Source organism: Paenibacillus sp. FSL R7-0128, from assembly GCF_038002245.1.
Taxonomy (GTDB): domain Bacteria; phylum Bacillota; class Bacilli; order Paenibacillales; family Paenibacillaceae; genus Paenibacillus_AQ; species Paenibacillus_AQ silagei.
The window spans coordinates 6223707-6281377 of the sequence record NZ_JBBOCD010000001.1; the positions used below are offsets into that span (position 1 = coordinate 6223707).

Consider the following 57671-nt stretch of genomic DNA (forward strand, 5'->3'; position numbering starts at 1 on the left):
AACCCACTGCGCCTTCAACCAGCTTGCTTCCACCTATACTGCCATCCGGCAGCAGCTCTGCACTTCTGGTTTCCTCCGCGAGATGCGCCAGCCGGATAATTCCTGAGCCCAAGTGATGCTCCTGGATGGCTCTACCGGCAAGATGCTCTGCGTCCACGCTCTGCGGCTGAAGATGCTGCGAATCCACTGCGCCTTCGGCCAGCTTGCTTCCACCTATACTGCCATCCGGCAGCAGGTCCGCACTCTTCGTCTCCTCAGCCAGATGCGCCAGCCGGATAATCCCTGAGCCCAAATGACGCTCCTGAATTACTCTGTCTGCAAGATGCTCTGCGTCCACGCTCTGCGGCTGGAGATGCTGCGAATCCACTGCGCCTTCAGCCAGCTTGCTTCCACCTATACTGCCATCCGGCAGCAGCTCCGCACTCCTCGTTTCCTCAGCCAAATGCGTCAGCCGGATAATCCCCGCCCCGAGATGACGCTCCTGAATTACTGCGCCAGCAAGATGCTCTGCGTCCACACTCTGCGGCTGGAGATGCTGCGAATCCACTGCGCCTTCAGCCAGCTTGCTTCCGCCTATGCAGCCATCCGGCAGCAGGTCCGCGCCCCGCGTATCGGAAGCCAGATGACTGAGCTGAATGCTGCCGGCGCGGATATGCCGGCTGCTTACTGCATCCGCAGCCAGGTGGCCGCCATACACACTGCCTGCAGCCAAATGGAAGGCCCCTACCACTCCTGCTCCCAGCTTGCTGCCTGCGATGCTGCCATCCGGCAGAAGATCCGCGCTGCGCGTCTCTTTGGCCAGATGGGCCAGCGTAATCTCTCCGGCACCGATATGCCGGGCTTCCACCGCTTCCTGCGCCAAATGAACGGCCTGAACACTCGCTTCAGCCAAGTGAACCGACTCTACAGCACCCGCTGCCAGCTTCTCTGCGCCAATGCTTCCGTCGGGCAGCAGGTCTGCACTGCGGACCTCATCTGCCAGATGCGCCAGGCTAATGCCTCCATCCGCGAGATGCCGTCCTTCCACTGAGGCCTCAGCCAGCTCGCTTCCGCCTACACTGCCAGGAGTGAGATGACGGGAAGCTACAGCCCCCTCGGCCAGCTTGGTGCCGCTGATGCTGCCATCCTGAATCTGGATCGATGAGACAGAGCTTGGAATAAGATGTCCGTTGCCGATCGACATCGGCCGGATATGTGCTCCGCCCACGCTGCCAGCCGCCAAATGTCTGCCTTGCACAGACGTATCCTTAAGCGAATCCGGGCCGACCGCGCCTGCCGACAGATGCTCAGTCTGCACTGCTGAGGCTGCCAGCTTCTCCGCGCTTACACTGCCGTCCGCCAGCTTAATTGAAGTGACGGCCAGATCACCGAGTTTATCCGTTGAGACACTCTCCGGCGATAGCTTCAGCGAAGTGACGGCATAGTCGGCCAAATGATGTGGCTGTACAATCGCAGCAGTGAGATGGGCCTCCTTGACGGCACCGGAGGACAGCTTATCTGCCGTTACCGAACCGGATTGCAGCGCGGATGAAGTCACACTGCTGTCTCCCAGATGCCGGCGTTCGATGGCGCCGGATGCCAGATGACTGGCGTCTACAGCTTCCTCCTGCAGCACCCGCCCGCTGATGCTGCCATCCGCCAGGTGCTTCTCCTCCACGGCGCAGACCGCAATATGCTCACCGCTGACCGCTTCTTTTGCCAGAATCGTACTCCCGACCGCGCCCATGGCCAGCTTGGCGGTAATGATGCTGCCGTCCGCCAGCTTGGCTGCGGTAATACTCTGGGGGCTAATATGCTCTCCTGTAACGGATTCATACCCCAGTTGTTCTTCCGTAACTGCCCCTTTGGCCAGATGGCCAGTCAGGACGGATTGCTCCTGCAGCTGGGCAGAGCCTACAGATTCTGCAGCCAGATGAGAATTATCCACAGCTTCGCGCTGCAGATGAGCCGAAGTAACAGCCTGCGCGGCAATCTGCGCACTGCGCACGGCAGATTTCGCAATATGGCGCGTCATCACGGCTTCGTCAGCCAGCTTATGAGCGAGAATGCTCTGATCCGCAATTTTGGAAGAGGTGACCGCCTGCTCTATCAGCTGTGCAGTTCCTACCGCGCCGTCCGCCAGCTTCACAAAAGAAATGCTGCGGTCCGCCAGATGGCGGCTGCCAACTTCACCTTCGGCAATATGGTCGGCATGGATGCTCTCCGGGTTAATGTGCTGGCTGCGGATAGCTTTCGCCGCGATCTGCCGGGACCCAGTTGCCCCATCTGCGAGATGCCCGCTCTCAATAATACCGGGCTGTAGCTGCTCCTTGCCGATCAGGCGCGCCGCCAGCTGTTCCCGTCCAATGGCACCCGGGGCCAGATGCCTCGCGGTAATGACGCCTTCGCCCACATGACGGCTCTCGATCACTGCATCACCCAGCTTGACACCGCTGATCTCGCCATCGGCGATTTTGTCGGCGGACACCGCTTCGTCAGCCAGCTTAGAGCGGTCAATACTGCCGTTGCTGAGATGGCGGCTGTCAATACTGCTACTGAGAATCTTCTCACCAGTCACTGCCCCATCATCCAGCAGCTCCGCTGTGATAATGAACTCACTGAGATGCCGGCTGCTGATGGCACCATCGGCAATATGTCCTCCGCTGATCATCCGGTCTGCCAGCTTCTCCGGACCGACGCTGCCATCCTTCAGCTTCTCGCCGCCGATGGAGTGATCCAGCAGTTTGCCCCCACTGACACTGCTCTCCGCCAGATGCTCACCGGTAACGGACTCCGGCGCTATCTTCGAGGAGGTAACCGCCCGGTCCGCAAGGTTGATGCTCTGCACTGCATAGTCCTGCAGCCAGGGTGTGCCGATGATGCCATGCTTTAGCCTGGACCCGTCAATGGTCCGTGGAGCAATCTTGGCACCGGTGACGGCGCCATCGGACAGATCATCGGTGTATACGGGCTGCAGACGTTCTTTTTCCGGTGGAGCTGTTACCTCCGCTTCTAGCAGGGCAGCAGGGCCTTCCTGCTGGCGCCCCTCTTCCGTCACCGCTCCCTGATTCCCCTCCGGTGCAGGCACAGTCTGCTGGAGCGGCGCGGTCACTTCCAGCATCTCCACCCCGCTCACCTGCAGGGCAAGGTCTTCCCCCTCTGCCACTTCCACCCATTCCAATTCCTGGTTCTGTTGTGTTTTGGGACTGCTGTCCAACATGCTAAGTTCAGTCGTATCGGGATTATCCACGTAATAGAGCGGTCTTTTGGAACTTCGCTGCTGTTTTCGTTTGGGACTCTTCACAAGCAGTCTCCTCCTTCCATCTATTGTATCTTCTAGGCATCATATGCAGCAGCATGGGCGGATGACACCCTTCCCCTAGCCGGTAATCCAATCTTCTCCTTTCAAAAAAGGGCATCTGCCGCCGCGCATCCGTCCAACCCTTACGGGCACGTACATACATACAATGACAGGAGACATAAAAACAGCCGGGAAGTACTTCAAGATAACAGGAGGAACGAACATGGGGCAAAAGCTCGTTGGGATACTGCTAAATGCCGCTATGCACGGGGGCGTTCCCCGGTTAAAAACCGGACAGGAATCTCTGGCCAACTATGAAGAGGCCGCCGCTGCATACGGATTAACCCCTTGCTTTGTGAAGCTGTCCGACATCGACGTAGCGTCCGGCTTCAGCAGTGTCTATATGAAGAAAGGTCTGCAAGGCTACCGCAGACAAATCGTCCCTACGCCGGAGGTCATCCACAACCGGGCAATCTATGATCCCCGCAGCACTGGCGTCGAGCGCCTGCTCCGGCAAGGAATTCAGGTCTATAACAGCTGCAACCGCTACGGCAAGGATCAGATTCACGGCCTGCTGGAGCGCAGCCGCGAACTACAAGCTTATCTGCCGGTCACTGCAAGCGGACTCTCCGGCCTGAGGGAGATGATGAGCCGCTACCCGGATCTGATCCTCAAGCCTTGCCGGGGCAGCGTGGGTAACGGCGTGATGCGGCTCACCCGCAGCGGCGAAGGGCGCTGGCTCTGGAGCTACTCTCTCTCTGGCTCAAGACGCAAGGTTAGCAGATCCGTTAACCCGGACGCCCTTCCCCGGGTCCTCCGCGCCCGGCTCTCTTCTGTGCCCTATCTGGTCCAGGAACGGATTCCGCTGGCCGAGATTAACGGACGCCCCTTTGACCTGCGTGTTACGGTACAGCGGGGCTGGGGCGGAGCGTGGCAGGTCACCGGCCTGTTCGCCAAGCTCGCCGCTCCAGGCGGCTTTGTATCGAACATTGCCAGAGGAGGCGAAGCCCTGAAATCCTCTTTTGCGCTGGAGCAGGCATTCCCTGGAGAAGAGGCGGCCAGAATCCGTATGTCCGTCCTCTCACTCAGTCTCGCCCTCGCCCGTGAGCTGGAGAAGAGTCTGCCGGGGCTGGCCGATATCGGTCTGGACATCGGTGTCACGAAGCACGGACATCTGTATTTCATTGAATGCAACGGGCGCGACCAGCGTTACGGCTTCCAGAAGGCCGGACTGCGCGGGGTATGGAAAGACAGCTACCGCCAGCCTATGGGCTATGCCAGATATCTGTACGAAGAAGCATTAAGAATGAACTCTTATTGATTTGTCTCCTATTCTATGTCAATATAATGCAGAGCGGGTGGAGTCCCTTGGCACAGGATAACACTGCTGCATGATGGAAGGGAGATGGGCATGGTTAAACAATTGCTGCGGCTGATGACCGAGCTATCCTCGCACAGATGGCTTTCCAGGTTGATGGGAGCTTTATCCCACAGCAGACTCAGCCGCCTTATGATTCCGGTATTTATTCGTTCCTATCAGATTCCTGCCGCCGAGGCGGAGAAGGCTGCCGGAGAATACCGTACACTGAATGAATTCTTCAGCCGCCGCCTGAAGCCGGGGATGCGCCCGGTGGCCAGCGGTGAGCATGCCGTAGCCAGTCCTGTAGACGCGATGATTACGGCAATGGGCGAAATCAACTGCGGCACGATAATGAATGTGAAGGGGCAGGATTATACGCTGGAGGATTTGCTTAATCACTCGCCACACCTCGAACTGTACAAGAAAGGCTATTATTTCGTCCTCTACTTAAGCCCTACCGATTATCACCGGATTCACTCCCCGTTAACCGGACAGCTGAGGGAGAGCGATTATATCCGCGGACGGGCTTACCCCGTGAATGATTTCGGCATGCGCCATATGAAGAGTGTCCTGAGCCGTAACGAACGGCTGATTACTTATATAGCCGGCAGCTATGGCGAGACCGCCGTGGTCAAGGTAGGCGCAATGAATGTGAGCAGTATCCGCTATACTGATGAGACGGCCAAAGAATGGCAGCGCGGCGACGACCTGGCATATTTCGAATTCGGTTCCACGGTAGTCCTGCTGATGGAGAGCGGCACCTTCACCCCGCGCCCCGGGCTGGCCCCGGATACGAAGGTGAAGATGGGCGAGCTGCTGGGAGAGATGCGGCGGCCGGTGTAACACAATCTATTCAAAAAGGACTTCAGGCAGAAACAGCCTGAAGTCCTTTTAATATGCAGATATTTCATGGTTATTTAGCATTCCTTTTTAGGTTTATAGCTTACATTATGATAGATTTCATCCAATGATTTAAGATGACACTCATTTATGCCTATGTATGCTTCATTTGGGTAAAGTCAACTTCATGCCATGCATAGCCAAGGAGAATTGGTGGAATATATACTGGTCTACCCCATTCGTATTTCAAATCCAGCATAAGTTCTCCCAGCCATAATTCTCCCTTTTCATCATATTGCATTTTCCATTTGCCGCTGGCAACCGCTTTTCCCTGCTCCATAAGAATGCGAGCTTCATCATAAAAAAATTCAGTCCCTTTACTGTGCGCAATAGAATCAAGGGCTGCTTGATAATTCCGTTTCTGTTCTTCTTCTTTTTCTGAAGTAAAAGCTGAATCGTAAACCTCTGAGAAATCCAAGCCCTTAAGGCCGTGAAGTTCTACAAGGTCTTTAAATGCTTCAGTTACGAAAACTTGGACGACAGCTGTTTCCTTGATTTTAAACATATAGGTTTTTTCAGGTATTTTTGAAAAATCAAAAACAAATTTAATAAATCGCGCAAAGTTTCCTTTCCCAGTAAGCTTAATTTTTGAGCGGTTATAGTCAACACAATCAATGACATTGGTGATGTTAAGCATAAACAAATTTAATTCAGGATGAGCTAACGGAAGAATTTCAACTTCTTCCGCAATAATTGGAAATAAAATATCCTTTACCTTCTCCGATACAATTGGTTGTCCAGATAAGTATCTTGGAAAATCATTGTATTTCCTTTTATTGTTAGTGTACAAGAGCGGTGGCGTCCACATCGGCATTTTAGATTGCCCTTTAAATTTCAACTCTATAGGATGCTCTGCACTCACAGACTTGTCCAGCATTAAATCGCTGGAATCTTCATTGGATCTTAAGCTATATACTTTCGTTTTTCTCCCCCCATATCGTTGCATTGCATAGTTTGTACTCATTAGTACGCAATTTCCCCTTGTTGTAGTGAAGGGTAGTTATGAAGCTTACTTGTAGGCATAGTTGATCCCAATTCCATGATACCAAAAAAAGGAGTATCCCAACGCCATTAAATGGCTGGAATACTCCCTTTATCATCCTCTATGCTAAGCTGGGCGCAGCGCCGCCCCCTTACTCCGTAACCTTACTCTGATTCGCCACCTCGCGGGCTTTCTGCTGCACCTCTTCCGGTTCGCCGAGGTAGAAGCGGCTGATCGGCTTCACATCGTCGTCGAGCTTGTAGACCAGCGGAACGCCGGTCGGGATATTGAGATCCAGCAGTGCGGTCTCGTCGATATCCTCCATATACTTGATCAGGGCCCGCAGCGTGTTGCCGTGCGCCGAGATCAGAACCCGCTCCTTCTTGCGGATCAGCGGCACAATCCGGTTGGTCCAGAAATCACCGACCCGGTGCACGGTATCCTCCAGGCTCTCGCCGCGCGGGATGTCACCCGGACGCACTTCCTTGTAGCGGATATCATGTCTGGCATAACGCGGATCATCCGGCTCCAGCATCGGAGGGCGGACCGAGAGGCTGCGCCGCCAGATATGGAGCTGCTCCTCACCGTATTGAAGTGCGGTTTCACTTTTGCTGAGGCCCTGCAATGCACCGTAATGGCGCTCATTGAGCTTCCAGGATTTCTGCACCGGAATCCACAGCAGATCCATCTCATCCAGGATATAGTTCAGCGTCTTAATGGAACGCTTCAGCACAGAGGCGAACGCCAGGTCAAAGGTATATCCCGCATCCTTCAGCAACTTGCCCGCCTTCTTCGCCTCTTCAACACCCTTCTCCGTCAGATCAGGATCACTCCAGCCCGTAAACAGATTCTGCCGGTTGTATTCACTCTCTCCATGCCGTATCAGGACTATTTCGTACATAAGTATTCTCCTTCTCCCGTGTATATTTTGCTGTGCTTCCCTTTATTTTGTCACAGCGCAGTGTCCGCTTCAACTTCAGGCCTGCCTTGCGGACTGGGGGGCCGCTATTTCAGCTATTCTGCCAGATCACGCAGGGCAAGCGGACTCAAATGCTCTTAAGTTAGCCCATACGCCTCCATTTCGGCCCCAATCTGCATAATAACGGCCCCTGAGTCCGCAGCGGGCGGAATAAGTGCCTTTTTCGCAAAATAAGGTCCTCACGGTCCGCATAGCACGGATGGCATGCATAGCACACATGGCACGCATGGCACACATGGCACGACGCATGGCACGCATAGCACACATGGCACGCATAGCACACACGGCATGCATAGCACATCAAGCACCCGTAGCATCACAGCACATCTAGCACCCGAAGTACCTATACCACACTCAGCACAATACTCCCCCGCCGCTTCAGCGAATCTCCGACGGACTCTTCCCGGTATGCTGCTTGAACTGGCGGCTGAAAAAGAAGATGTCCCTGTAGCCGAGCGCATCCGCCACCTCCGTGACGTTCATGCCCGCATACAGCAGCAGATGCTGAGCCCGTTCGATCCGTGCCCGAATCACATAGGACTGGACCGAGGAGCCGGTGATCTCCTTGAACTTGATCGAGAAATAGCGAGGGGACAGCCCTGCACGGGCGGCCAGATCCTCTACCCGGTGCGCCGCCCCGGGATGCTGGCTGACATAGTTGGCGACCTCGTGGATCACCTCCGCCAGCTGGTTGCTGACATGGCGCTCGACCGGCCTTGCCTGATCCTGCCGCAGCAGATGAATCATGAGCTGCTTCAGAATCAGACGGCCCTCCTCCTCCGCAGCGTAGGTCTGCACCAGGAACAGCCGGACATAACGGGCCAGCAGATGCTCGAATTCCACCGTCTCACTTAGCTCGTGGTAGAACGCCGGCACCTCGGTCACCTCTTCGGCAACATCGAAATGAATATATGTAAGCACAAGCGGCTTTTGCGGATTATGTGTGGCGCTGGTATAATCCCCCGGGCGGAACAGGAAGCAGCTTCCCTTCCCTACCTGATAGGGCACTCCTCCGCGCACAACAGTCCCCTCCCCGCTCCAGACGTAGAATAAATCGTAATTTTGCAGCGGCTTCTCTCTTTTTTGCCACTTCCAGCCCGGTTCACAGACAATCTTCGCCAGAGCCGGGAGGATTACAAAAGAGGATGGCGATGCATGCAGCATATGATTCCCTCCTATAGATATAGCTTAAGCTTACTTTTCATAATACCTTGTCCGGTTCCCATTTGTACATCTTCTGGGCTGCGCATGGGGACGGGACGCCGCTTCGTTTCCAAAACTATTTATGAAAACGCAGCATTCCTAAGTGACGGGGGCAATCCACGGTGTTATAATGTTAGGCAATGTTAGCGTATATATCCCAGAAGAATACCGGAAGGATGAAACTGATGAATCCACTGGCTGGACAATTGAATGACAGCATCAAGGCAGGCAATGAACATGTATACGATATGCTCTCGAGTCTCGGTAAAGCGATCTATTTTCCCAAAGAGGGGATTCTGAGCCAATCCGCAGAGGCAACGGCTCATGCTAAAAAGTATAACGCCACCATCGGAATCGCTACGGAGAACGGGTTGCCGATGCACCTTGGTGTGATCCAGGATAAACTCTCCGCCTACAGTCCCAAAGACCTCTATGGCTACGCGCCTCCAGCAGGCAAGCCGGAGCTGCGCTCCGTATGGCGGGAGAAGATGCTGCGTGAGAATCCGTCGCTTGAAGGCAAGTCCTTCAGCAATCCTGTCGTAACGAATGCGCTGACCCACGGGCTTAGCATCGTTGCCGATCTGTTCGCAGAGCCAGGGGATGCCGTTATTTATCCGGACAAAAACTGGGAGAACTACGAGCTGACCTTCGGCATCCGCCGCCAGACCGAAACCGTGAATTACCCGCTCTTCACGGAGGACATGAGCTTCAACAGCGAAGGGCTGCTGGATGCCCTGCTGGCCCAGAAGGACCGCGGCAAAGCCATCGTCCTCCTTAACTTCCCGAATAATCCAACCGGATATACGCCAGGCCTTGCAGAAGGCGAAGCCATTGTTGCCGCTATCCTGCGTGCTGCCGAAGAAGGCGTTAATGTGGTAGTGGTCAGCGATGACGCTTATTTCGGACTTTTTTTCGAGGATTCACTCAAGGAATCCCTGTTCGGCAAGCTGGCGAATCTGCATCCGCGCGTGCTGGCGGTCAAGATTGACGGAGCCACCAAAGAAGAATTTGTCTGGGGCTTCCGCGTCGGCTTCATCACCTACGCTTCGGAGAACAAGGAGCTGTTGGCTGCGCTGGAACAAAAAACCCTGGGCATTATCCGGGCCACCATCTCCAGCGGCGCGCATCCGTCGCAGACCTTCGTACTGGACGCGCTGAAGGCGCCGGAATTCTCAGCCCAGAAGGAAGAGAAATTCCAGATCATGAAAGGCCGGGCCAACAAAGTGAAGGCGCTGCTGGACAGCGGAAAATACGGCGATGATGTATGGACGTATTATCCGTTCAACTCCGGGTACTTCATGTGCCTGAAGCTCTTTACCGTCTCTGCGGAGGATCTGCGGCTTCATCTGATTCACACCTACGGCCTGGGCACCATCGCGCTTGGCGAGAGCGACCTGCGCATTGCCTTTTCCTGTATCGAGGAGGATCAGCTGGAAGATCTGTTCGATCTGGTCTATGCGGGCATCCGTGATTTGGAGAAGGCCTGATCATCCGCCTTTGCATACCTGCGTCAGCCCCGGAAGGCCGGGGCTGATTTTTTTTGCCCGGTGCTACGGCATTGGCCTATACACGTTCTGCCCTCCGCACATACAATACGATGTACTCAAGTACAACAACTCACACGCGAAAGGGGAATGAACATGAGCGAAGAAGTTAGAGGCGGATACGGATACGGCGGCGGGTTCACAAGCACTGGAGCGATTCTGGTTCTCTTTATCCTGCTGGTCATCATCAGCCGTTCACTCTTTGTCTAACAGGGAGTGAGTCCCCTGGAGGGAGCTGCGTGCTCTCTCCGATCCACGTGTTATAGCATTCCCTGCTCCACCTGATATGAAGAGGGGATTCCCTTTTATACATTCTTTCCTTCTGAAAATGGCCTCAGACTCCGCATCTGCGAGAGTCTGAGGCCATTTGTGATAAGCACACCCGCTTGCGGGTACGCATCGTCTGCTGCTTTCAACTGTTCTTACAGGTCATCTTCATCCACACGCGCTTCCTTGCGGGTGGAGTAGGCCTTGAACAGATACGCCAGCAGGAATCCGCAGGCGAAGGTCGCCAGCACTTCCAGCGGGCGCTGCCCTGCCTGAAGCAGGAGTGGCAATCCGGTCAGCAGCGCCAGGACCAGATGGGCCCGGAAGACAAACTGGATCGTTCCCTTGCCCTTGCTGCCCTCCGGCAGCGGGTAGACGGTCAGCCAGAACGATTCGCTGTGCAGCTTGCGCAGCGCCGTCAGCTGAATGCCCATCAGGAAGAGGAAGAATACATAGATGCCAATGCCGAGATAGCTGTCCTTCATCATCCACACCAGGAACAGATCGAGCACAGCCATCCGCAGGACGATGCCGAAGACGTCACCCCGGGCGAAGCTTTTGGTCAAGAGGAACCGGTAGGCTGAATCCCGCTGCCAACTCAGCCCGCTGCCCCAACGCGACAGATAACGGCGGGCATAGACCCGCTGCTCGCGTCCCGGAACATCGACGAACCAGCCGAGGACCATCAGCGCCCGGGTCCCCTGGTTCTTCTCCATGGTGATCAGGCGTTCCCACGGAACAGCATGCCGTCCGGGAACGGCCAGCGCGGCCGCATAGGCTGCGGCCAGAATCAGGATGAAGATCAGGGCGCGCATGTACGGCTGCCATAGCCATGCCCCGACCATTAGACCGCCGACCGCCCAGCGCAGCAGGTTATAGCCTGCCGCAGCGGGGCGGGAGAGCATCGCCGTCTCCCGCCATAACCCGTAGCTGGATAACAGCTTGACCAGAATGAGCACCAGCAGGGTAGCCAGCAGCCCTCGGGGTGACTCCTCGGTGCGTATGTACAGCGGCCATAATGTAATGAGGATAAAGGCCAGGCGCAGAATCTTCCACACATTGCCGCTGACCCAGGACGGGGCGAAATACTCTCTCATCCGGTGGCCCTGCGGCAGCAGGAAGATCGTATCCGGGGTCTGCAGATACGTCCGGAAGCTGCTGTGTACCGCCGCGGGCACCAGCAGGACGAACATAATCCAGCGGATCGGTATGCCAGGCGGAATATCGCGCAGCAGCGCTGTGTACCAGGCGGAGAAAATAATCAGCACCAGCAGGAACACCATGGCGACACCGCTCTGTATGATATATCCCATATAAGGGACAAGGCTTCCTGTGAACCGGCTGCGCCGCTGCCGGCGCAGCTCCTTCAAATCCATATCATTTCCCTCCCTGAACCAGCTCGTAGAACAGCTGCTCCAAATTCAAGCCCTGCCGCCCGGCCTTCGCGGTCATCTCAGCAAGGGTTCCCTCCGCTATCACCTTACCGCCGTGCAGCACAATGAACCGGTCACAATAGTTCTCAATCGTAGAGAGAATATGCGAGCTGAGCAGAATTGAAGCTCCGGACTTCTTCAGTTCCAGCATGAAATCCAGCAGGGAGCGGATACCCAGCGGGTCGAGGCCGAGGAACGGCTCGTCGATGACATACAGGGCCGGGCGCGCTACAAACGCGCACATAATCATCACCTTCTGCTTCATACCTTTGGACAGATGGGAGGACAAGGTATCCATCTTGTCCTCCATATTGAAGAGTGCAGCCAGCTGGCTGGTGCGTGATTCATAATCACTGCGTTCCACGCCATACGCTCTGGCAGTGAATTCCACATGCTCACGAACCGTCATTTCCTCATAGAGCAGAGGGGACTCCGGCACGAAGGACAGCGCACTGTGGTAGCTCTCGGGATCGCTGCTGCGCGTCTTCCCTTGTACCGTAATCTCACCCTTGTGCGGGGACATCAGCCCCAGGATATGCTTCATCGTAGTGCTCTTGCCTGCACCGTTCAGTCCGATTAACCCAACCATCTCACCGGGCTGCACCTGCAGGCCGATGTCATGCAGCACCGGCTTATTCAGGCTGTAGCCTCCGCTGAGGCCCGTAATTTCCAATACGGGAGCTGTATTCATTGACCGTCACCTCTCGGGGTTTTGTTCTTGAGCCATTTCGGGGCTCCTTTATTCTTGCGGTTCTGCTCCCGCTCCGCATTGCTGCGGGCCTTGCCCCCGGGCCCCGCCGCGCTGCGCGTGCCGGCGCTCACTCCCGGCCGGTGCTGCTCGCGCCGCGCCGTAACGCCACTGCCGCCAGCCGCTGCGCCCGGCTGGCCTGCCGGCGCGTCGCCGCCCGTCCCTCCGGCTGCTGTTCCAGCCGCCGAGGTCCGCACCTGCGGCTTGCCGGTGCGCGCTGCAATGCCGCCGCGCGGGGCAACGCTTTCGCGGCGGGCGTTCCCGCCCCCGCCGCCTAAATCACTGCGCTCGCCTTCCGCCAGCGCCTTGCCGAAGGCCATCGCCCGCTCGTCCAGCTGGATATCCAGCTCGCGGGCGAATTTGCGCATGATGAACGTCTGCTGCTCCGTAACGATCGTTACGGATAAGCCGCGTTTGCCCATGCGCCCGGTACGTCCGGCACGGTGGACATAGTGCTCGGAGTCGAAGGCCGGATCGAAGCTGACGACAAGCGTCAGATTCTCAATATCCAGGCCCCGCGCCGCTACGTCACTGGCGACCAGCACCTTGAGCTTGCCTTCCCGGAAGCGGGTCAACACATTTGCGCGCGTCACCTTGTCCGCATCGCCATAGAGCGCAGCAGCCGGAAGCCCCAGATGGTTCAGCTTCGCGGTCACTTCAGCGATGTCGTCCGTAGCGTTCACGAACACAATGGCCCGGTCCGGCTTGTAATGGCGGATGACCCGGCGCAGCATATCGATCTTGTTCCGCTCCTCGCACACCACATAGTGATGCTCGAGGCTCGCTGCGGTCATCATCTCCGGATCAATGCCCACCTCCGCCGGATTCTTCATTTCCCGGTTTGCCAGCAGACGGGTCTCCGGTCCAATGGTGGCTGACAGCATGACCAGCTGCCGCGTACGCAGCGCACTGCTGACGATCTTCGTCACTTCGCCTGCACCGCTAAGCTGGAACATCTGATCTGCCTCATCGAGAATAATCGTGCTCACCTCGTGCATCTTGAGCTTGCGCAGCCCGATCAGCTCACGTATGCGTCCCGGGGTGCCTACCACCAGATGCGGATGCTCCCGCAGCTTGTCAATCTGGCGCTTGATCGCCGCCCCGCCGATCAGTCCCATGGCCCGGATGCCCCGGTGTGCCCCGTAGCGCTCCGCTTCACGGAGAATTTGCATCGCCAGCTCCTGGGTTGGGGCCAGCACCAGCTTTTGCACCGATTTCGAGTCCGGGTTAATCCCTTGCAGCAGCGGCAGCAGATAAGCCAGTGTCTTGCCTGTTCCTGTCTGGGATGCGGCCAGAACATCTCTTCCTTCCAGCAGAAGCGGAATCGTCTGCTCCTGTACAGGGGATGGTTCGGTGATGCCGAATTCAGACAATCGGGCAGCAAGGTCTTCCTGGATGCCGATAGCCGCAAAAGAAGCTTTATTCATAATAGGGTTTCATCCTTTTCACTTAAGATAATATGTTCATTATATGCCAAAAAGGCCTCTCCACCAAATGGAAGGCCATAAAATCTAAGTTGGGGCCGTATTTAACACGGTCATACCATCCTGTATACCAAAGGGGGACAAGCCGTTCACGCCACAGACGGTAACTATGATCTATACTTCTCTGGTCATTTTCTGTTCATCAGGTTATAGGTCAGCTTGTCTGCCAGCCGCGGAAACAGGCCATAGAGCCGGATGCCGAAGCCTGCCAGACCGGGCAGATCCACTTCCTCTTTGCCCTTGTCCATCAGCTTGACGATCTTCGCGGACACATGCTGCGGCGTCATCATGATCCGGCTTACGCTTCGTTCATAATTGCCTGAAGGGTCGGCGGTCTTGAAGAATTCGGTGGCGATAGGTCCAGGGTTCACAGCCGAGACAATAATACCGCTCTTGCGAAGCTCCTGGCGGAGCGCATTGGTGAAGCCGAGAACGGCATGCTTGGTGGCCGTATAGGACACTGAGCGTGCGGTTCCGATTTTGCCGGCCATGGAAGCCACATTCACGATCTGACCGCTGCCGCGTGTAAGCATATGAGGAACGACAGCCTTGGTGCAGCGCACAATTCCCATATAGTTAACATCCATCATGTCGGCGAACTCTTCAGACTCCATCTCTGTAAAAGCCGCAAACTTGCCGTAACCGGCATTATTGAGCAGAATGTCAATTCTGCCGTATTGCTTCAGGATCTCCGCAAAGGTATGCTTAACTGCCGTTTCATCGGTCACATCACAGACGAACAGCCTATGCTCCCCCTGAATGCCCGCCGCAACAGTCTGCAGCTTGTCCCTGGACCGGGCCAGCAGAACGGGAACCGCCCCACGCTCGCTGAGCATCTGTGCCGTAAGCGCACCAATCCCGCTGGAAGCTCCTGTAATCACCACAATCTTGCCTTGTACTGCCATGGAATAGGTTCAACTCCCGATTATTTGCCTAAGAGATCATAACCTGAATATCAAGCTCCCCGATGCCTTCCATCAGAAGAGGAATACTCAATGCTTTGCGCGGCAGGATGGACATCCCCTCGGACTTCATCAGCTTCGGCGGGGTAATGTCTACCGACACCCCTTGATTGGAGAGAATAGTACTGGCATTGCCGCTGATCATATTGCCCAGCTCGGAAATGGCGCTCTGGCCCATCTCATCCATCTCTGTTATCACATAACCGCCCATCATGGCCGACACCATCTTAAGTGCTACCGGTTCGGCAATCCCGAAGATAATATTCCCGCTGAGCTGACCTGTCATTCCCACTTGAATCCATATATGATTATCGATCAGTTCAATATCCTTAATCCCCAGCATACCGGTGGACGGCGAGACTTGGATCACCTGTTCAATTACAATGCGCGCAGACTCTAAAAACGGATTGATTACTTCTGCTTTCATGAAAGTGCTGTCCCCCTCGACCAGTCTTTAGTCATATACCAAAAGTCCTAAGCAATAAAATTTATTATACTTCATATATCGGCATTATTCACCAAAAATTAATGGTCTTGTCGAATGATTTCTGAAGATAGTTTGGAGCGCAACATTGCCCTCCCGGGAGGAATCTCCTATAATTTAATCAATAAACGTAAGATCTGCGGCGTCACACCCTCCGAGTGCAGCACTCACAGCGACCCTTGTACCTATCTGCTTTGTCAGAATCCGCGGCTTGCAGACTATAATTCTGGAAGCCGGCATGTGCGCATACGCCCTCCGGAAAGCTGCGGCTTTCCCTGTTTGTACAAATATACGGCGGCACCATCCGGTAGCCATAAGGGGGACAGTCCATGAATATCAGCCAGCTCGAAACATTGATCACCATCTCCAAAACCATGAGCTTCCGCAAGGCGGGCGAGCTGCTCAACCTGACGCAGCCGGCGGTCTCGGCCCAGATCAAAAGCCTGGAGGAAGAGTTCAAAACGCAGCTTGTTGACCGGAACCAGCCGGTGACGCTGACGGACAGGGGCAAGGTCTTCCTCGCCCACGCGGAACAGATTGTCGGAATCGTAGATGAGCTTAAGCAGCGCCTTGCCGATCTCGAAGAGAATCCCCAAGGGCATATTATTCTCGGTACGACCACCTCCATCGCCATCCAGATTCTCCCCCGGGTGCTCTCCTACTTCCAGGATCAGTTCCCTCATATCAAAACCTCGATCTCATCCATGTCCTCCTCCCAGATCTACCAGCAAGTCGAGAACGGGATTGTGGATGTCGGCATCGGCTATCTGATCGGCCGCAATCCGGGAATGACGACCTCGGTCCTGTATTATGATACTTTTGAACTGGTGGTTTCGCCCCGCCATCCGCTGGCCCAGGTCAAAACAGCCGGGATCGAGGCACTGGGCACCATCCCGCTCATCCTGCTCTCACCGGATACGGTCGGCCGGAAATTTGTCGATGAGGTACTGGCGAGGCACGGCATTCAGCCGCTGGTGATTATGGAGCTGACCAGCAGTGAGGAAGTGAAGCGGATGGTCGAGCTTGATCTGGGAGCGGCGGTCATCTCCAAGCAGTCTGTCACTGCCGAGGTCAGAAGCGGAACCCTGCGGATCGTCCCGATCATCGAGCTTGAGGTTACCCATCCTGTAGGTGTCATTACCAAGTCGGGCAAGTATGTCAACTCTGCGATGAGACAGTTCCTGAGCGACCTTAAGGGAATGCCCGAGACCCAGTTCATCGGCTCAGAGTAACCTGCACCCTATTTCGCCATATTGGCCTAAGGAGATGTTCCCATTATGAAGTTCGACCTGCATACCCATCATTTCCGCTGCGGCCATGCTGACGGCACGATCCGGGATTATATTGAAGCCGCAATAGCGGCGGGGCTGGATGTCATCGGTATTTCCGATCATTCGCCTTACTTCGGAAGCCCGTCCGAGCAGGCTTTTCCGCGCATTGCTATGGCCAAGTCCGAGCTGGTCCACTATGTAGAGGAAGTATTGTCGCTGCAAAAAGAATACGAAGGCCGCATTGATGTCCTGCTCGGTATGGAATCCGACTTTTTCCCGGAGCATGCGGAGCTGTACCGCAAGACCTACGCCGCATACCCGTTCGATTATATAATCGGCTCCGTGCATCATGTTGAGGAGATCAGTATCTTCAACCAGGGCCGCTGGAAGGGGCTTGACCCCGCGCAGAGGCTTGCCTCCAAAAGCGAGTACTACCGGCTGATTGCCGAATCCGCACGCAGCGGCATCTTCCAGATTCTCGGCCATATCGATGCCATGAAGGGGAACTATCCGCCGTTCTCCGAGATCGCTGCCCCCAAGGAGATTGACGAAGCCTTGCGCGTAATAGGCGAATGCGGCCCGGCCATCGAGATCAACACCTCTGGCGGCACCAAGCTGTGCGGCGGCTGGTACCCTTCCGATGAGATTCTGGAGCGGGCCCTGCACTTCGGCGTGGAGGTCAGCTTCGGCTCCGATGCCCATCTCCCTGCCCGCGTTGCCGACCAGCGCAATCAGGTGGCTGCACGGCTGAAGGAGATTGGATTCGAATACTGGGTCTATTACAAGCGGCGCGAGAAGGTTAAGGTCGCGTTGTAGGCAGTAAGTGGGCGGGAATTCTCCGCGTACAACCAGCACCGCGCAAACAGGCAGCGTAACGGGACACTCCCCGTCACGCTGCCTGCTGCTGTGGTGCTTTTTTGCGCTGTACACCTAATACTGTGCTTATTCCTTATTCAGATTCTCACAGGTGAAGCCCTGCTGCTTCAGGGTACGCTGCGAGTCCCCATACTGCGGATTCAGAGCGTAGAAGCGGGCAATCATACTGGTCCAGCTCCGCTCCGTCAGCCCCTGGGACTTGAGCAGCTCCCGGTGAGTCTCATTATATTCTTCGATCAAGTGTTGCTGATCCGGGTTATAGACCTCTTCATGGTACACAGCTGCTATAGGCAGGCGTGAACCCTTCGGCTGTTCTCCCGCCGGATAGCCGATGCAGAGGCCGACCACCGGGAATACATACTCTGGCAGCTGCAAAAGTTCAATCACCCCTGCCGTGTTACGGCGTACGCCCCCAATCGGGATAATCCCCAGCCCGAGCGACTCGGCGGCAGCTACTGCGTTCGATAGTGCAATGCCGACATCCGTAGCCCCAACGAGCAGCGCGTCTATATCCGCAGCTGTTTCAAACGGCTGGCCTTCCAGTTCTGCCGCAAGCTTGGCCCGGTGAAAGTCCATGCAGAACACCAGGAATACCGGTGCTTCCGCCACATGCTTCTGGTTACCGCTCAGCGCCGACAGCTGCTGCCTGCGTTCCTCGCTGCGTACCGCAATCATCGATACTTGCTGGCCATTCACCCACGACGGTGCCGCCTGGGCTGCCTCAATAATCGTCTTCAGCTTCCAAGGCTCTACCGCCTGCCCGCTGTAGTTACGGAATGAACGGTGGTTCATAAGTAATTTAATCACATCATTCAAAGGTTCATTTCCTCCCCCATCTATACTTGTCCATGTACCATCTACACTATCATAGCCCAATCCCCTCGGAGACTGCCAGCACACAATGTTTATACGTAAGGGCAGAGGTTACTTATTCAGGAGAACTATGCTCCCCATTCAGCCATTTAGCCAACTATCTACGAATTCAGGGGCACTAATGCTCCTCATTCAGCCATTTAGCCGACTATCTACGAATTCAGGGGCACTTGTGCTCCTCATTCGCTCGTTCAGCCAACTATCTACGAATTCAGGGGCACTAATGCCCCTCATTCAGCATTCCAGCCAACTATCTGCGAATTCAGGGGCACTAATGCCCCTCATTCAGCATTCCAGCCAACTATCTACGAATTCAGGGGCACTAATGCCCCTCATTCAGCATTCCAGCCAACTATCTACGAATTCAGGGGCACTAATGCCCCTCATTCGGCCACTTAGCCCACTTCCGGCCGATCCCAAGGGATTTATCCCTCTAATCGGGAGCCCAGCCCCGCACACGCCCAAAAAAAATGGACCCGAATCATCGGGTCCCAACAGCAGTTATATTTTCAAAAGGGGGTCATGTACTTAGTTTAACCGCTGACTGTTAGAGTTTGATAACGGCATTATTTCAATTGTGTAACAATGTGAAGACCTTTGTTACATTATTGGAAACGGAGCGGACGCAACATGACGGACTATATAATAGAGGATTTTGATTGTGATGAAGAGGATCAAGGCCGATTTATCTGCTTGGTGGACTGGCTCGGGGTAACCCTTAAAACTATCCGGGTTGATGATGTTGACGATGCTGGCCGGGAGCTGCATAGCCGCCGTGACATCCGTCTGGAAGATATCTATACGCTGCTTGGCATCCCTGAGAGCCAATGGAAAGAGATGCCCCGGGGAATGAATGGTTACAGTCGGCAAATGGCTTGTGGCGATATCAAAATCCTGTTCGCCGGGAATGCCGATATGGGTTATCACCTGTTAATGTCTGGTCAAGGGTGCCGACAGTATGAAACGTTTTGGTCGCAATCTTGGGAAACCTTGTTCCGGCAGCTTTGGGAAGCCGAAGCGAATTTCTCCCGGCTTGATCTGGCGATTGACGATATCAGGTATCACGATGATCCCCCCTACTTCACCGTGCCGGACCTGATCGACCGGGCCGACCGGAATCTATGCCGGAGCAAGTGGCGCGGTGGTCGTGTGATCCGAAACATCAAATTAGGTGACGGCAGCAGCAAGGGACATACGTTTTACCTCGGCAGTAACAAGTCTGATGTCCAATTGCGAATCTACGAAAAGGACTTCGAACGCCTGGAAGCAGATCAAGACTTAGCCGAAGGGCTTACCGCATGGAACCGTGTAGAGTTCCAGCTCGCTGATCTCCGGGCCTTGAAGACCGTGGAACATATTTTGCAGGGCATTCCTGCCGGGGAAATCATATTCGGCCTTTTAAGCAATTATGTGAATTTCGTTGATAACAACGGCGATAGTAATAAGTCCCGTTGGCCTGTCTCTGAATTTTGGTCAGAGTTTATAGCCGATGCCCAGAAGCTCAGGCTTTCCGTCAAAGCACCGGATAAGACGATACCTCAAAAGATGTCATGGGTGCAGACGCAGGTGCAAGCCACTTTCGCGGAAATCTGGATCGCCCTCGGGAGTCCCGGTCAGGATCATTTCGTTGAACTTATCAACGGCGGTCTGGATAAAATGACTGAAGCCCAATGGCAACGGGCCGAACAGTTCCTCGTCATGCAGTCGAAGCTGGATGAAACCCTTATAGATCAAAAAGAAGTCCGGTATGCCGAGTACATTGCTCGACAAAACGAACTGTCCGAAGAACTAAGAAACGGCCTTGCGAATGACTATTTAGACAAAATTAAAGAGGATGCGTCAACATCCTCTAAAGACCTAGATGCTTTCTAGGTACAAAACCCCAATTTGTGATAAAAATTGCTTGGCAAACATACCCACATAGGTTATGATTGAATCAATTAAATAACGGGACAAGTTGCTGCGATCTTGGCGGACTTCAGCAACCGTCCCTTGAGGCATCCTGATGTTAGCTCAGGGTGTCTCCGTAATTTCATTATACTTATTCGTGCGTGCAAAAACATCAGAACGCACGTTCGTATACATTAGTCCGCCATTCGGCGGGCTTTTTTTATGCAGTTTTTATTCACCGAAATGCATAAGTATACAAAGTGGCAACCCACTTGCCATACAGGATTTTATGCACTCCATACAGCGAAGAAAAATTGTGACAACTTTGTGAACAACGGGTTAACCCGGTTCAATATAAAATTTTAACAAAGTGAGGTTGGTAAATGTGAATAGTCCATTTGTTTGGAATGGTCTTGTTGTAAAGGAAGTTCGTAACGTCCCTCGTCCCGGAAAAAGTGATTTGGTATTTATTGACTTGATTGATCCGGCAACCTATGAAACTTCGGGGCAATTCATGTATATGCCGGAGAACCGTAATGAGGTTGCTCCTCGGCAGGGAGACAGAGTTAATGTGTACACCAAACCCAGCAATTACCAAGGAAGAGCAAGCATTACGTTTGCATCAATTGTCCCTGCTGCGGCAGGTGCAGGCGCTAAGGCAGTTTAGGAAATCTCTTGATGGGATGAAGCAGACTCTAGATTCCATGAAGGGAGGTGACAAATATGACAAGTGGCATTCCAGCGGTAACACTGACGTATTCCCTGGCTGATGTTGCAACAGGCGTAACTAACTGGTTCAGCGGTTACTGGTTGATGACAGCATTCGCTATTGCAATTCCGTTGACGTTCTTCATCATTCAACAGATCAAGGGCGTATTCATGAACTAATGAAAAAGTAGAGAGGGCGTTCTGTTATGTCGAGTGTAGTGTTCAATGCTGATCCGGGCAATTTCGCAGCGGCCCCCGCCCCTGTCGTCTATGACATTAAGAATGATGTCGTATCCGCATTGTCGGAATATTACAAGTCACATATAGAAGGCTCTCTCCAAATTTTTCATAGTTTGACGCTCGGCGAGATCGTCATTGCAATCTTGCTGGCTGCAATACTGATGGTTATTACAATGAAATGGATATGGGAGTCGGTGCGTTATGGATGAATTGCTGTACAACTATTCGTATCTCGGTCTTCCAGCCGTTGTACTGATCCTTGGTGTTATGGTGGCTCGGTTCGCGGGGGTGATTCGCGGTGCGTGAATTGATCTTCGGATCGTTTCTTGTAATCTTTAACACGCCGGGAGTAGCACTGGCCTTAACGATGTTCGTTACTTTTATCGCCTGTGTAATTTCTTGCCTCTACATTTTGTCACAATGGGGGCGGTACAGTTGAGCTTTAGCTTGGACATTGCAAGCATACTGCAATATTCTTACAACCTTTTTGGATCGTTCAGCCCTTTGGTATATCTGTACGCCGGATCGGCCTTAGCGATTTTCATAATATTCACCGTTATTGACCGTGTGCGCGGCAGTAAGTCATAAATGTCAGCCAGTACTCGTTACTGGCTATTTCTTTTTTAGGTAGGTGATTGAATGGATCGTATGCCTGTATGGAGTGACAGCAGTTTTTCCATGGGCGATTTGTTTAGCAACACGGGTCACAACTGGGATACCCTCACACCTGTCATATCTGTGCTTTTTGGAGTCATGTTCGGAGCTTGGCTGCTTCGCATGATTATCAAACGGACTCGGGGTGATGATGATTGAAGCGTTATAAGCATGGGGTAGCTGGTCTGTTGATGTTTTTGGCTCTGGTCCTCCCTGTCACTCCGGTGTTTGCAGATATCACGTGGAATCCGGTTATGGAGGGGTATGACATGACGGAGGATGAATACTTCGCAGAAGCTGCGGAAGGGGAATCCGGCACATTCAGTTTTACTGGAGGGAAATTTGTTAATCCGCAGAATGCTTATTTTTATGTTGCAGGTATTTATACTACAAGCTTACCATTCGCATCAACCTTTAGTGTTGACGTAACCTTTAGTGATGGGTTTACGCGCAACATTATTTTCAATAGTAGTAAGTATGCGCAGATAACCGTTGCTGACTTTAAGGATCATCCCAGTAAGGCCATAACTCTCAAACTTAATTCGGATGGCAAAAAAGCACATAAGGTATATATGAACGGATATGGCCTTAAGGATTATGACGGCCCGGGTCCTACAGCCGCACCGACAACCAAGCCGACATCTGCACCAACTCCAGCACCAACGGTTAAGCCGACCGTAAAACCGACTAGCACTACAACCCCAAAGCCAAGTTCCGGCACATCAACTCCGGGGCCGAGTGCAAGCCCGTCCGATCCGGGCGGTGGTGATCCCGGTGGCGGTGATCCGGGCGGCGGTGATGATGGCGGGAATTGTTTATGTGAAGATCTTTGCGAGATTATGCCGGGAATCTTGGCTGGCTTCGGGGATCAGTTGGACGGTATTGCTGGATCGCTGGCTCCACTGCATCATGATTTAGCTATCGTGCAGGATCAACTATTTGGAGTACGGGACGACTTGAACGGCATCAACGGACAGTTGCAGCAAATTAACAGCAATACGGCACCTTTGCATGATGATCTTAATGACATCAAGGCACTGACCGGAGAGCTAATCCGGCAGGTCACGCCGATTCAAAATTACTACCCACCGTCTCCGGTTGTTGTGCCGAATTATTATAAACCGCCTGATGTGGCTGCAAGTCCTTATGTGGATAACGGGCAGTATTTTAGCGACAACGGGGATGCGGCTGCACCGGATGCCATGCCCGCCGCGCCTGAGCCTAAAAACTGGCAGGTTAACGGTCAGGTGATCAACCAAGATGCCGAAATGGTCCCGGCCCCCAAACAGAGTCAAGCACCATTACAGTCCCAGGCTCCAGCACAAACGCAATCACCGTTACAGACTCAGGCTCCGGTGCAAAGTCAGGCTCCAGTACAGACACAGAGTCCTATACAGAACCAAGCGCCCGTACAGTCCCAGTCTCCGGTGCAGAGTCAAGCGCCTTTACAGAGTCAGGCTCCGGTGCAAAGTCAGACTCCACATTTGATTAAGGATAAGGAATTGGAAGTAGACCGGACGGAATATCCGTTGCGGTGGGAATCGGGAGAGTTTCCGTGAGGAAGGGTGTGAAAATTTGAAAAAGGTATTACTGATCATTGCTTTGCTGTTTGCGGCGTTGCCTGTGAAAGAATCTTTTGCGGCCGAGGAACTGACAGCAATATACCTTGACTTTGGCAGTACTTATTCTGTCGCATCGTATGTAATTACAGGATCTGTGGTAGTTGAAAAAGCCTTTTATTACAAAGGTAACGGGACTTTAACAGCAGATTCTTTTTCTGCTATGCCTCCCGGTATAGCGGTTGATGGGATTAGGTTTAATCGTGGTACTACGGCTGAGCCAATTAGATACATTAAACTGATGGTGACTAGTGGCGGTGTTACTAGTTTTAAGGGTTATTCTGACATCAATTTGAGCGGTAGTGTTTATACTGGGAAGTCTGTACTATCTTACGATCCAATAATTGGACCTACAGCAACTCCAAAGCCAACAGCTACGCCGACGCCAACACCAGCAGGACTATTAAAAGGTAAGCAAATGATAGTATCTGCAGACATAAGAGGGGCAATGAACTCGACTACAACTAATGTAACGGATGGTAACGCATTAACCTTATTTACAATGGGGTACTCGGGATCAGCATTCGACACGATTTATTATGACTTCCATACTGCATACAATATAACAAGTTACCAACTGGCCTCCTCTAAGGATAATCTCCGAGTGTTGTTCTTACACAGCGACAATACCCGTACGACAATAACACCAACATCTACAAATGTAACAACAACTGTATCTGTAAACGATGTTGTAGCAGTTGGTGTTGTTGTGTTTAGTGGAACTGACAATCCAACGGTTAATGAATTTGATGTTTGGGGGAGTGTGCCACCACCACCACCAACCCCAACTCCGACTCCCACAAACACAGATTCAGCCTTATTCGTAATCAATAACTTGGACAAAACCATTGATTCCTTTTCTTCTCTATCTTTAAAATGGTCACCCGTGAATTCGGTGTACCTGAAAAATTATAGAATCTATCAAGATAACGTCCTGATCGGGACCGTGAACACAAACACTATTGCGATTTCAGGTCTTGTTGCTGGACAAACCTCTGTTTTCAAAGTTTCAGCCGTTGATACCTTTGATAAGGAATTTGCTCCCTCCACCCTGTCTTACACGGTGCCGATCCCGGACGTCACTCCTCCAGGGATACCCAAAAACATCAAAGTCGTGCCGGATCGATATAATGCTTCAATGTCTTGGGACGCGCCGCCTGATTCTGATTTACTTGGGTATTATGTTTATCTGGATGGCGACCGAGTGAATGCTTCGCCGCAGCTTACGAATAGTTTTTTACTCTCTGGGTTGCAAGTGGACACCGAATATGAAATTGCTGTTGTTGCTGTCGATGTGTCCGGCAACATTTCCGAAAAGTCTCCACCCGTGAAGTTCAGGACCTTAACTCTCCAGACGGCCCCGGCCATGCCGAGCAACTTTACCGGATACGCTTTTTATAAGGGCGCTAACCTATCGTGGCTCCCTGTCTCATCGGCTGCGGAGTACGCCGTTTACATGGACGATGTTAAGTTATTCACTACTGTCAACACCTACGTGAAGGTGAACAATCTAGTTAACGGCAAGGATTACCGTTTTCAGGTATCCGCCATTAATGATATTGGAGAGTCTGACCTATCGGACGTTTTGTTAATCCATCCGAAAGATCAGAGCGTGGTTGACGTTAACATTGGTTACAGCCTGAAAGATATTTCAGATAGCACGGCTTCTATGTTCGGCGCTAACTGGCCTTTGGTCGCTTTTGCTATCAGTATTCCCCTGTCGTTCATCGTCGCTTTAGGTGTCAAACGAATCTTCGTCGGTTAGGAGGAAGCCGCATGAATATGACTGAGTTGATGCTTGGATTACAGACGATAATCACGGCATTTCAGCATCCAATATTTCTATCGTTTTGCATACTACTAATGTTCTCTTTGATCTTTGGCATTAAACGGCTATTCCTTGAATGACATTCGTTCATAGTCTCCTGAGTTTCCTGTCCGGGGCTTTTAACTGGTTAGGTGATGCATTCGGCAAGTTGTTTCAATTGCTTTCTGTGCCGTTCGGGTGGCTTCTATGGCTCTTTGATGGCATATGGTACTTCCTGTTCTCTCTGTTTAAAATTGTGGTCGCCGTCTTGCATATCTTCGTTTCACTCTTTCAATTCCTGGGGGCGATCATACTCGGCTTCCTTCGGACGATTAAGGGGTTTCTGTTCATTGATTTTAATCAAACCCCTGTTCATTATCCATCGTCCAGTTTTACCGGACTTAAGCTTGTGGCGGATTTTTTGCAGCCGATTGGCTTCATGACTGTGTTTCCGATGGTGCTACTTGCAGTGCTATGGCTACTGTTTGTGCTTCGGGTGTTTGCTCTCCTGGGGGACGGTGATGTCGATGCGTAACTTCATTGATACGCTATTTGGCCCCGTTATTAACTGGCTGAATCAAATTTCAGGTCAACTTAGTAATCTGAGTGTCCCGGCTGCGCGGCCCTTGAATCTCTCCAGATACTTCGGCTACTTCGCTTGGCTCGGGCCGCAATGGACAACCTTCATTACAACAACCTGCGTTTTAGCCTTTACGTATTTAATTATTTATCTCATTCGTACGCAGTCCGGTCTATTTATAAGATTCAAAGACTTTGTGAAGTGGTGGTGAGCTGATGATAATCCAGAAGAATTTACTTGTTAGATTATTGATTGCAACGCTTGTAGCTTATATAGCCGTGATCTCGTTGCCCCTGACATATGTCTCTGTGCATTACGGATTTTTCGTTTTGGTTGGTGTGACGGCCACATTAGTAATGCTGTATATGCTTCAAGAGGATCAGCAGAGGTCGGGTGATAAGCATGACCGTGTTTAAGACATTCTTTGAACTCTCCAGCGCGGTGGGGTTCGGCTTACTGTTTTGCTTGGTTATCCCCACTCTACTGATTTACCGCAAGTTGAAGTAATTGTTAACGGAGTCCATGCAGCTGCGCGCCGATCGGGATCTGATCTGAAGGTGTTTTGTTAACAGATTGGAACCAGGTTTTGACCGGCTGCGGGATGTTTTGTTAACAGGAATTCATCCTGGCGAGCTGCTGAAGCAATCAAATTGTTAACAAAGGTGAGTGTTATCTATGGGTGTTAAAAAAGACAAAGCTATTATTTTTCACGAGGAAGGTCAAACCTGCGAAATCGTAAATGTCGAGGAAGTGTCTAATGAGTCTATCGCAACTCCGCGCGGCATGTATCCCTTGGTGAACTGCACTAAGCATTTGGACATTAGGAACGGGAATTTACTCTATATGGTCTCAGCAGCCCTCCCGGCTCGTGTGGAAGCTGAAAAATTAATGACCCTGCGCCGAAGTGTTGCTCTTAAACGGATGTTTGAGTTCCAGATTAAAAAGAAGATGGATATCAGTGCTATGGCCCCTTGGATTATTGTCGTGCTGCTGATTCTATTCAAATAGGAGGAAATCCCTTGGAAAACACACAACCGTTCACGCTGGAACATCAGGATTTACAGGAAGCCGAGGATTTAATGCAGCATGTGGAGGATATGAGACATGTCCCTGTTCAGGAGTTCATGATTTCCGAATTGTTGCAGGTCAATGATGATAACGAAATGATGCAAGTGCTTGATTTCATGAAGCAGAATGCGGTTCCTCTCTCGTCTGATCAGGTTGCCGGGGCCTATCTGCTGGCTGATGCCGGAATAACAGATATCTTCCCCTTCATCAATGCTAGTCGGAAGCTCATGACCCCAATGGAGCGCGTGTACAAGATGGTGGACAAGCTGACTCTCGCGGATCGCATTCGTGGCAATGCCAAATTATCAAATTTGCTTAAGGCTAACGCTAATCCGGCTAACTCGATGCCGACTGTAAAGGAGACGCTTAAATAATGTATCTTATGGGATTCGATGCGGCTATGGGAGAAGGTAAGACCTTGGGCATGTCCCTTATTGCACAGCATTACCGTCAGCGATCAGGGTGCACCTTGTATAGCAATTACGGGCTTGCTAACAGTAAGGTCTTCACAACCTTTCAGCAGTTTTTGGATGTTGCAGCACAGCCCTCCAGCATTATTTGTCTGGACGAGATTCACAATGATTTGGATAGCCGCAGCAGCAATACCAACGTCAATAAATACCTGTCTCATATGATTTACTATTTGCGCAAGATCAGAGCGACTATTATGTTTGCAAGTCCAGACATTATGAGTATTGATATCCGGGTGCGTAACATCATTAACGTTTACTGTCGTGTTCGTAAGGATCGTCAACGGTTTCACTATAAAATGTGGGACATGCAATCTTCCAAATATTTACGGACGATTGCGGTTGATCAGCAAAAGGTATTCGCCATTGCGAAACAGATTTATGACGATAAACGGATGGTCCTTCCGATGGAGTTTCCAGAGAAAAAGGAAGAGTACCTAGAGATTATTCACATGCTTAAAAATATCAGTGACAATTTTTATGAGGTACGGGCAGCAATGGAAGTAGCGGGGGCGTAGCCCCCGAGGAGGCCATTGCTTTCTGATAGAGAGGAGAAATTTACAGTGTCTATGTCTAAGGTGGAAAAACGGAAAGTGTCGAAGAACTTGAAGGGCATGGTTAATGCTTCGGTCCAATGCGGTGATCTCCTGAAATATATTCAGAATGAAGTACCTTTAACTGAGGAGATGAAACAGGCTTTTGTGAATGTGATACAGCACAATCAGAATATGATTGCCTTTTTGAATGTCCTGGAACAACAGTTGCAAAAAGAATAGCCTACCGGATCGGCAGGCTACAGGCTGGCTTGATTTATGATTTTGTCAATTTCTTCTTTGATCTCTTTGTGTTCTGCCAGTGTTAAGGACTTACTGCGGTTGGCGTAAAACTTGTAGAGGTAAGCAATCACTTCACTCTCATTTTTTAGTTCCAATTCTGCTTTTAGGTCCTTAACAATGTTTTTTATAGGTGTGTACACCTGCATAGATTTAAAGGTCATTACATATCCCTCCCTATTAGCTATAGATTTTATCAAATTTCTATAGAAAACACAACATAAACTATAGATTATCTATAGAAAAGGTGCTATAATATACATATAGGTTAGTTAAATCTACAGAAAGATGGTGGTTTTATGTCGATGGATTTGATAAAGGTTGGTGATAATGGTCAGTTGGAATTTGATTTTGAATCTCTGGAAGCTATGACTTCGGCTGAATTTGTGGCTGCTGTTAAAAAAGCGATTCCTGTAGGTCATTCTATTTTCAAAAGTCGAATTCTTCAAAACACTAATTTTATAAGTCTGTTTTTTCTTACTAGTTTTAATGGTGAAGAAGGTGGTCGGTATGCTTATTCCTGTGCTTATCACAATTACACTTCTTATCCTTTTTATTCCGTTGATAAAATGACCGTTGTTGAAATTGGATTGTTGCAAGAATTTATTAAAGGTTAACAAATCACCTGCAGCAGCCGCGACGTCCAGGAGTGCATTGTTAACAAAAACGATGCCCGGACCCGCGGATCTCAGCTTATATTGTTAACACAAATTCAAATCCGGATCTTCTGCAGGAAGTTCCTGCAGCAAAAATTGTTAACAGGAGTGGATTACATATGTCGTCTGTATCAGGCAGTACGCAGATCAGAATTGATTCAGGTGTGAAGCTGGAGCTTGAATCTTATCGGGATACTGTTCGGATGGTCAAAACGCATAGTGAAGCTATCGAAAAATTACTGTCTTACCATAAATTATCGGAACGTGAAAAAGCCGAAAACGCAAAAACCGCCGATGCTGAGAAAAAACGCCGTGGGCTGGAGGATATCACCTTGGGCCGGGATCGCAAGGAACTGCTTATCGTCTTTAAGGAAAGGTACGGTATGCCGGACCTCAATTCTATGTTGGATGTGATGATTCGCCATTTTGAAAAAGCCGAAGCTCTAAGCATGGATACAGTACATTTGCTGCTCTCTCTGCGTAAATAGATTTTTGTTAACGAAGTTGGTGGAGCTGCGCGCCGATCTGCTCTTGGCCACGGCTCTACTTGTTAACAGAATTAGGTGCCGGCTTTTGACCAGGCCTCACTTTTTGTTAACAAAAATGTGTTGACGTTGCAGTCTGACCCCTGCCATTCCCTTTTTCCCTCTGACGATCTGTCAGGACGAGGAAGGTCAAACCTTTTAAGGAGTGGTTTCTTTTGTTTACTAATGCTTGGTTCGAAAACCTTTTTGCGACTTACGGTGTTTTGATTACTTTGATTCTTTTTCTGGTTTTGATTCTTGTTGCTTCTGTGGCGATTTTTTTAGAAGGGAGATGACAGGATGATCTGTCCACGTTGCAAGATTGAGATGCATCACATTGATTTCCCGAAGCAGAAACATACCCATTTAGGCTCAAACGGAAGGCCTCTGCCGGACGCTGTAGAGCGTTGCCCTCGATGCCTTACAGATATCCCTTCCCGCCGTAGAGTCGCCCCTATCCCGGCTCCTAAGCCTGTCCAGCCGCAGCCGGAGCAGTTAATGCTTTTTAGCCCTACGGTTGGGGGTTTGCAGTAATGCACTTAAAATTCTCTGGAGCGCCGACAGGTGCTCTGGAACCCCCGTATAGTAACACGGGGGTTCTAAATACATACTCTGTCCCTAAACCCCGTCAAATCAAGGTTTTCAACTAATCATGCTTTTGAATCTATCTACTGAGCGTCTTTGCACTTTTAGTAGTTTTGGAGTGACTTACATAATGATAACGGAGCAGCCCAAAGAACGGAAAATTGTAGATCGCTCGTCCAATCGCGTGATGCAGCCTATTCGAGACTTAGAAGTTTTGGAAGAATTCAAACGGCAGCTCAAAGCCTGGGATTGGCGCAACTGGATGATGTTTGTATTTGGTATCAATACTGGGCTGAGAATTAGCGATATTCTGCCCCTGAAGGTTAAGGACGTTAAAGGTGAATATGTGAACCTACGTGAAAAGAAAACCGGGAAACTTAGACGCATCCTGATTAACTCGGAGTTGCGTGCTGATCTCAATTCCTACCTCGAATATTTTGATTGGCTCGGACCGGATGATTACCTTTTTGAAAGCCAGAAAGGTGGTCGCCCTATTAGTACCGTACAGGCTTATCGTATACTGCGGCTTATAGCCGATGTAATGGGACTGGAGTCCATCGGGACACATACCATGCGTAAGACGTTCGGCTATCACTTTTATAAGCGCACAAAGGATATAGCGACTTTACAGACCATCATGAATCATAGCTCGGCCCGGGTGACTATGCGTTATATCGGCATCATACAGGACACTATAGACGACTATATGAGGGATTTCAAATTGTGAGAGGAGGTGAAAAATTTGATAAATGCACAAACGGTAGAGCAGTTTTATATCTTAAGATGGCTGGAAACAAGAATTGTGCCGGAGTTATTTGAAATCACATTAGTTGATAGGTATACCGTTAGGATAAAGGATGCCGAAGGCAAATATGCTCGTGCTACTTATGTTGAGAAGGACAATATCGTTTTGAGCGAAGAGAAATAGAAACCGGACGAGGAAGGGGGTGACCTATGGAACCTAGTGTTACACCTGTGTTAGTTCAGGCAATGAGTATTGTTAAGCCTGCCTTATCTTTAATCATACCTTTGGCAATTCTTCCGTTGTTATTGACATTGGGTTATAGGATCACGAAACAGTTTATGTATGCTGCGGGTTATGACGATTATCCGAGCACTGGAGCTAAGAAGTCGAAACCGGAACCCGAAGAAGACATTTACTTCGATGTACGAAAGGATGGCTATTGGGTAAAGTCTGCGGACGGGTCGAAGACGTTTGTCAGTAAGGACGAGCTTTATCCGAATGATGTGGATCGTATTGATCTGACTAAGAAAGGGTGAAATTGTTAACAAAATCGCGGCTGCCGGTTCAAGCCAGGGCGAGTTTTTGTTAACAGGAATCACCTTCAGGAGATCCAGATCAGCACGGGGCTGCTCCGATATTGTTAACAAGAAAGGATTGTTTATATGGATGAATCTGATTTCGAAGAGTTTTTAGAAGCCATTATCGGAAATGCCGATATCGAACCTCTGCTGCTCTGCTGCTTTGAAACATTGCTTGCAGAAGAACGTATCCCCGTAGAAGATCGAATCAGCCAATTATCCCTCATGATTAAGGTGTTGAAACGGAAGAATCCCCGCATTAATCAAGCCCGTTTACGGCTCGTGTATTAATTTGAAGACTTTCATTACGTCGCCCGAGCCGTCCGCCATCGGCAGGGTCCGCTCCAGGGTCAGGCCGTTCCTCAGCATGACCTGAGCGGACCGGTAATTATCCCCACGGCAGCGCCCCTCGACCTTCCTCAGGCCGAGTTCCCTGAAACCGTAGGCCAGCAGCAATCCCAGTGCCTCGGTTGCATACCCGCGACCCCACCATAACGGATTCAGCATATAGCCCAGCACCGCCTGGCCCTCCTGCCGGTTCCAGTTCTGCAGGGAGACTGAACCGATCAGCTCCGGCTGGCCTAACATATAGATTCCTGCATGCAGCGCGCCGGGATCATAGCCGTGCAGCATCCGGTTCACCAGCTTATCCAGCACACCCTGCCGGGAAGTCGATCCATGGCGCAGCTGAATATGCGGCTGCACCTCAGGGTGGGAGAGCAGCGACTTCAGCAGCGCTCCGTCGCCGGACGCCATATTCTTCAGTTCTACCTTAGAACCTTGCAGTGACATCCCCATGATCATCTCATAAGTGCTCATGAACTTCTCCCTCTTCTTCTCCCGCCTATCGCGTCCCTCTCTTGCAGTCCGGCTACCCCCGGCGCAGAGTCAGCACGGTAAGCTCCGGGCGGCACAGGAAGCGCAGCGGCATCAATGTCTCGCCGAAACCCCTGTTCACATACACTGGCATGGCCTTATTCTCTGTATAATACAAGCCGTCTATGTATTTCTGAGATCCGTAGGGCGTGAACGGCGCGCCGACCAGCGGCAGGCGAATCTGACCGCCGTGGCTATGCCCCGAGAGCTGAAGGTGAAACGGGTACGCTTCCGCCACATCGGCGTAATCCGGCTCATGCATCAGCAGCACCGTGAAGATGCCGTCAGGAATATCCCGGATGGCTGCCTCCGGGTCCGGCTTGCCGTGCAGCATGTCATCCAGTCCTGCTACGGCAATCGTCGCTCCGCCTTGCTTGATCAGATAAGACTCGTTCCGCAGGACGCGGAATCCGGCCTCCGTCAGCAGACGGGTCAGCAACTCCGTATTCTTGTAATCATGATTCCCGAGGATGGCATACTTCCCAAGCGGAGCCTGTAGCTCTGCCAGCAGGGGGACTGAGTCGGTCAGATCCTCGGCATAGCTGTCTACGATATCCCCGGTGAAGCAGATCAGATCCGGCTGCTCTTCCTTGATATGCTTCGTCAGCCGGGCCAGATCCTTCGCATCCTTGTTGAAGCCCAGATGCACATCGCTGAAATGGACCAGCCGGGTCCCGGCGAACGCGGACGGCAGCTCCGCAAGCGGCAGCTCCCGGCGGGTCACCTCTAACCAGTTCGGCTCCCCCTGCCAGGCATAGCCGCCGGCGAGGAGACCCGCCCCTACCACCGCTCCTGCTCCCCGGGCCAGGAACTGGCGGCGGGTCATCTTGCGGCCGCTTCGGCCTTCCGGCTTCGGGGGGCCTGTTCCCGCGCCATCGGCAGCAGCAGGAACTGTACGCTCGGGAGAGCCTCCGAACGATTTTTTCATAGGGAGATTCTCCTCTCTGTCTTGAATTCTAATCGGGTTATTGCCGATCCGCTACGGCTTCATCCACTTTGTCATCAATATCTACTTCAATGGCCGCCTCAATCTCTTCCTCCGTGGTATTTACCCCAAGAATCTTGCGGAACAAGCCCAGCATGGACAGCGCATAGGCGACCGTAATGAAGCTGAAGCAGATCTGCATAACTACAACCAGCCTTGAGGTATTGTCTATGGGAGCTATATCTCCGTAACCGACGGTCGTAAAAGTAGCCACGCTGAAATAGAGGAACGTAATCAACTGGCTAAGCAGATCCTGGCCCAAGCCTTCTCCCTGGAACGAGGACTGTCCAAACAGCTTATATATCGATGTATATACGACTGTAAAAAAAAGAATGCAGGTGAACGCAGCGATGCTGATCCGGACCAGCGTCTGCTGCATTCTGACTTCCTTATTGTTGGAATCCCTGATTTCATGGAAAATAAACAGAATATAAAACAGGACTGAGGCCAGGACAAAAAACAGAATCAGTCCGCGCAGTCCCCGGTTGCCGGGCACAATCGTCCCCAGATCGATCAGGTTCAGCAGATCCTCCACCGAGATCAGCGCATAGATCAGAATAGGAGCAAGCAACACGCCTCTGCCCATCCAGTTCAGCTTCAACCGGGCAAACCTCACTACCAGGAATACAATGACAATGATATTAAAAGCCCAGATCCACCATGCCATGGCTTTTACGCTCCTGTTCTATGCTCCCGGCTTCCCGCCGGGAAGGTCCTTATCCGGTCCGCTTATGACTCTGATCCGGCATTCTTCCTCAGGAGCCTCGCGGTAGGCAAGGGCAATACCCTTAGCCTGAATGTCCTTGCGGCTGACCCGCCGCTGCTTGAAGCTCACTTCAACCTCCTGTGTGAACGGGAACGGGGTCAGGGTCAGCGTAGCACTGTCCTGCCACTCCGCCTCAATGGCACGGCCGGAGGTGAAGCTGAACTCCTCACTGCCGGAGAAGCCGTCTGCGAACCAGGGGTGCTTCTCGGATTCGGCGCTGCCCGGCCTACTAAGCGCCAGGAACAGCGACAGATCATCGCAGAATTGCAGCAGTCTGGCGTCATAATACAGCTCGCCTTCTTCAAGCGGTTTGCTCTGCTCCAGCGCCCGGTGGATACGGGCACGTCGGTCCGCTTCATCCTCCAGATATTGCGTCAGCTCCGGGCATTCCTCACCCGACACCTCAATCAGCCGTTCAAAATGCGAGCTGCACAGCAGCGCCCCGTATGGCGTCTCCGCTTCCACCTCATCGATTCCCCGTCTATAAAAGGTCAGCTTCGGCACAACCGGGAAATCGAGGAAGCTGTAAGGCAGCCCCTCCGCATCATTCCAGAACGGTGTCTCATCCAGATCAATCCAGCCCCGGTCATGGTTACTTACTGCCCACAGTACCTCAGCCCGGCGGCCTTCCGCGGGCGTATGCTCTTCCTTGAACCACTTAGCAAATTCTCCAGCCAGCAGACCGTGCTCATGCTGCTTCGTCATTACAAGCGTTCCATCCTGTTCACGGCAAATCACAGTCATTCCTCCCCGTTATCCGCTGTCAGACGGTTATCTTCAGCTATGTAGATTATAACATATTCACCTATATTTATCGGAACCTGTGGACGTATGGCTATTCTATGCAGCTACAGGCTTCTCATTACAGGCTGTCTACACATGTACCCTTTTTCCAGCCGGCCAGAAACATCCTTGACCTGTTACTATGCCAGACGCAGCCAAACAGGCCACCCAGGATTGACACCTGAATGGCCTGCTACAATTCTGATTATAGAGAAATGGGCTACATTGCCTCAGACACCCAGCCAGCGCTTGAACATATGCTTCGTCGTCTGCTTGTTGATCTCGGCAATGGAGGTCGTGAGCGGAATGCCCTTCGGGCAGGCCCGCACACAGTTCTGCGAGTTGCCGCAGCCGTCGATCCCGCCGTCTTCCATGAGCGCATCCAGGCGCTCTTCAGCGTTCATCTCACCTGTCGGGTGAGCGTTGAACAGCCGCACCTGCGAGATGGCTGCCGGCCCGATGAAATCGGTCTTCTCGTTGACATTCGGGCAGGCCTCCAGGCAGACGCCGCAGGTCATGCATTTGGACAGCTCATAGGCCCACTGGCGCTTCTTCTCCGGCATGCGCGGTCCCGGACCGAGATCATACGTGCCGTCAATCGGAATCCAGGCCTTGACCCGCTTCAGGGCATTGAACATCCGGCTGCGGTCAATCACCAGGTCGCGGACGACCGGGAAGGTCTTCATCGGCTCAATGCGCACCGGCTGCTCCAGATTGTCGATGAGCGCTGCGCAGGCCTGACGGGGTTTGCCGTTGATGACCATGGAGCAGGCGCCGCAGACCTCCTCCAGACAGTTGGATTCCCAGCATACAGGAACTGTATTATCGCCTTTCGCGTTCACCGGATTACGCTGAATCTCCATCAGCGCGCTGATCACGTTCATCCCCGGACGGTAGGCAAGCTCGAACTCCTCCGTATAGGGGCTGGTCTCCGGTTCATCCTGGCGGGTAATAATAAATTTCACATTTTTGGGAGCTGCTGCTGTTTCCGCCATGTCAGTTACCTCCTAGAAAGTTTGGTTAGTCTAACCTGTCAGTCCTTCGAGTAATCCCGTACGCGCGGAGGAATCAGCGATACATCGACTTCCTCGTAGGAGATCTGCGGACCGTCTGCTGTCCAAGCGGCTTTGGTGGTCTTGAGGAATTCCTCATCATTGCGCGTCGGGAATTCCGGCTTGTAATGTGCGCCCCGGCTCTCATTGCGCAGGAGGGCTCCAAGCGTCATCGCCTCCGATAGCTCCAGCATGTTCCACAGCTGGCGGGTGAAGGCCACGCCCTGGTTGCTCCAGCGCGAAGTGTCGCTCATATTGATATTCTTGTAGCGTTCCTTCAGTTCTTTGATTTTGCCGATGGTCGCTTCCAGCTTCTTGTTCTCACGCACCACGGTCATGTTCGCCGTCATCCATTCGCCAAGCTCCTTATGGATCACGTAAGCATTCTCTGTACCAGTCATCCCCAGGAGAGACTCATATTTATCGGTCTGCGTCTTGTGGAAGCTATCGAACACCGTCGAGGAGATATCCTGCACTGATTTCTTAAGGCCCTTGATGTATTCCACAGCCTTCGGACCAGAGACCATCCCGCCATAAATGGCAGAGACCAGGGAATTCGCGCCCAGACGGTTGGCCCCGTGGTATTGATATTCACATTCCCCTGCCGCGAACAAGCCGGGAATATTCGTCATTTGATTATAGTCGACCCACATGCCGCCCATCGAATAATGCACAGCCGGGAAGATTTTCATCGGAATCTTGCGGGGATCATCCCCCATGAACTTCTCGTAGATCTCAATAATGCCGCCCAGCTTGACGTCAAGCTCCTTCGGGTCCTTATGCGACAGATCCAGGTAGACCATGTTCTCGCCGTTAATGCCCAGCCCCTGATCCACACACACATTGAAAATCTCACGGGTAGCAATATCGCGCGGCACCAGGTTACCGTACGAAGGATATTTCTCTTCAAGGAAGTACCACGGTTTACCGTCCTTATAGGTCCAGATCCGTCCGCCTTCACCGCGCGCCGATTCCGACATGAGCCGCAGCTTGTCATCGCCGGGAATCGCCGTCGGGTGAATCTGAATAAATTCCCCGTTCGCATAATGCACACCCTGTTGATACACGGCGCTTGCGGCGGTTCCTGTGTTGATGACCGAATTCGTGGTTTTGCCGAAAATAATTCCCGGACCGCCGCTGGCCAGAATGACCGCGTCCGCCGGGAAGGTCTGAATCTCCATCGTCTTCAGATTCTGGGCGCTGATGCCGCGGCAGACCCGCTCATCATCCAGAATCACCGAGAGGAATTCCCAGTTCTCGCTCTTGGTCACCAAGCCTTCCGCTTCCCAGCGGCGCACCTGCTCATCCAGCGCATACAATAGCTGCTGGCCGGTAGTCGCCCCGGCAAAGGCTGTGCGGTGGCGCTTCGTTCCGCCGAACCGGCGGAAGTCGAGCAGCCCCTCTGGGGTACGGTTGAACATTACGCCCATCCGGTCCATCAGGTGAATAATGCCCGGTGCCGCTTCGCACATGGCCTTCACCGGAGGCTGGTTGGCCAGGAAGTCGCCGCCGTAGACGGTATCGTCGAAATGCTCCCAGGGCGAGTCGCCCTCGCCCTTGGTATTCACGGCGCCATTGATGCCGCCTTGAGCGCAGACGGAATGTGATCTTTTGACAGGGACCAGTGAGAATAGATGTACATGCGCGCCGGATTCAGCGGCCTTAATGGTAGCCATCAGGCCGGCCAGACCGCCGCCCACGATGATGATATCGGCTGATGCCATGATTGTTCCCCTCCTACAAGTTAATAGTTCTCTCTTCTATTACTAAATAAAGCTGCGCAGCGACTGCATCGCCACGGCTGCCGTTTGGAATTCATCGTTACGGAAGGTAACCAGCGACAGGACGAACATGAAAGTAACGATAACGAAAATACCTAGGCAAAGTACGGACGATACTCTCTGCGAACGCGGCCCCACCGTGATTCCCCAGCTGATCAGGAACGACCATAGACCGTTGGAGAAGTGGAAGCAGGCAGCCACGATTCCGACAATATAGAGAGTCATCAGCAGCGGCTGGGTCACAATGTTATGCATCACTCCGCCAAGCTGATCATGCTCCACCTTGCCGAGCGCTACCTGGACGCGGGTGTCCCACAGATGCCAGACAATGAAGATGAAGGTGACGACTCCGGTAATCCGCTGCAGCGTATAACGCCAGTTGCGCTCAAGATTGTAGCGGTTCAGGTTCGGCTTCGACTGGTACGCGATGTACAGGCCGTAGACTCCATGGTACAGCAGCGGCAGCCAGATGCCGAACAATTCCAGGAAGAAGACAAGCGGCAGGCTGTTCAGCCACAGCACACTGTCTGTAAAGCCAGAAGCGCCACCCTCTACTGCTGCGAAGTTCGTCAGCATGTGCTCAAGGAAGAATGCCCCGAGCGGGATAACGCCGAGCAAGGAATGAATCTTTCTGGAATAAAATCCTCTCATGCAAAGTGTCCCCTTTCCATATAAAACAGCGTTTTCACAAGTCTTTTTAAAGAGCATACACCGCCGGGAGTACAGTTGAAACAGGGCAGCGGCAGGCTTGATTTACCGGCTAATAGTCTGTTTGCACCACTATCCATTGTTTTCCCGGACTTTGCTGAATAATTCACAATATGTGAATATCCTGTGTCACTTTTCATGTTACTCTTTTTTCGCTTATAAGGGAATTGCAATCTAATTATTAATCGTTATACTATAATTGCATAAGAATATTTTTAATATGATAATAATTCTCATTTATCTTCATTAATAACATACAATCCAGACTTGTCTTCCTGCGCATCAGGGGCAACTCTGCTCATCTGCTATACTTTTTATCACAGTTGAATGGGAATTTGGGAGAGAGAGGAGCACTATGAAATGTATGATGATTTAGATGCTTTTGCTGCGGTGGTGGAGCATTCCAGCCTGAATCGGGCCTCGCGCCAGCTCAACCTGTCCCAGCCGGCCCTCTCCCGCAAAATCTCCAAGCTGGAGGAGCGGCTCGGCGTCGCCCTGTTCAACCGCTTCGGCAAGCGCCTGGAGCTTACAGAGGTAGGCCGCCTTACCTACACCTATGCGCTGGAGCAGCGGCAGCAGCGTTCCAAGTTCCTGGAAGCGTTATCGAAGTTCAAGGAAGGCGAGCCGCAGCTCGTGACCTTAGGCGCCAGCCTGACCACGCTGCAGACAACCCTGCCTCCCCTGGTAAAAGCATACACAGAGAAATATCCGGCAGCCGAGCTGAAGCTCATCACCGGGAAAACCCATGAGATGGTTACCGCTGTCAGCGAAGGCAAATGCGATGTGGCCATCATCGCCTCCCAGGTCCAGGAGCCGGGGCTGCGCTGCATCCCGCTGTTCGAGGACCAGCTCCGGCTGGTCGTCTCCGAGCAGCATCCGCTGACCCTGACGCCGCGGCTCACCATGGAGCATCTCTCCCGGCTGCCGATGATCCTTTTCTCCAAGGGAACCTGGTACCGCCGGACGACAGATGATCTGTTCCAGCGCTGCGGGGTTGATCCCGATGTACGGATGGAGATCGACTCCTTCGAGGCCATCGTCCGTCTGCTGCCCACCATCAAAGCTGCGGCCCTGCTGCCGAATTCGTATCTGCGTCCGGAGCTGCTGAACGGCGGGGGGCTGGTCTCCCTGCACATCAAGGAGCTGGAGCAGACGCAGCGGACCACTTGCCTCATCTACCAGAGCAGCGGCGGACTCAGCACGGCAGCGCGCTGCCTGGTGCAGGTGACGGAGGATGTCTTCCTGAACAGCCGCGAGTAGCGGCGGGGAACACAGCAATCACCCGGCAAGCCTCCGTAATGCTACGGATCGGCCTGCCGGGTGAGGATACTGCCGGGTAATTTTTTTTGCTATACTAAGCCAGACTTACACAAGATTAACGGAACTTGCCTGCATCAATTGCCGCCTGCTTCTCATCGAGAATCTCCTGGTAGCCTGCCTCCAGGTACGTCTTCTTGGCCGCTTCATAAGTAGCATCGAATTCAGCCTCCGGAGCGAGCACCACCTTCACGTACAGCTCCTGGAACAGCGTATTCAGATCCGCCTTGTATTCGTTCACCTTCTCCAGCACCACATTGAACAGGGCATCCGGTGTACGGAATTCGGCAACCTCGTCATAATACTTCACCAGATCATCCGCCAGCGGCTCATAACCGGCCGGTGCCCAGTTGCGCAGGTTGGCCTTGCGGGTCTTGGCTTCATCCGGGTACTGGGCAATTTCTGTCACCAGACCCCAATAGTCCTTGTTATTGTTCTGTGCCAGCACCGCTTCGCCCTTATAATCCGGGTTCTTCAGCGCAATGCCGTCTGCGTCAAGCGTATAGTTCTCCCCTTCGATCCCGTTCTGGAACTTGAACAGGTTCTCCGGCTGGCTGAGCCATTCCAGATACATCCACACGGCTGCGCGTTCTTCCGGCGTGGATTCATAGTTAATTCCCATAATGAAGCCGAACGGCCAGTAAGCGCGTCCCTGAGGCTTGTTGCCTTCCGGAACTCCCGCATACGGAGGCACCACCGCAAATTCGGCATCCGGGTTATTCTGCAGCGTAGCCGCAAAGACATCAGTGTTGTTCGCCAGATAGAAGCCGAAGTTGCCGGTTTTACCTGCCACGAATTCAGCCTTAATCTTCGGTTCATCGTTGCGCAGATAGAATTCCTTATCAATCAGGCCATTGTTATACTGATAATTGAGGTTCCGCAGGTAAGCCTCAGTCTCCTCCGTAGTCAGATCGGCCACACTGAGATCGGAATACAGCGCACGATATTTCGCATCCACCGGCCATTTACGGAACGGATAGTTGAAGTTGAAGAAATTCTGCTGCAGATTGCCGCCGCTTACCCCGAGTCCGGCTTCCTTCCATTTGGCCAGCATCTCGTTATACTTCTCCAGCGAGGTCAGATCCTCAACCTTCATGCCTACCTTTTCCACCCAGTCCTTGCGGATAATGTTGACGAAGTTGTCGGCTTCAGGGCGGGCAGCGAAGAAGAAGGTCTTCTGATCGTCCACGGTACCATACTGTTCAATTGTCTCACCCAAGTTCTTCCAGTAGGTCGGCGCATAATTCTGGATCTCTGCATAGTCGAGCGGCTGCATCACATCCTCACCATAATAAGTAAGCGCTTGCGGCATATCATAGTGGAAAATAATATCCGGAGCCTTGTGCGAAGCCAGCAGCTGTTCGAAATCCGTTACTTCCTTGGAGCGGGTAATTGGCACATAGTTAACCTCTATATTATATTTGTCGCCGAACTCCGCCTGCACCCAGCGGGTATAGTAGTTATCGGACACGTTCCAACCTTCATAGGCACGCTCATAGACCGGAATGTCGAGCGAGACTTTTTTCTCGAAGCCCTTGGAATAATCAGGATAGGCCCCTTCGGCCTGGTTCGTAGCAGCGGCTGTCTCGGCCGGCTTATTGCTGGATTCGGCTGTATCCTTGGTGTTATTTCCACCGGAGCACCCGGCCAGCAGGCCGGCCGTCATGACGGATGCCATCATTAACGAATACACGCTTCTTTTACTCATCGCAATTCCCCCATTTTTTGAATTTTCGTAATTCCAAAGAATGACTATATACCAGGGACGCAGGATTACTCCTTGACGGCTCCGAGCATAACACCTTGAACGAAGTATTTCTGGACGAACGGATACACACAGAGGATAGGCAAGGTAGCGAATACAACGACTGACGCCTTCAGAACTTCGGGATTGCTGAGCTGCACCTGGCTGGCCTCCAGCTGGAAGCTTTCACTTGCCTGAATGACCAGATAATACAGCTTGAGCTGAAGCGGCCGGAGCGAGGTCTCATGCTTGATATAGAACAATGCGTCCTGATAAGCATTCCAGCGTCCCACCGCATAGAAGAGAGCGAGTGTCGCCATAATCGGCTTAGATAACGGCAGCACAATGCTGAACAGAATCCGGAAATGCCCGGCACCGTCGATCCGCGCAGATTCCTCCAGACTGACGGGAATGCCGCTGGTCAGCGAGGTTTTCATAATCAGCAGATTGAAGGCACTGAAGGAGAGCGGCAGCACCAGCGACCAGATGGTATCCATCAGCCCCAGATTATTGATGTTCATATAGTCGGGGATAATGCCTCCGCTGAAATACATGGTGAACAGGAAGATGAAGGTGATCACCCTGCGGCCCTTGAACTGGGTTCTGGACAGCGGATAGGCGGCGCAGATGGTCAGGATCATGCCCAGAATGGTGAACAGCACAGTCACGATGACCGAGATGTACAGGGAACGGAGGATACTGGCATCCGCGAAGATTTTGTTATACGCTTCAATGGTGAAGCCCTGCGGCCACAGAAAGACCTTGTTGGCAATGACGAAGGAGTCAGAGCTCAGCGATTTCGATACGACATGAATGAATGGCAGCAGGCAGAATAGCGAGATGATAATAATGACGAGGCGGATCAGCGTTTCCCAGATATCGATACGTGCTTTATGGGGTGCGGCAGTGCCTCCGGCTATGGCTTTCATGGTTCCTCTCCTTTCTACAAAATCCCATCCTCGCCAAGCTTCTTGGCTACGCGGTCCGCGGAAATGACCAGAATAATCCCGATGACGGACTGGAATAATCCGATGGCGGTCGCCCGGCTGAAATTACCGCTCTCAATCCCCCAGCGGTACACCAGGACCGGTATGGTGGTGGTGAACTCCGTGGTGGCCTTATTCTGCAGCGCATAGATACGCTCGAAGGAGCCGTCCATTACTTTGCCCAGCGCCATAATCAAGAGCGTCACAATCGTTGCCCGGATCGATGGAAGGGTGATATTCCATACCTTTCTCCAGCGGCCTGCCCCGTCCACCGTAGCCGCTTCATACATCTCAGGGTTGATCCCGCTCATCGCCGCCAGATAGATAATCGTGCCCCAGCCCATGCTCTGCCAGACCCCGATCACGAGATAGCTAATGAGCCAATTCGTATCCTGCTGCAGGAACGGAATCCGGGTGCCTCCCATCAGTTCTATGAGGTTATTGACAACGCCGCCCCCCTCACTGAGGAGCTGATAGGCGATGGCTCCGATAATGACCCAGGACAGGAAGTGGGGCAAATAGAGCACCGTCTGATTGATTCTTTTGAACCGTACACTCTTGATCTCGTTCAGCAGCAGAGCCAGCACAATCGGCATCGTGAAGCTGAAGCACAGGTCGAGCACGTTCAGCAGCAGGGTGTTGCGGACGGCCCGGATGAAATCAGGCTTAGCGAACAGGTCCTGGAAGACCTGCAGTCCGGCCCATTCACTACCCCAGAAGCCTCTGGCGATCTTATAGTCCTTGAAGGCGATTACAAGTCCGGTCATGGGCAAATATTTGAATACGATGACAAAAGCCAGCGGAAGCATCACCAGCAGATAGAGCTGCCAATCCCGCTGTAAATAATAGCTGAACCCCTGTTTCCTTCTTAATAATGGACTGTGATCCGTTTGTGAAGCGCTTGCAGCTTTCAACATATTCACCTCCTGCCTTGAATTCTCTTGCCGGCTTCCGGCTATTATTCTCCGGCCTGGCTCCTATGCTACCGCCTTTGCCGGGTCTTGAATATCATGAGTATTGATGATCACCTATCACAATTGATTGCCAATTGATTGCCGCCCGGCACTCCTGGCCTCAGCCGCAAGAGAATAATCAAAACTGATAGGCATTCCCAAAATTAATAAAGCGCTTTCAATTGGGAGGGGAGCAGGTACAAGTCGGATAGAAAGGCATGGCGAGGGATGGGGCCAGGGGGGATTGGGGATGGATCGTAGAACGGTGAGGAGCTATTTGGAAACGATGAGGGAGCAATTAGGGAGAGATGAGAGCTAACAGGGGGCGATTAGGGAGCTATGAGAGCTATCAGGAATGATTAGGGAGCTACTGTTGCTCACCCCGCCCGCTTTTGACTAATATAGATTTGTACACTCCTACTTTCCACGAACTCAGGGGCACTTGTGCTCTTCATTTACTCAGTTGGCCAACTTTTCTGAAATTCAGGGGCACTTATGCTTCTCATCCGCTCACTTTCAGCACTATTAGTGGGATTTATCCCTTTCATTTCCGCATCCAGCCCACTTTCGGCTCCATTAGAAGTATTTATCCCTCTCATTTCCACCTCCCGTCCACTTTCGGCTCCATCAGAGGGATTTATCCCTTTCATTTCCGCATCCAGCACACTTTCGGCTCCATTAGAGGGATTTATCCCTCTCATTTCCGCATCCACCCACTTTCAGCACCATTAGAGGGATTTATCCCTCTCATTTCCACCGCCTGCCCACTTTCCACCGACAAGCCGAAAAACCAAGATCCTTGAAACGAGATACCGGTCCGCCGGGGATGGGTTTCTAATGGTTTCTACGGGTTTCTATGAGCTTTTATGGTCTTTTATCACCATCTATGAGCTTTTAGGAACTCTTACTCTTAGCTGACTTGTAGCCGCTTGGCGGCATGCCTTCATACTTGCGGAAAAAGCGGTTGAAGCTCTGCACATTGGCGTAACCGACCTCTGCGGCAATCTGCTTGATTGTCAGCCCCGAATCCAGCAGCAGCTCCTTCGCCTGCTCGATCCTTAGCTGATTGACGAAATCAATCATGCTGCTGCCGGTCTGCTCATAGACAAGCTTACGCATGTAGGAGTAGCTGATGCCAATCTGCTTGGCCATGTCCTCGAAGACAATCTCTTCGCGGTAGTGCTGCTTCAGGTAATCCATGATCCGCTGCGCATAATTGGTCTCATGGGTGCTGCGATCCAGGCTCTGTACAATCTCACAGTAGAAATCATACAGGTACTCCTCCAGCTCATCCAGCGTATCCATCGCGGCGAGAATCGAATACACGTTGCCCCGGCCCATAATCATCCTTCCGGTTCCGAGGTGGTTCTCCCGGAGATGCTTGATCGTCGCGCCCATCAGCTGATGATAGATGAACATAATATTATCGTAGGAGATATTATCCTCTGCGGAGATCTGGCTGCGGATGCTCTGCAGCTCCTTGAAGATTCCCACCAGGTCGCCGGCATCCAGGAAATTCAGAATTCGCCGCTCGCTGCTCTCAGAGTCAACATACTTGCGGCTGTTATCCTCCCCGTCATGCCAGTACATGATGCTTCCGGCCCCCTTGATCATCCTACGCTTAATCACCTCCATCGCTTCGAACAGCCGCAGCGCCACCCTCTCCGGAGCATCCGTCCGCTCACTCACCCCAATCGTGACCGAATGCTCCAGCAGCTCAAGAGACTGATCGCGGATCTCCTCCAGCGCCTGATGAATCAGAGTACTATGCGCCTCCCCCTCCTCCGGAGCAAAGTTCAGTACAATCACTGTACAGCCCTCATTATGGTAGACACAGCGGGCCACCAGCCCCTCAGGGAAAACATTCTCATACTTGGCACTCAGCAAATACCGGTGATAACTGCGCGTCTCCCCATTGGTATGGCCCACGTATCTTCTATATTGGTCGATGGAGACCACCACCACTCTGTAACAGGCATGTGGAAAAACCTCCGTGATCCGCGGCGGAATCTCACCGCGCAGCAGACGGTGCACGGCCAGACTGCGGGTATCCTGTTCACGCTCCTGCAGCAGCTGGAACAGGCTCTCTTCCTCCTCCTGCATCCGTTTGAAGGCCAGATCCAGGAAGGCCAGCTCATTCTTGTTCACTACGCCCAGATCCATCTTCGAGCGCATCGTCTGCACCAGTTGCCTCAGGGGCCTGGACAGCCAAGTGGCCAGGAAGATGGCCAGCAGCGTCCCCAGTACAATGATCGCCCCCGTCAGCAGAATAATATTCCCCTGCATCTCCCTGGATTTGGTCATTAGCTCATCCATGGAGCTCCAGCTTACATTCCACCACCCGGACAAGGAGGAACGGCTCCAGGCATACACCGTCCGTTTGCCCTCCAGCTTGCGGAAGGTGTAGCCTTCACTGGCTTCCTGATTCAGAATCTCCTGTAAGAAGGGCAGCTTACGGCTGTCGGAGAGCAGCATGGACCGGTCATTGAAGGAGATCACCGTACCCGCAGCATCCAGCAGCAGGTAGTTGCTGTCACCCACCTCGGTAGCATGCAGATATTTGCCGATCTGGCTCTCCTTCATGTTGACGACAATCACTCCCCTGGTGGTGGTGGACAGGCGGTTGAGGGGGTACACATAAGACACCACGTTCTCGCCCGACGGAAGCTTACGGGGCACCCATACCCCGCTGATCCCCCTGCGCCCCTTAAGCGCTTCTGTGATCCATCCGATAGGCTCATAGCGGGCAAGCGTCGTGATGCTGCTGTCGGTGGAGAAGACATAATCCGAATCCTCCAGGACAAAGAATGAAGAGTACACACCGTCCACCCGGCGGTTCAGGTTCAGCAATTCCTTGGTGACAGACAACGCCAGACTTACATTGTTATAGTTGGCGTTAATCTCATCGTAGGTCTCGAAGCTGCGGATACGGTCAAAAATATTCGTCGCCGCCAGACGCGACGTATCCTGGGCCAGATTAGCCAGCGCGTTCTCGTTCAGCCTGCGGTTGGCATTAAGCCCGGCCAGCGTGGATTCCCCGATAGCCGCTTCAGAGTTCTGTATAATCTGCGAACCGCTGTACCAGGTCAGGACTGCTGTAGGAATAGCCATAATGCAGAATAGAATCAACGCCAGCTGCAGGATCATCGGTGTTTTTTTCATCACGTATCCCCCTAAGGATTTCTATGTTACCGCTTACAATATTTTATTTTATCATTTCAGGATACATTTTACATATGTGTATAGGAAAATTTTTCAACCCCGACGCGGCATGTTACAGGCTGGTGTCAGGCATTCTGATGTGCGGCTGCAGGCTTACGCCGAAACAGCAAAAACGCCTGGATGCCTTGCCATCCGGGCGTTTTTAGCTTTCTTTTATCGGGATAGGCTAGCTGGCAGGAAATCCTTACTCCGCATTCACCGCTTCATCCTCAAACTCCTCGATGCTGTCGTTGGAGCCGATCACCACCATGATGTCTCCCTGATGCACATGATCATGCGCAGTCGGGGCCACGATGATGCCATCCTCGCGGTTCAGGGCAATGATGCTGCAGCCGTATTTGGCACGGGTGTTCAGCTCGGAGAGGCTTTTGCCGTTCATGCAAGCGGGCACCGTCAGCTCAACGACCTTGTAATCCTTGGAGATCTCGATATAATCGAGCAGATTCGGCGTCACCAGCTGATGAGCCACACGGATACCCATATCCCGCTCCGGGAAAATCACCCGGTCTACCCCCAGCTTCGACAGCGCGCGGCCATGCAGAATGGAGATGGCTTTGCCGACCACCTGCTTGACGCCCAGCTCCTTCAGCAGAATCGCAGCCAGAATACTCCGCTCCATATTATCGCCGATCGCCACAATGCCGCAGTCGAAATTACGCACCCCGAGGGAGCGCATAATCCCTTCATCCGTAGCATCTGCCATGACTGCATGGGTCAGCCGTCCGGTCATCTCCTCCACCCGCTCCTCCTGATGGTCAATGCCAAGCACCTCGTAGCCCATGGACATCAGCTCCAGCGCCAGACTTGAGCCGAAGCGGCCCAGGCCGATTACAACAAACTGCTGTGGTTTCATGACTTGATTCCCCTATCCAATTATCATTTTGCCTTCCGGATATTTATATAATGGTTTACCCTGTCTCGGACCGAGCGCATACGCCAGCGTCAGCAGTCCCAGCCGTCCGGCGAACATGGTCAGGCAGATCAGAATCTTGCCGACCTGCGTCAGCTCCAGGGTCAGTCCCAGACTCAGTCCGACATTGGCAAACGCTGAGATTGTCTCGAACAGAATCATCAGATAAGGCAGCCCCTCTGTAGTCGAGAGCATCATCGATACCGTAACGATCAGCAGCAGCGCCAGCAGCGTAATGGTCAGTGCCTTGAACACGCGCTCCTGAGCCAGCCGGTAACGGAAGAGCACGATGTCTTCGCGGCCGCGCAGCATGGAGATTACAGCTCCGATCATCAGCGTGAAGGTTGTGGTCTTAATGCCGCCGCCGGTAGAGCCCGGGGAAGCGCCGATGAACATCAGGATCACGATGAAGAACTGAGTGGCCTGACGCAGTCCCGTGATATCCAGTGTGTTGGCCCCTGCCGTACGCGGTGCCACCGATTGAAACAGGGAGGCCCATAGCTTGCTCCCGAGATTCAGCGGTCCCAGGGTCCGCGAATTGGTGAACTCGAAGATGAAGATGACCACCATTCCGGTCACAATCAGTCCGGCTGTCATCGACAGCACCACCTTGCTGTGCAGCGACAGCCGCCGGGTGCGGCGGAAGTCGGCCAGATCGGAGATTACGATGAAGCCGATTCCCCCGGAGATGATCAGGAACATAACGACCAGGTTAATGACCGGGTCTCCGACATAGCTAATTAAGCTATGATCATGCCCGCCGAACAGATCGAATCCGGCGTTATTGAACATCGACACCGCGTGGAACACCCCGTAGTAGACCGCGCGGCCAAACGGCATATCCACCGCCCAGCGGATGGACAGGAGAAGCGCTCCCGCAGCTTCAATGACCAGGGAATAGAGCAGCACCTTGCGAATCAGCCGCACAATCCCTTCCATCGAGCTCTGATTCATGGCTTCCTGAAGAATTAGCCGGTCACGCAGTGATATTCTGCGCCTGAACACCAGCGCAAACAGCGTGGCCATCGTCATGAACCCGAGCCCGCCAATCTGGATCAGCACCAGAATGACCGCTTGTCCGAAGCCCGTAAGATGGGTACCGGTATCCACTACAGCCAGTCCGGTCACACAGGCGGCAGAGGTGGCTGTGAACAGCGCGTCCATGAAGCGGAGCGGCTGACCGGGTACGCTGGATACCGGAAGCATAAGCAGCAACGTGCCGATGAGGATGACCGCAGCAAAGCTCAGCACCAGGATTTGCGGAGGAGCCAGCTTCAGGAATCGGAAGCCGGTGATCTTGGAAGACGGTAACGCCAAACTTCTCATCCTTTCAGGGTTCCTTATTAGAAGTTACGAATCAATCAGTATCAGATAAGCATACAAAATTATATACGTTATTGCCTAACTTCACAAAGACTCATTTTGACATGGGGACAAAAATAACAAGCCTTTAAGCATAAGCCGGGACTTCTTCACGTAAAAGGATAATAAGGCATTTCTTTGTACCTGCCCGGCATGTAATACTATAATGGATGGATGAGAGCATTTTATTTCAAGGAGGCGTTCCATGAATCCCGTCGGCCAGCCCCTGCATCAGCGGCCCCTTACTACCAAACTTATCCTAGCCGGAATTCTAGGACTCATTCTATTTGTCATGTTCCAGATCGCTCCACAGCTCCTCTCCAGTTCAGACGGGGATACAGCCATTCTCAGCAAAAGCGAAATCCGGGAGAAGGCCGCCGCATTCGCTGCCGGGCAGCTCGGCTATGAAGCCGCAGCCGGAGATGAATGGGTGATCCTGTACAAGACGGACTCTTCCTTCTACGGCTATATGTCCCGTGAGAAGCTGCTTCCGGACTATTCCAAGAATAAGCTGGACCAGCGTTATCCGTTCGATGTGTACCATGCGGTACTCTATACGTCCGGAGAGGCGGCAGCCAGGCTGGCAGTCGATCTCAATATGTATACCGGCGAGCCTGTGGCTTTTGCTGTTGGCGCCGATGCCGACGCTGCGTCCGGGCTGAATTACGGGGAGCGGCCCACAGCGGCAACCAAACGTACAAGTACAGCCAATCCTGTAAGCAGCATACCGGATCTGAGCCTGGAGGCAAAAGAGAGGCTCGCCCTTCCCTGGCTGAAGCTATGGGGGGCCAATCCTGCCAAGCTGAAGATTGAGGCTAACCTTGATGGATACGGGCTTGTCTATTCCGACAACTCCGTCACCATAGGTGAATTACCGCTTAAGTACCAATTCAATTATCTGAACGGCGAGGTCTCGTACTTCCGTGCCGGATTCTCGGCTCCCGCCTGGCATGATACTTATGTGGACGGGCAGACCTCGCTTGCCAAGAAGCTCACCTTGTTCGGCTACGGCCTGCCTACCCTGCTGCTCGGTATCCTGGCGATGATCTACGGCATTCTGCGCAGGAAGCATACTTCCTGGAAGCGCGGAATTTTCCTGAGCTCCGTCCATTTCCTGATCATGATGGTCAGCAGCTACAATGTGGTGTCCGAATCCGGCAGCGGCAGCGCTGAGGCAAGAGTTACAGCCGTAGTCATGTTCATCATCTACGTTCTGTACAGTCTGCTGATGTCGCTTCTGCTCTACTTCTCCCTTGTTGGAGGGGACGGCTTGTGGCGCTCTGAGGAGAAGCTGAATCCTTGGCCCCGGGCCTCCGAGCCCGGCTACGGCCACTATGTACTGAAGAGTATTCAGGCTGGTTATATCTGGGCCTTCATCTTGCTTGGCGTACAGACCGTCATGTTCATTATTCTGTCCTATACGCTGGATAACTGGTCCACCACTGACGCCAGCCAGTCGCCTTACAATATGAAATATGCCTGGCTGCTGCCGATTGTAGCCTGGCTGGCCGGGCTCTCGGAAGAGGCGGTCTACCGCCTGTTCGGGATCCGAATGCTGAAGAAGCTGGTTAAGAATACGCTCATCGCTTCACTGATCACGACCTTGATCTGGGCACTCGGACATACGCTCTACCCGATCTATCCCGTCATCTCACGGCCGATTGAGCTGACGGTCATCGGCCTCCTGTTCAGTTATATTTTCATCCGGTACGGGTTCATCGCGGTGATGTTCAGCCATGTGGTATTCGACAGCATCCTGATGGGGGCTACGCTGATCTTCATGCAGGATAAGGTGAATGTAGGGGCAGGCATCGTGACCATCATCCTGCCGTTCATCGTCGGTTATCTGGTATACCGCTTCAATCCTCCACGGGAGCCGAAGCCGGTAGAACCTTTCTCTACTCCATAAACACCAGCAGCGGCTGCGCCTCCTGATCAGGGAAAGCGCAGCCGCTGCTGCTGTATAGCTATAGCTGTCATGACTCTTCCGGCACAGAATGATACGGACGGTAAGGAAAGCGGAGCCGGATCAGCGTTCCTTCGCCCAGAGAGCTGTGAATAGCTACGCCATACGGTCTGCCGTACTGCAGCTTGATCCGCTGGTCCACGTTGCGGATACCGTAGCCGATCCCCTGGCCCGCAGGCTCAAGAATCTGTCCGATCAGCTCCTCCTTCATCCCCAGCCCGTTATCCTCCACTTCAAAGACCACATCCCCCTCTTCCATGTAAGCACGGATAACCAGGGAGATTTCATCGTCATACCAGGCATGCTCCAGCGCATTCTCCACAAACGGCTGCAGAATAAATTTCACGCTCTCGCTCTCCAGCACCTCCGGCGCTACAGCATAGGCCACATGAATCCGGTCCGCATTCTTAATCCGCTGAATGTCGAGATACGATTCCGCGATCTGCAGCTCCTGCTCCACGGGAATAATCATCTCCCCCCGGTGCAGCGTCAGCCGGTAGAACCGGGCCAGTGAACGGATGACCTCATGCAGCTTATCAATCTCCCCGAGCTTGGCCATCCGGCTGATGGAAGAGAAGGTGTTATACAGGAAATGCGGGTTCATCTGGGAATGCAGCACCTGCAGCTCGGTCTCCTTTTTCTCCAGACTGACGACATAGACCTCATCGATTAACCGCTGAATGGTTGAAGCCATCTCGTTAAAAGCACTGCCGATCTCCGCAAACTCATCATTGCCCCGGACCGGCATCCGCTTGTGGAAGTCCCCTTCCTGAAAAGATTTCAGGGAAGACACCAGCTTCTGGAAGCTCCGCGAGAAATACTGGGACATCGCCAGACTGATCAGAAAGAGCAGCACCAGGGTAACCAGACAGATGCCGATGGTCACATTGCGGACCTGCTGTGAATTCTTCTGCAGCGAAGCATATGGAATCCAGGCCACTACACTGGCCGGCATATTGGTAACCGGCTGTTTGATCTGCATATAAGAACCGGGCTGCTTAATATAACCTGAAGCGGCTGAAGCCAGCGGCTCAGGGATAACCCCGTTCGGGGAGCTTGTGAACAGCAGGCGGTCTGCGTTATCCACGATGAACAGGATGCTGTCCTCGCCCAGCTGCCCCGAGACTGCATCAGAGAAGATGTATTTCATATTCGCCGTCATTTTGATCAGACCATTCAGCTGCAGGGTATCGTAGTTGATCAGGGGCCGCAGGTAGGAGATGCTGCCATCCGCCTTGTCATTGCCCGTCTGCCGCCATGCACTGGAGCCGTAATGCAGATCGAGCCTTCTGTACCACGCTTCATCCTCAATGCGGTCCATATGAAACAAAGAGTACTTCCGGACATCTTCTGCTGCACTATCGTTGTAATAGAATTCCCCGACATCAGGATTACTTACATAGACGGAGAGCTCGACCTCAGGGTCCGGCAGATTCGCCGCATTCTTCAGCCTGGGGAGGATATACTGCGACATAATACTGTATCTCTCCCAGCCGGAATGATAGCCTGCCAGATAACGCGCCAGGGTCTGGTCTGCATACAGCTCATCGGTGCTGCGGACCATATCCTTTAGCCGGAAATCCACGTTGCTGGCCATTTGCTTGACAGCCACCTCCAGATTGCTTCTGGTATGCTGCTCGGTGGAACGCACAGACGACAGGTAGGCATAGCTGCCGATCGCGATGATCGGTGTCAGCACCAGCAGCAGATAAGAAATAAGCAGCTTGTAGCTTATGGGAATGTATAAGGATTTCGCACGCTTCATCTGCATGCCGGATCAGCTCTGCTTTCTGTAATCAGCTGCGGTCATATTGAAAAACTCCCGGAATTGCCTGCTGAAATAAGCAATGTTCTTGTAGCCAACCTTATCAGCCACCTCGTAAATTTTGTATTGAGGCTGATCGAGCAGGAGAATCGCCTTCTCCATGCGGAGCCGCACAAGATACTCATTGAAGCTCTCCCCCGTGTGCTCTTTGAACAGGACCCCGAGATGATTCGGCGAATAGGCAAAATGGGCAGCTACCGCCCGCAAGGTAAGATTCTCTGTCAGCCTCTCCCGGATATAGGCTTCAATCCTCTCCATCAGCCGGCGGTTCTTGTGCTGCTTCTTCATGAACAGAAGCTCGGAAATCTCAAACAAGGTACACCGGAGCCAGCGTTTGATATCGTCAACGGTCTCCAGATGATGAATAACGTCCATCTGCTGCAGACTCTCGTAGGTCTCGTTGAGTGTCCCCAGGTAAGCCTCCAGCCGGGTAACGATATGAATAGAGAAATGATAGACCTTCACCGGATGCTCGAACAGCGCCGCCATTTCGAACAGCTCGTCGAGGCAGTCGCAAATATCAGCCAGCCTGTAGGCCGCCATGGCCCCGAACATCCCCTCCAGGACAACGCTCAGCTCCTTGATCTCCTGAACCATGCCCGGCTTGCTCATCACCGGCGGAATCACCCTGTTCTTGCCGATGAACATTTTGCCGTTCATATAAGCCTTCGCCTGGGAAAAGGAGGAGGCCAGTCCTTCCGGAGACCCCACCTCTGCTCCATAACTTACAGTGATCGTATACTCCGTGTGCTCACGGACCTTCTGCACCAGCTGCTGAAGCTGCTCTTCCAGCGTCAGGCGCTGCCCGGTATAGACGAAACCGAGCTGTGAACGGTTCAACCGGCACCATTTCCCGGCAGCGGCGGCGTCAATCTCTGTCCCGATGTATTGAAACAGCCTGTCCAGACCGGCATAGACATCCTCCGGCTGCTCCTGCACCCGCATCAGAACATCATCGGCCTCAATCAGCACCGCAGAAGCGCTGGAGAAGGCCAAATCGAGCGGATACCGGTCCAGGAAGGCGCCCAGCGTAGCCCCGTCAATGCTGCCCTCCAGCAGATGCTGCAGCACATCATTTTTGATGAAATCGAAGGAAGCGATCATCCCGCCGTCCTCCGGGCCCCTGCTCCGTTCCAGCTCCAGCTCGGCGGTAGCCGTGCGCAGTACACCGATCAGCTCCTCATCATCAACCGGCTTAAGAACGTAGGCATGGGCCTTCAAGTCGAGTGCCTGCTTCGCATAATGAAATTCCTGGTAGCCGCTGATGAAAACGATTTTGAGCCCCGGGTTCAGCTCCAGAGCCAGGCGGGACAGCTCCATACCGGAAACCGCCGGCATCCGGATGTCTGTAATCAGCAGATCAATCTCATGATTCTCGATATATTGGAGAGCGGCAAGCGGGTTGCTCTCACTGCAGACCACTTCAATCCCAAGCTCACTCCAGGGAATCAGGCAGCGCAGCCCCTCCAGGTCATAATTCTCATCATCTACCAAGACAGCTCCGTACATCGCAACCAGCACTCCTTCATGCGGAAAAGAGGGTACATAACGTATCCCTCTTCTTCTCCAAACGTTTATTGTTCTGGTGTGTAATTCTTGATCTTCTTCAGATTGCTCTGCCACACTCCGGTCTTCCAGGCCAGCAGCCTGTCATAGCCCAGGTCCGATGCTTCCCTGTCTGCTGCCTTAAGCAGCTCCCGGAGCTCTTCATCACTTGCCGCAAAAATCATCCGGGGCACCACCTGCGCATATTGATCCCTCAGCCTTTGCAGAATAAGTCCCTCTTCCGAGGCAGGCGCCGGGTCAAGATTAGAGAATTCGGTGATGTTCATCGAAGTCTTGAACGTTATATTGGCTTGTCCAAGGGTCGTCCAGTCCCGGGCTCCGGCGGGCAGCAGCTTCTCACGCTGTGCTTTAGCAGCATCAATGTATGAAGTATTACCGTACCAGTTGAATTCTCCGATCTTCAGATCATCATACCATTTCAAGTCACGTCCAATATAGGAATCATTTGGGATGGGGACTCCATCCTCTACTTTATCATAAAACAATCCCTCCGGCCCGAAGAAAAGAATACGCTGCCCCTCAGGACTCGTCGCCCAGTTCATATAGGAGAAAATGGCCTCCGGGTCCCGGGCAGCGGTTGTAATGACATTGACATTCCAGCCCAGCGTATTGTACCCGGAGGGGTAGACCTTGCCGGGATCAACACCTTCGCGGTGCAACGGCCAGATGAGCTCATAGCCGTCCAGCGGGTCCTTAGCCGAGAGCTGATTATTCGCTTCCCGGCCGATCCCTTCCACGACAGCGTCATAAGCGCCGAATACGGCGATCCGGCCGCTTTTCAGCTTCTCCAGCACCTGATCCCGTGTCTCGGTCAACAGATCCGGAGAGGTCAGTCCCTGACGGACCAGCCGGGCCGCCAGCTGCAGCGTCTCCAGGAATGCCGGGTCCCGGTACACAGAAGTCAGCCGGATGCCGGAGGGCACACCGAAGATTTGGCCTGAACCGGGAGAGATGAAGCTTGGCATCCGGTTATCCGCCGCACCGCTGTACAGCATGCCGATCATCTGTATTTCCACGCCGTCCCGGGTCTCCCCGAAGTCGATCGGCACAATATCCGGGTATTTCCTCTGCACTTGCTGCAGATACGCTTCGAGATCATCCCATGTCGCAAGCTTAGGGGAGCCGAGCTCGCGGTATATTCTCTTCTCCACCAGGAAACCGGCGTTGCCGCTGCCGCCGCTGCCGTTAATATACCAGTTCGGAATCTGGTACAGCCTGCCGTCTTCACTGCGCAGCATGTTCAGCGTGTTCTCACCAACCGTCCGGGCGAATTCAGGATATTGCTCCAGATAAGAGTCCAGCGCCACCAGCTTGCCCGCCTTTTGCAGCCGTTCCACATCCTTGCCGCGATCCATAACCAGCACATCGGGAAGCTGATCGGAGACTATCATCGCATTCAGCTTCTGGGCGGCAGCACCGCTCGATGGTACCGGCAGAAGCTTCACCTTCAGATGATCGGTGATCCACCGGCTATGCGGCCCGGCCTCCCAGTCCGGCGCCGTATACCAGTCATAGTTCACAAAGACGGTGAACTGAACCGGCTTCACCTTGGCAGCCAGCTCCGAGAGGGGGACGGCTGAAGGATGGCCCGCAGGCAGCGTAGTTTCGGAGCGGCCGCTGTCCGAGCAGGCACTAAGACTGCTTAGAACCAGCAAGAACAGGAGTGCCGCTGACCTGGGCATTAATAGATTGACAGTTCCCATAAAGAATAGCCGTACTGGGTGCCGCGCTCCGTCCCGTTCACTTTCACATACCGCGCACTGACCGGGGTGAAGCTGACTTCGTCGAGTCCGCCATCCCCGGTTGTTGTGGAATAGGCTGTGGTCCAGTTCGTACCGTCTGCCGACGTCTCGATCGTGTAGGCTTTGGCGTACGCCCCCTCCCAGTTCAGCAGGACACGACTGAGCGTCTGGGCAGAGCCGAGATCCACCTGAATCCACTGCGGATCACTGAAATCCGATTCCCAGCGGGTGCCCTCGTTTCCATCCACAGCTCCGGCAGCGGGCTGCTTCGGATTCTCCGAAGCGGTAACCGCCCTGTTCAGCGCAAGGTTCACAAGCGGCGGTGTGCCGCCGGTAATCACCTGCTGCACCGAAGCATCGTTATATCCCGCTGCTGTTACTGCAATCGTATACGTCTTCCCTGTAGGGAACAGCGCGGTATTCAGTTTGATTTTACCGGCTTCCACGGTATAATTCGCTGCCGCTGCTGCCACTCCATCCACCCTCACCGCAGTGATTGCAGTTCTCCAGGCCGCATTCTCCGTGAACGTCAGCTCAATCGGCTGACCGACAGCATTCTGGGTGGTGTCGGCTGTCAGAGCAGGCGGAGCCAGCGGTGTCACGGCGCTGCCGCTGCCGTACACCTCCAGTTCCCACAAGGAATACCCGTACGGCGTGCCGCGTTCTGTGCCGTTTACTTTCACATACCGCGCGTTGACCGGGGTGAAGCTGACATCGTCAATGTCCCCGTCTCCAGTGGTTGTCGAATAGACCGTTGCCCAGTTCGCGCCATCTGCCGATGTCTCGACCGTGTAGGCTTTGGCATATGCCCCCTCCCAGTTCAGCAGGACACGGCTGACCGTCTGGGCAGAGCCAAGATCCACCTGAATCCACTGCGGATCACTGAAGTCCGATTCCCAGCGGGTGCCCGCATTTCCGTCTACAGCGCCGGCAGCGGGCTGCTTCGGATTCTCCGAAGCGGTAACCGCCTTATTGAGGGCAAGGTTCCCGGACGGCTGTGTTCCGCCGGTAATGACCTGCTGCACCGAAGTATCGGTATATCCGTCTGCTGTGACTGTAACCGTGTAAGTCTTCGCCGTGGGGAACAGCGCGGTGTTCAATGTGATTTTACCGGCTTCCACGGTATAATCCGCTGCTGCTGCTGAAGTTCCATCCACTTTTACCGCAGTAATTGCATTTCTCCAGGCTGCATTCTCCGTGAACGTCAGCTCAATCGGCTGGCCGGCAGCATTCTGGGTGGTGTCAGCTGTCAAGGCAGGCGGAGTAAGCAGCGTATCCGTGGTCACCTTCGTCGGGTCCACCTTCACCAGCTTCCCGGCCGGGACTATAGCCGAGCCTGTAACACCTCCGCTATTGCGGAACGTAACGGTAATCGCCGCATTGGTCGGATTCCAGACCAGCGCACGGTAGGCGGAACCTTTTTTATACACCGTTGCACTGTAGCCGTTCTCCGCCCAAATGTCCTTGGTGCGTGATCCAAGCGTGGCCATATTGTGCACGAACCAGTACGTGTTGAACAATTCG

General features: G+C 52.9%; 54 protein-coding genes (2 of these 54 cut by a window edge). 25 read left to right on the top strand and 29 right to left on the bottom strand.

Annotation, left to right across the window (positions count from 1 at the left end; genetic code table 11):
- Positions 1-3283, bottom strand: partial view of a WIAG-tail domain gene (locus NST26_RS26275; RefSeq protein WP_340980202.1) — the 5' portion only. 1832 nt of this gene lie to the left of the window's left edge; the window shows 3283 of its 5115 coding nt (coding positions 1-3283); its start codon is at positions 3281-3283; its stop codon lies beyond the left edge, outside the window.
- 220 nt (positions 3284-3503) lie between these two features.
- On the opposite strand from NST26_RS26275, the gene NST26_RS26280 reads away from it, so the two are divergent.
- Positions 3504-4601: a YheC/YheD family endospore coat-associated protein gene (locus NST26_RS26280; RefSeq protein ID WP_340980203.1), complete on the top strand. Its 1098-nt coding sequence runs from the start codon at positions 3504-3506 to the stop codon at positions 4599-4601.
- A gap of 90 nt (positions 4602-4691) precedes the next feature.
- Positions 4692-5483 carry an archaetidylserine decarboxylase gene (gene asd, locus NST26_RS26285; protein WP_339250837.1) on the top strand — a complete coding sequence of 264 codons (792 nt, stop codon included), beginning with the start codon at positions 4692-4694 and terminating at the stop codon, positions 5481-5483.
- Between the two features lie 151 nt (positions 5484-5634).
- On the opposite strand, the gene NST26_RS26290 is transcribed toward asd, so the two are convergent.
- The 3 genes from NST26_RS26290 to NST26_RS26300 form a co-directional block, all read right to left on the bottom strand.
- Positions 5635-6504 (bottom strand): imm11 family protein, encoded by an 870-nt coding sequence (locus NST26_RS26290; protein WP_340980204.1) that lies wholly within the window; start codon positions 6502-6504, stop codon positions 5635-5637.
- A gap of 169 nt (positions 6505-6673) precedes the next feature.
- Entirely contained in the window at positions 6674-7423 is a 750-nt protein-coding gene (gpmA, locus tag NST26_RS26295; RefSeq protein WP_036727105.1) for a 2,3-diphosphoglycerate-dependent phosphoglycerate mutase, read from the bottom strand.
- A 456-nt stretch (positions 7424-7879) separates the two neighbouring features.
- A complete protein-coding gene (locus NST26_RS26300) occupies positions 7880-8665 on the bottom strand; it encodes a helix-turn-helix domain-containing protein (RefSeq protein ID WP_036727103.1) in 786 nt (261 codons plus the stop codon).
- A gap of 224 nt (positions 8666-8889) precedes the next feature.
- On the opposite strand from NST26_RS26300, the gene NST26_RS26305 reads away from it, so the two are divergent.
- Together NST26_RS26305 and NST26_RS26310 are read left to right on the top strand one after the other, a co-directional pair.
- Positions 8890-10191: an aminotransferase class I/II-fold pyridoxal phosphate-dependent enzyme gene (locus NST26_RS26305; RefSeq protein ID WP_340980205.1), complete on the top strand. Its 1302-nt coding sequence runs from the start codon at positions 8890-8892 to the stop codon at positions 10189-10191.
- A 153-nt stretch (positions 10192-10344) separates the two neighbouring features.
- A complete protein-coding gene (locus NST26_RS26310; protein ID WP_209875980.1) occupies positions 10345-10458 on the top strand; it encodes a YjcZ family sporulation protein in 114 nt (37 codons plus the stop codon).
- 212 nt (positions 10459-10670) lie between these two features.
- Here the strand turns inward: NST26_RS26310 and NST26_RS26315 are convergent, their stop codons facing one another.
- From NST26_RS26315 to NST26_RS26335, 5 genes are all read right to left on the bottom strand, one after another.
- Entirely contained in the window at positions 10671-11891 is a 1221-nt protein-coding gene (locus NST26_RS26315; RefSeq protein ID WP_340980206.1) for an ABC transporter permease, read from the bottom strand.
- Between the two features lies 1 nt (position 11892).
- The gene (locus tag NST26_RS26320; RefSeq protein ID WP_340980207.1) at positions 11893-12639 is read right to left on the bottom strand and encodes an ABC transporter ATP-binding protein; all 747 of its coding nucleotides are present in this window, start codon (positions 12637-12639) and stop codon (positions 11893-11895) included.
- Entirely contained in the window at positions 12636-14123 is a 1488-nt protein-coding gene (locus tag NST26_RS26325) for a DEAD/DEAH box helicase (RefSeq protein WP_340980208.1), read from the bottom strand. Before NST26_RS26325 ends, NST26_RS26320 begins: the two co-directional genes overlap by 4 nt.
- Before the next feature lie 185 nt (positions 14124-14308).
- On the bottom strand, positions 14309-15085 hold the full coding sequence (locus tag NST26_RS26330) for an SDR family NAD(P)-dependent oxidoreductase (protein WP_340980209.1): 777 nt from the start codon (positions 15083-15085) through the stop codon (positions 14309-14311).
- Between the two features lie 28 nt (positions 15086-15113).
- Positions 15114-15569, bottom strand: a complete 456-nt coding sequence (locus NST26_RS26335) for a chemotaxis protein CheX (RefSeq protein WP_036727095.1) — start codon at positions 15567-15569, stop codon at positions 15114-15116.
- 386 nt (positions 15570-15955) lie between these two features.
- Between NST26_RS26335 and NST26_RS26340 the strand changes: the two genes are divergently transcribed.
- Positions 15956-16858 (top strand): LysR family transcriptional regulator, encoded by a 903-nt coding sequence (locus NST26_RS26340; RefSeq protein WP_036701586.1) that lies wholly within the window; start codon positions 15956-15958, stop codon positions 16856-16858.
- Between the two features lie 45 nt (positions 16859-16903).
- Complete coding sequence (locus tag NST26_RS26345) at positions 16904-17713, top strand: histidinol-phosphatase (RefSeq protein ID WP_339311423.1); 810 nt, start codon at positions 16904-16906, stop codon at positions 17711-17713.
- Positions 17714-17839: 126 nt separating this feature from the next.
- On the opposite strand, the gene NST26_RS26350 is transcribed toward NST26_RS26345, so the two are convergent.
- Positions 17840-18580: an NADPH-dependent oxidoreductase gene (locus NST26_RS26350; protein ID WP_340980874.1), complete on the bottom strand. Its 741-nt coding sequence runs from the start codon at positions 18578-18580 to the stop codon at positions 17840-17842.
- 696 nt (positions 18581-19276) lie between these two features.
- Between NST26_RS26350 and NST26_RS26355 the strand changes: the two genes are divergently transcribed.
- From NST26_RS26355 to NST26_RS26405, 11 genes are all read left to right on the top strand, one after another.
- Complete coding sequence (locus NST26_RS26355) at positions 19277-20518, top strand: replication initiation factor domain-containing protein (protein ID WP_340980210.1); 1242 nt, start codon at positions 19277-19279, stop codon at positions 20516-20518.
- Between the two features lie 403 nt (positions 20519-20921).
- Entirely contained in the window at positions 20922-21203 is a 282-nt protein-coding gene (locus tag NST26_RS26360; RefSeq protein ID WP_340980211.1) for a hypothetical protein, read from the top strand.
- 56 nt (positions 21204-21259) lie between these two features.
- Complete coding sequence (locus tag NST26_RS26365; RefSeq protein WP_340980212.1) at positions 21260-21424, top strand: hypothetical protein; 165 nt, start codon at positions 21260-21262, stop codon at positions 21422-21424.
- 26 nt (positions 21425-21450) lie between these two features.
- Complete coding sequence (locus NST26_RS26370) at positions 21451-21693, top strand: hypothetical protein (protein WP_340980214.1); 243 nt, start codon at positions 21451-21453, stop codon at positions 21691-21693.
- 600 nt (positions 21694-22293) lie between these two features.
- On the top strand, positions 22294-23697 hold the full coding sequence (locus tag NST26_RS26375; RefSeq protein WP_340980215.1) for a hypothetical protein: 1404 nt from the start codon (positions 22294-22296) through the stop codon (positions 23695-23697).
- 16 nt (positions 23698-23713) lie between these two features.
- Positions 23714-25522, top strand: coding sequence for a fibronectin type III domain-containing protein (locus tag NST26_RS26380; RefSeq protein WP_340980216.1), 1809 nt, complete (start codon positions 23714-23716; stop codon positions 25520-25522).
- 139 nt (positions 25523-25661) lie between these two features.
- A complete protein-coding gene (locus NST26_RS26385) occupies positions 25662-26099 on the top strand; it encodes a hypothetical protein (RefSeq protein WP_340980218.1) in 438 nt (145 codons plus the stop codon).
- A gap of 720 nt (positions 26100-26819) precedes the next feature.
- Positions 26820-27152, top strand: coding sequence for a hypothetical protein (locus NST26_RS26390; RefSeq protein ID WP_340980219.1), 333 nt, complete (start codon positions 26820-26822; stop codon positions 27150-27152).
- 11 nt (positions 27153-27163) lie between these two features.
- Positions 27164-27586, top strand: coding sequence for a hypothetical protein (locus NST26_RS26395; protein ID WP_340980220.1), 423 nt, complete (start codon positions 27164-27166; stop codon positions 27584-27586).
- Entirely contained in the window at positions 27586-28200 is a 615-nt protein-coding gene (locus tag NST26_RS26400) for a zonular occludens toxin domain-containing protein (RefSeq protein ID WP_340980221.1), read from the top strand. Before NST26_RS26395 ends, NST26_RS26400 begins: the two co-directional genes overlap by 1 nt.
- Before the next feature lie 45 nt (positions 28201-28245).
- Positions 28246-28458, top strand: coding sequence for a hypothetical protein (locus NST26_RS26405; RefSeq protein WP_340980222.1), 213 nt, complete (start codon positions 28246-28248; stop codon positions 28456-28458).
- 17 nt (positions 28459-28475) lie between these two features.
- On the opposite strand, the gene NST26_RS26410 is transcribed toward NST26_RS26405, so the two are convergent.
- Positions 28476-28679, bottom strand: a complete 204-nt coding sequence (locus NST26_RS26410) for a hypothetical protein (protein WP_340980223.1) — start codon at positions 28677-28679, stop codon at positions 28476-28478.
- A gap of 141 nt (positions 28680-28820) precedes the next feature.
- Between NST26_RS26410 and NST26_RS26415 the strand changes: the two genes are divergently transcribed.
- From NST26_RS26415 to NST26_RS26440, 6 genes are all read left to right on the top strand, one after another.
- Positions 28821-29132, top strand: coding sequence for a hypothetical protein (locus NST26_RS26415; protein WP_340980224.1), 312 nt, complete (start codon positions 28821-28823; stop codon positions 29130-29132).
- Positions 29133-29290: 158 nt separating this feature from the next.
- Positions 29291-29659: a hypothetical protein gene (locus tag NST26_RS26420; protein ID WP_340980225.1), complete on the top strand. Its 369-nt coding sequence runs from the start codon at positions 29291-29293 to the stop codon at positions 29657-29659.
- Between the two features lie 751 nt (positions 29660-30410).
- Positions 30411-31007, top strand: coding sequence for a site-specific integrase (locus NST26_RS26425; RefSeq protein ID WP_340980227.1), 597 nt, complete (start codon positions 30411-30413; stop codon positions 31005-31007).
- Between the two features lie 15 nt (positions 31008-31022).
- The gene (locus NST26_RS26430; protein ID WP_340980228.1) at positions 31023-31208 is read left to right on the top strand and encodes a hypothetical protein; all 186 of its coding nucleotides are present in this window, start codon (positions 31023-31025) and stop codon (positions 31206-31208) included.
- 26 nt (positions 31209-31234) lie between these two features.
- The gene (locus NST26_RS26435; RefSeq protein ID WP_340980229.1) at positions 31235-31561 is read left to right on the top strand and encodes a hypothetical protein; all 327 of its coding nucleotides are present in this window, start codon (positions 31235-31237) and stop codon (positions 31559-31561) included.
- A 126-nt stretch (positions 31562-31687) separates the two neighbouring features.
- Complete coding sequence (locus NST26_RS26440; RefSeq protein WP_340980231.1) at positions 31688-31894, top strand: hypothetical protein; 207 nt, start codon at positions 31688-31690, stop codon at positions 31892-31894.
- Here the strand turns inward: NST26_RS26440 and NST26_RS26445 are convergent.
- From NST26_RS26445 to NST26_RS26475, 7 genes are all read right to left on the bottom strand, one after another.
- On the bottom strand, positions 31877-32422 hold the full coding sequence (locus NST26_RS26445) for a GNAT family N-acetyltransferase (protein ID WP_340980232.1): 546 nt from the start codon (positions 32420-32422) through the stop codon (positions 31877-31879). The genes NST26_RS26440 and NST26_RS26445 overlap by 18 nt on opposite strands.
- A 52-nt stretch (positions 32423-32474) precedes the next feature.
- Entirely contained in the window at positions 32475-33407 is a 933-nt protein-coding gene (locus tag NST26_RS26450; protein ID WP_076082256.1) for a metallophosphoesterase, read from the bottom strand.
- A 37-nt stretch (positions 33408-33444) separates the two neighbouring features.
- Positions 33445-34131, bottom strand: a complete 687-nt coding sequence (locus tag NST26_RS26455; RefSeq protein ID WP_340950454.1) for an ion channel — start codon at positions 34129-34131, stop codon at positions 33445-33447.
- Positions 34132-34149: 18 nt separating this feature from the next.
- Positions 34150-34968 (bottom strand): DUF3891 family protein, encoded by an 819-nt coding sequence (locus tag NST26_RS26460; protein ID WP_340950453.1) that lies wholly within the window; start codon positions 34966-34968, stop codon positions 34150-34152.
- Between the two features lie 275 nt (positions 34969-35243).
- Positions 35244-36008 (bottom strand): succinate dehydrogenase iron-sulfur subunit, encoded by a 765-nt coding sequence (gene sdhB, locus NST26_RS26465; RefSeq protein ID WP_036701591.1) that lies wholly within the window; start codon positions 36006-36008, stop codon positions 35244-35246.
- 38 nt (positions 36009-36046) lie between these two features.
- On the bottom strand, positions 36047-37789 hold the full coding sequence (sdhA, locus tag NST26_RS26470; protein ID WP_036701593.1) for a succinate dehydrogenase flavoprotein subunit: 1743 nt from the start codon (positions 37787-37789) through the stop codon (positions 36047-36049).
- Positions 37790-37831: 42 nt separating this feature from the next.
- Entirely contained in the window at positions 37832-38497 is a 666-nt protein-coding gene (locus NST26_RS26475) for a succinate dehydrogenase cytochrome b558 subunit (RefSeq protein ID WP_209875953.1), read from the bottom strand.
- 417 nt (positions 38498-38914) lie between these two features.
- Here NST26_RS26475 and NST26_RS26480 point away from each other — a divergent pair, with 417 nt between their 5' ends.
- The gene (locus tag NST26_RS26480) at positions 38915-39814 is read left to right on the top strand and encodes a LysR family transcriptional regulator (protein WP_036701597.1); all 900 of its coding nucleotides are present in this window, start codon (positions 38915-38917) and stop codon (positions 39812-39814) included.
- A gap of 115 nt (positions 39815-39929) precedes the next feature.
- Here NST26_RS26480 and NST26_RS26485 read toward each other — a convergent pair whose 3' ends face one another.
- The 7 genes from NST26_RS26485 to NST26_RS26515 all read right to left on the bottom strand — a co-directional run bounded on the left by NST26_RS26485 (position 39930) and on the right by NST26_RS26515 (position 49003).
- The gene (locus NST26_RS26485; RefSeq protein WP_340950451.1) at positions 39930-41579 is read right to left on the bottom strand and encodes an ABC transporter substrate-binding protein; all 1650 of its coding nucleotides are present in this window, start codon (positions 41577-41579) and stop codon (positions 39930-39932) included.
- Positions 41580-41644: 65 nt separating this feature from the next.
- The gene (locus NST26_RS26490) at positions 41645-42544 is read right to left on the bottom strand and encodes a carbohydrate ABC transporter permease (protein ID WP_340950450.1); all 900 of its coding nucleotides are present in this window, start codon (positions 42542-42544) and stop codon (positions 41645-41647) included.
- A gap of 14 nt (positions 42545-42558) precedes the next feature.
- Positions 42559-43518 (bottom strand): ABC transporter permease, encoded by a 960-nt coding sequence (locus tag NST26_RS26495; protein WP_076082240.1) that lies wholly within the window; start codon positions 43516-43518, stop codon positions 42559-42561.
- Positions 43519-44009: 491 nt separating this feature from the next.
- Positions 44010-44255 carry a hypothetical protein gene (locus NST26_RS26500; RefSeq protein ID WP_340950448.1) on the bottom strand — a complete coding sequence of 82 codons (246 nt, stop codon included), beginning with the start codon at positions 44253-44255 and terminating at the stop codon, positions 44010-44012.
- Between the two features lie 193 nt (positions 44256-44448).
- The gene (locus tag NST26_RS26505) at positions 44449-46716 is read right to left on the bottom strand and encodes an AraC family transcriptional regulator (RefSeq protein ID WP_340950447.1); all 2268 of its coding nucleotides are present in this window, start codon (positions 46714-46716) and stop codon (positions 44449-44451) included.
- 244 nt (positions 46717-46960) lie between these two features.
- Positions 46961-47629, bottom strand: coding sequence for a potassium channel family protein (locus NST26_RS26510; protein WP_036721939.1), 669 nt, complete (start codon positions 47627-47629; stop codon positions 46961-46963).
- Positions 47630-47641: 12 nt separating this feature from the next.
- Positions 47642-49003 carry a TrkH family potassium uptake protein gene (locus NST26_RS26515; protein WP_340980236.1) on the bottom strand — a complete coding sequence of 454 codons (1362 nt, stop codon included), beginning with the start codon at positions 49001-49003 and terminating at the stop codon, positions 47642-47644.
- A 250-nt stretch (positions 49004-49253) separates the two neighbouring features.
- Here NST26_RS26515 and NST26_RS26520 point away from each other — a divergent pair, with 250 nt between their 5' ends.
- Positions 49254-50957: a CPBP family intramembrane glutamic endopeptidase gene (locus NST26_RS26520; protein WP_340980237.1), complete on the top strand. Its 1704-nt coding sequence runs from the start codon at positions 49254-49256 to the stop codon at positions 50955-50957.
- A gap of 67 nt (positions 50958-51024) precedes the next feature.
- On the opposite strand, the gene NST26_RS26525 is transcribed toward NST26_RS26520, so the two are convergent.
- The 4 genes from NST26_RS26525 to NST26_RS26540 form a co-directional block, all read right to left on the bottom strand.
- Positions 51025-52785: a cache domain-containing sensor histidine kinase gene (locus tag NST26_RS26525; RefSeq protein ID WP_340950442.1), complete on the bottom strand. Its 1761-nt coding sequence runs from the start codon at positions 52783-52785 to the stop codon at positions 51025-51027.
- A gap of 6 nt (positions 52786-52791) precedes the next feature.
- Positions 52792-54348 (bottom strand): response regulator transcription factor, encoded by a 1557-nt coding sequence (locus tag NST26_RS26530; protein ID WP_340950441.1) that lies wholly within the window; start codon positions 54346-54348, stop codon positions 52792-52794.
- A 65-nt stretch (positions 54349-54413) separates the two neighbouring features.
- Positions 54414-56087: an extracellular solute-binding protein gene (locus NST26_RS26535; protein ID WP_340980238.1), complete on the bottom strand. Its 1674-nt coding sequence runs from the start codon at positions 56085-56087 to the stop codon at positions 54414-54416.
- On the bottom strand, positions 56087-57671 hold the final stretch of the coding sequence (locus NST26_RS26540) for a galactose-binding domain-containing protein (RefSeq protein WP_340950438.1). 2990 nt of this gene lie beyond the right edge of the window; 1585 of the gene's 4575 nt are visible here — the last part of the coding sequence; its start codon lies off the right edge, out of view; it ends in the stop codon at positions 56087-56089. Before NST26_RS26540 ends, NST26_RS26535 begins: the two co-directional genes overlap by 1 nt.

Bases quoted from the DNA above. Each gene is read 5' to 3' on its own strand.
- NST26_RS26280 (WP_340980203.1), top strand. From the start codon at position 3,504: ATGGGGCAAAAGCTCGTTGGGATACTGCTAAATGCCGCTATGCACGGG.
- asd (WP_339250837.1), top strand. From the start codon at position 4,692: ATGGTTAAACAATTGCTGCGGCTGATGACCGAGCTATCCTCGCACAGA.
- NST26_RS26290 (WP_340980204.1), bottom strand. From the start codon at position 6,504: ATGAGTACAAACTATGCAATGCAACGATATGGGGGGAGAAAAACGAAA.
- gpmA (WP_036727105.1), bottom strand. From the start codon at position 7,423: ATGTACGAAATAGTCCTGATACGGCATGGAGAGAGTGAATACAACCGG.
- NST26_RS26300 (WP_036727103.1), bottom strand. From the start codon at position 8,665: ATGCTGCATGCATCGCCATCCTCTTTTGTAATCCTCCCGGCTCTGGCG.
- NST26_RS26305 (WP_340980205.1), top strand. From the start codon at position 8,890: ATGAATCCACTGGCTGGACAATTGAATGACAGCATCAAGGCAGGCAAT.
- NST26_RS26310 (WP_209875980.1), top strand. From the start codon at position 10,345: ATGAGCGAAGAAGTTAGAGGCGGATACGGATACGGCGGCGGGTTCACA.
- NST26_RS26315 (WP_340980206.1), bottom strand. From the start codon at position 11,891: ATGGATTTGAAGGAGCTGCGCCGGCAGCGGCGCAGCCGGTTCACAGGA.
- NST26_RS26320 (WP_340980207.1), bottom strand. From the start codon at position 12,639: ATGAATACAGCTCCCGTATTGGAAATTACGGGCCTCAGCGGAGGCTAC.
- NST26_RS26325 (WP_340980208.1), bottom strand. From the start codon at position 14,123: ATGAATAAAGCTTCTTTTGCGGCTATCGGCATCCAGGAAGACCTTGCT.
- NST26_RS26330 (WP_340980209.1), bottom strand. From the start codon at position 15,085: ATGGCAGTACAAGGCAAGATTGTGGTGATTACAGGAGCTTCCAGCGGG.
- NST26_RS26335 (WP_036727095.1), bottom strand. From the start codon at position 15,569: ATGAAAGCAGAAGTAATCAATCCGTTTTTAGAGTCTGCGCGCATTGTA.
- NST26_RS26340 (WP_036701586.1), top strand. From the start codon at position 15,956: ATGAATATCAGCCAGCTCGAAACATTGATCACCATCTCCAAAACCATG.
- NST26_RS26345 (WP_339311423.1), top strand. From the start codon at position 16,904: ATGAAGTTCGACCTGCATACCCATCATTTCCGCTGCGGCCATGCTGAC.
- NST26_RS26355 (WP_340980210.1), top strand. From the start codon at position 19,277: ATGACGGACTATATAATAGAGGATTTTGATTGTGATGAAGAGGATCAA.
- NST26_RS26365 (WP_340980212.1), top strand. From the start codon at position 21,260: ATGACAAGTGGCATTCCAGCGGTAACACTGACGTATTCCCTGGCTGAT.
- NST26_RS26370 (WP_340980214.1), top strand. From the start codon at position 21,451: ATGTCGAGTGTAGTGTTCAATGCTGATCCGGGCAATTTCGCAGCGGCC.
- NST26_RS26385 (WP_340980218.1), top strand. From the start codon at position 25,662: ATGACATTCGTTCATAGTCTCCTGAGTTTCCTGTCCGGGGCTTTTAAC.
- NST26_RS26390 (WP_340980219.1), top strand. From the start codon at position 26,820: ATGGGTGTTAAAAAAGACAAAGCTATTATTTTTCACGAGGAAGGTCAA.
- NST26_RS26400 (WP_340980221.1), top strand. From the start codon at position 27,586: ATGTATCTTATGGGATTCGATGCGGCTATGGGAGAAGGTAAGACCTTG.
- NST26_RS26410 (WP_340980223.1), bottom strand. From the start codon at position 28,679: ATGACCTTTAAATCTATGCAGGTGTACACACCTATAAAAAACATTGTT.
- NST26_RS26415 (WP_340980224.1), top strand. From the start codon at position 28,821: ATGGATTTGATAAAGGTTGGTGATAATGGTCAGTTGGAATTTGATTTT.
- NST26_RS26420 (WP_340980225.1), top strand. From the start codon at position 29,291: ATGTCGTCTGTATCAGGCAGTACGCAGATCAGAATTGATTCAGGTGTG.
- NST26_RS26425 (WP_340980227.1), top strand. From the start codon at position 30,411: ATGATAACGGAGCAGCCCAAAGAACGGAAAATTGTAGATCGCTCGTCC.
- NST26_RS26435 (WP_340980229.1), top strand. From the start codon at position 31,235: ATGGAACCTAGTGTTACACCTGTGTTAGTTCAGGCAATGAGTATTGTT.
- NST26_RS26440 (WP_340980231.1), top strand. From the start codon at position 31,688: ATGGATGAATCTGATTTCGAAGAGTTTTTAGAAGCCATTATCGGAAAT.
- NST26_RS26445 (WP_340980232.1), bottom strand. From the start codon at position 32,422: ATGAGCACTTATGAGATGATCATGGGGATGTCACTGCAAGGTTCTAAG.
- NST26_RS26450 (WP_076082256.1), bottom strand. From the start codon at position 33,407: ATGAAAAAATCGTTCGGAGGCTCTCCCGAGCGTACAGTTCCTGCTGCT.
- NST26_RS26455 (WP_340950454.1), bottom strand. From the start codon at position 34,131: ATGGCATGGTGGATCTGGGCTTTTAATATCATTGTCATTGTATTCCTG.
- sdhB (WP_036701591.1), bottom strand. From the start codon at position 36,008: ATGGCGGAAACAGCAGCAGCTCCCAAAAATGTGAAATTTATTATTACC.
- sdhA (WP_036701593.1), bottom strand. From the start codon at position 37,789: ATGGCATCAGCCGATATCATCATCGTGGGCGGCGGTCTGGCCGGCCTG.
- NST26_RS26475 (WP_209875953.1), bottom strand. From the start codon at position 38,497: ATGAGAGGATTTTATTCCAGAAAGATTCATTCCTTGCTCGGCGTTATC.
- NST26_RS26480 (WP_036701597.1), top strand. From the start codon at position 38,915: ATGTATGATGATTTAGATGCTTTTGCTGCGGTGGTGGAGCATTCCAGC.
- NST26_RS26485 (WP_340950451.1), bottom strand. From the start codon at position 41,579: ATGAGTAAAAGAAGCGTGTATTCGTTAATGATGGCATCCGTCATGACG.
- NST26_RS26490 (WP_340950450.1), bottom strand. From the start codon at position 42,544: ATGAAAGCCATAGCCGGAGGCACTGCCGCACCCCATAAAGCACGTATC.
- NST26_RS26495 (WP_076082240.1), bottom strand. From the start codon at position 43,518: ATGTTGAAAGCTGCAAGCGCTTCACAAACGGATCACAGTCCATTATTA.
- NST26_RS26500 (WP_340950448.1), bottom strand. From the start codon at position 44,255: ATGAGAGGGATAAATCCCTCTAATGGAGCCGAAAGTGTGCTGGATGCG.
- NST26_RS26505 (WP_340950447.1), bottom strand. From the start codon at position 46,716: ATGAAAAAAACACCGATGATCCTGCAGCTGGCGTTGATTCTATTCTGC.
- NST26_RS26510 (WP_036721939.1), bottom strand. From the start codon at position 47,629: ATGAAACCACAGCAGTTTGTTGTAATCGGCCTGGGCCGCTTCGGCTCA.
- NST26_RS26520 (WP_340980237.1), top strand. From the start codon at position 49,254: ATGAATCCCGTCGGCCAGCCCCTGCATCAGCGGCCCCTTACTACCAAA.
- NST26_RS26525 (WP_340950442.1), bottom strand. From the start codon at position 52,785: ATGCAGATGAAGCGTGCGAAATCCTTATACATTCCCATAAGCTACAAG.
- NST26_RS26530 (WP_340950441.1), bottom strand. From the start codon at position 54,348: ATGTACGGAGCTGTCTTGGTAGATGATGAGAATTATGACCTGGAGGGG.
- NST26_RS26535 (WP_340980238.1), bottom strand. From the start codon at position 56,087: ATGCCCAGGTCAGCGGCACTCCTGTTCTTGCTGGTTCTAAGCAGTCTT.